Annotated in this window: 54 protein-coding genes (1 of these 54 cut by a window edge); 29 read left to right on the top strand and 25 right to left on the bottom strand. The window is 71.9% G+C overall.

Annotated elements, in window-relative coordinates:
- Window positions 1-534: the 3' portion of an ABC transporter ATP-binding protein gene (locus tag ACGFRB_RS01230; RefSeq protein WP_393237398.1), read on the top strand. It extends 423 nt beyond the left edge of the window; the window shows 534 of its 957 coding nt (coding positions 424-957); its start codon lies beyond the left edge, outside the window; it ends in the stop codon at window positions 532-534.
- A gap of 87 nt (window positions 535-621) precedes the next feature.
- Here the strand turns inward: ACGFRB_RS01230 and ACGFRB_RS01225 are convergent, their stop codons facing one another.
- Complete coding sequence (locus ACGFRB_RS01225) at window positions 622-1614, bottom strand: zinc-binding alcohol dehydrogenase family protein (protein WP_393237395.1); 993 nt, start codon at window positions 1612-1614, stop codon at window positions 622-624.
- 181 nt (window positions 1615-1795) lie between these two features.
- Between ACGFRB_RS01225 and ACGFRB_RS01220 the strand changes: the two genes are divergently transcribed.
- Window positions 1796-2146 carry an ArsR/SmtB family transcription factor gene (locus tag ACGFRB_RS01220; protein ID WP_393237392.1) on the top strand — a complete coding sequence of 117 codons (351 nt, stop codon included), beginning with the start codon at window positions 1796-1798 and terminating at the stop codon, window positions 2144-2146.
- A gap of 151 nt (window positions 2147-2297) precedes the next feature.
- Here the strand turns inward: ACGFRB_RS01220 and ACGFRB_RS01215 are convergent, their stop codons facing one another.
- Complete coding sequence (locus ACGFRB_RS01215; protein ID WP_393237389.1) at window positions 2298-3377, bottom strand: hypothetical protein; 1080 nt, start codon at window positions 3375-3377, stop codon at window positions 2298-2300.
- 41 nt (window positions 3378-3418) lie between these two features.
- On the opposite strand from ACGFRB_RS01215, the gene ACGFRB_RS01210 reads away from it, so the two are divergent.
- A complete protein-coding gene (locus tag ACGFRB_RS01210) occupies window positions 3419-6154 on the top strand; it encodes a helicase-associated domain-containing protein (protein ID WP_393237386.1) in 2736 nt (911 codons plus the stop codon).
- A gap of 5 nt (window positions 6155-6159) precedes the next feature.
- On the opposite strand, the gene ACGFRB_RS01205 is transcribed toward ACGFRB_RS01210, so the two are convergent.
- Window positions 6160-6765 (bottom strand): Uma2 family endonuclease, encoded by a 606-nt coding sequence (locus tag ACGFRB_RS01205; protein WP_393237383.1) that lies wholly within the window; start codon window positions 6763-6765, stop codon window positions 6160-6162.
- 214 nt (window positions 6766-6979) lie between these two features.
- On the opposite strand from ACGFRB_RS01205, the gene ACGFRB_RS01200 reads away from it, so the two are divergent.
- Complete coding sequence (locus tag ACGFRB_RS01200; RefSeq protein ID WP_363002220.1) at window positions 6980-8650, top strand: DNA repair helicase XPB; 1671 nt, start codon at window positions 6980-6982, stop codon at window positions 8648-8650.
- A 273-nt stretch (window positions 8651-8923) separates the two neighbouring features.
- Here ACGFRB_RS01200 and ACGFRB_RS01195 read toward each other — a convergent pair whose 3' ends face one another.
- Together ACGFRB_RS01195 and ACGFRB_RS01190 are read right to left on the bottom strand one after the other, a co-directional pair.
- Window positions 8924-10387, bottom strand: a complete 1464-nt coding sequence (locus ACGFRB_RS01195; RefSeq protein ID WP_393237380.1) for a glucose/sorbosone family PQQ-dependent dehydrogenase — start codon at window positions 10385-10387, stop codon at window positions 8924-8926.
- 409 nt (window positions 10388-10796) lie between these two features.
- Complete coding sequence (locus tag ACGFRB_RS01190; RefSeq protein WP_393237377.1) at window positions 10797-11180, bottom strand: hypothetical protein; 384 nt, start codon at window positions 11178-11180, stop codon at window positions 10797-10799.
- 404 nt (window positions 11181-11584) lie between these two features.
- Between ACGFRB_RS01190 and ACGFRB_RS01185 the strand changes: the two genes are divergently transcribed.
- On the top strand, window positions 11585-13612 hold the full coding sequence (locus tag ACGFRB_RS01185) for a HelD family protein (RefSeq protein WP_393238188.1): 2028 nt from the start codon (window positions 11585-11587) through the stop codon (window positions 13610-13612).
- A gap of 174 nt (window positions 13613-13786) precedes the next feature.
- Here ACGFRB_RS01185 and ACGFRB_RS01180 read toward each other — a convergent pair whose 3' ends face one another.
- From ACGFRB_RS01180 to ACGFRB_RS01170, 3 genes are all read right to left on the bottom strand, one after another.
- Window positions 13787-14341, bottom strand: coding sequence for an isochorismatase family cysteine hydrolase (locus ACGFRB_RS01180; RefSeq protein ID WP_363002214.1), 555 nt, complete (start codon window positions 14339-14341; stop codon window positions 13787-13789).
- Between the two features lie 93 nt (window positions 14342-14434).
- Entirely contained in the window at window positions 14435-15109 is a 675-nt protein-coding gene (locus ACGFRB_RS01175) for a pentapeptide repeat-containing protein (protein ID WP_363002212.1), read from the bottom strand.
- Between the two features lie 112 nt (window positions 15110-15221).
- Complete coding sequence (locus tag ACGFRB_RS01170; protein WP_393237374.1) at window positions 15222-15452, bottom strand: hypothetical protein; 231 nt, start codon at window positions 15450-15452, stop codon at window positions 15222-15224.
- A gap of 243 nt (window positions 15453-15695) precedes the next feature.
- Between ACGFRB_RS01170 and ACGFRB_RS01165 the strand changes: the two genes are divergently transcribed.
- Window positions 15696-17027, top strand: coding sequence for a tol-pal system YbgF family protein (locus tag ACGFRB_RS01165; protein WP_393237371.1), 1332 nt, complete (start codon window positions 15696-15698; stop codon window positions 17025-17027).
- A gap of 219 nt (window positions 17028-17246) precedes the next feature.
- The gene (locus tag ACGFRB_RS01160; protein ID WP_363002206.1) at window positions 17247-17828 is read left to right on the top strand and encodes an HD domain-containing protein; all 582 of its coding nucleotides are present in this window, start codon (window positions 17247-17249) and stop codon (window positions 17826-17828) included.
- Between the two features lie 42 nt (window positions 17829-17870).
- Here ACGFRB_RS01160 and ACGFRB_RS01155 read toward each other — a convergent pair whose 3' ends face one another.
- Window positions 17871-18557 (bottom strand): hypothetical protein, encoded by a 687-nt coding sequence (locus ACGFRB_RS01155; protein WP_393237368.1) that lies wholly within the window; start codon window positions 18555-18557, stop codon window positions 17871-17873.
- A gap of 37 nt (window positions 18558-18594) precedes the next feature.
- On the bottom strand, window positions 18595-19293 hold the full coding sequence (locus tag ACGFRB_RS01150) for a copper homeostasis protein CutC (protein WP_363002202.1): 699 nt from the start codon (window positions 19291-19293) through the stop codon (window positions 18595-18597).
- Between the two features lie 398 nt (window positions 19294-19691).
- On the opposite strand from ACGFRB_RS01150, the gene ACGFRB_RS01145 reads away from it, so the two are divergent.
- Window positions 19692-20123, top strand: a complete 432-nt coding sequence (locus ACGFRB_RS01145) for a hypothetical protein (RefSeq protein ID WP_393237366.1) — start codon at window positions 19692-19694, stop codon at window positions 20121-20123.
- A gap of 155 nt (window positions 20124-20278) precedes the next feature.
- Here ACGFRB_RS01145 and ACGFRB_RS01140 read toward each other — a convergent pair whose 3' ends face one another.
- On the bottom strand, window positions 20279-21241 hold the full coding sequence (locus ACGFRB_RS01140; RefSeq protein ID WP_393237363.1) for a hypothetical protein: 963 nt from the start codon (window positions 21239-21241) through the stop codon (window positions 20279-20281).
- A gap of 301 nt (window positions 21242-21542) precedes the next feature.
- On the opposite strand from ACGFRB_RS01140, the gene ACGFRB_RS01135 reads away from it, so the two are divergent.
- The 10 genes from ACGFRB_RS01135 to ACGFRB_RS01090 all read left to right on the top strand — a co-directional run bounded on the left by ACGFRB_RS01135 (window position 21543) and on the right by ACGFRB_RS01090 (window position 31522).
- Window positions 21543-21830 (top strand): heavy-metal-associated domain-containing protein, encoded by a 288-nt coding sequence (locus tag ACGFRB_RS01135; protein WP_393237360.1) that lies wholly within the window; start codon window positions 21543-21545, stop codon window positions 21828-21830.
- A gap of 133 nt (window positions 21831-21963) precedes the next feature.
- Window positions 21964-24240 carry a heavy metal translocating P-type ATPase gene (locus tag ACGFRB_RS01130; RefSeq protein WP_393237357.1) on the top strand — a complete coding sequence of 759 codons (2277 nt, stop codon included), beginning with the start codon at window positions 21964-21966 and terminating at the stop codon, window positions 24238-24240.
- A 44-nt stretch (window positions 24241-24284) separates the two neighbouring features.
- Window positions 24285-24566, top strand: a complete 282-nt coding sequence (locus ACGFRB_RS01125; RefSeq protein WP_361226498.1) for a metal-sensitive transcriptional regulator — start codon at window positions 24285-24287, stop codon at window positions 24564-24566.
- 453 nt (window positions 24567-25019) lie between these two features.
- Window positions 25020-25394, top strand: a complete 375-nt coding sequence (locus ACGFRB_RS01120; RefSeq protein WP_363002191.1) for a BlaI/MecI/CopY family transcriptional regulator — start codon at window positions 25020-25022, stop codon at window positions 25392-25394.
- Window positions 25391-26302: a M56 family metallopeptidase gene (locus ACGFRB_RS01115; protein ID WP_393237353.1), complete on the top strand. Its 912-nt coding sequence runs from the start codon at window positions 25391-25393 to the stop codon at window positions 26300-26302. Before ACGFRB_RS01120 ends, ACGFRB_RS01115 begins: the two co-directional genes overlap by 4 nt.
- Before the next feature lie 105 nt (window positions 26303-26407).
- Window positions 26408-26902 (top strand): GNAT family N-acetyltransferase, encoded by a 495-nt coding sequence (locus ACGFRB_RS01110; protein WP_393237350.1) that lies wholly within the window; start codon window positions 26408-26410, stop codon window positions 26900-26902.
- Between the two features lie 670 nt (window positions 26903-27572).
- The gene (locus tag ACGFRB_RS01105) at window positions 27573-28559 is read left to right on the top strand and encodes a class I SAM-dependent methyltransferase (protein WP_363002185.1); all 987 of its coding nucleotides are present in this window, start codon (window positions 27573-27575) and stop codon (window positions 28557-28559) included.
- Window positions 28560-28635: 76 nt separating this feature from the next.
- Window positions 28636-29076, top strand: coding sequence for a transcriptional repressor (locus ACGFRB_RS01100; RefSeq protein WP_363002183.1), 441 nt, complete (start codon window positions 28636-28638; stop codon window positions 29074-29076).
- Window positions 29077-29200: 124 nt separating this feature from the next.
- On the top strand, window positions 29201-30244 hold the full coding sequence (locus tag ACGFRB_RS01095; RefSeq protein WP_393237346.1) for a LuxR C-terminal-related transcriptional regulator: 1044 nt from the start codon (window positions 29201-29203) through the stop codon (window positions 30242-30244).
- Window positions 30245-30457: 213 nt separating this feature from the next.
- The gene (locus ACGFRB_RS01090) at window positions 30458-31522 is read left to right on the top strand and encodes a helix-turn-helix domain-containing protein (RefSeq protein ID WP_393237343.1); all 1065 of its coding nucleotides are present in this window, start codon (window positions 30458-30460) and stop codon (window positions 31520-31522) included.
- Between the two features lie 140 nt (window positions 31523-31662).
- On the opposite strand, the gene ACGFRB_RS01085 is transcribed toward ACGFRB_RS01090, so the two are convergent.
- Both ACGFRB_RS01085 and ACGFRB_RS01080 read right to left on the bottom strand, forming a co-directional pair.
- Window positions 31663-31872 carry a hypothetical protein gene (locus ACGFRB_RS01085; protein ID WP_393237340.1) on the bottom strand — a complete coding sequence of 70 codons (210 nt, stop codon included), beginning with the start codon at window positions 31870-31872 and terminating at the stop codon, window positions 31663-31665.
- Window positions 31873-32142: 270 nt separating this feature from the next.
- Window positions 32143-32274: a hypothetical protein gene (locus tag ACGFRB_RS01080; RefSeq protein WP_393237338.1), complete on the bottom strand. Its 132-nt coding sequence runs from the start codon at window positions 32272-32274 to the stop codon at window positions 32143-32145.
- Between ACGFRB_RS01080 and ACGFRB_RS01075 the strand changes: the two genes are divergently transcribed.
- Window positions 32273-33325 (top strand): LuxR C-terminal-related transcriptional regulator, encoded by a 1053-nt coding sequence (locus ACGFRB_RS01075; protein WP_393237335.1) that lies wholly within the window; start codon window positions 32273-32275, stop codon window positions 33323-33325. The two genes, ACGFRB_RS01080 and ACGFRB_RS01075, sit on opposite strands and share 2 nt — an antisense overlap.
- A gap of 315 nt (window positions 33326-33640) precedes the next feature.
- On the opposite strand, the gene mshA is transcribed toward ACGFRB_RS01075, so the two are convergent.
- From mshA to asnB, 6 genes are all read right to left on the bottom strand, one after another.
- Window positions 33641-34942, bottom strand: coding sequence for a D-inositol-3-phosphate glycosyltransferase (gene mshA / locus ACGFRB_RS01070; protein WP_393238185.1), 1302 nt, complete (start codon window positions 34940-34942; stop codon window positions 33641-33643).
- 427 nt (window positions 34943-35369) lie between these two features.
- The gene (locus ACGFRB_RS01065; protein WP_363002173.1) at window positions 35370-36935 is read right to left on the bottom strand and encodes a class I tRNA ligase family protein; all 1566 of its coding nucleotides are present in this window, start codon (window positions 36933-36935) and stop codon (window positions 35370-35372) included.
- 33 nt (window positions 36936-36968) lie between these two features.
- Window positions 36969-37715, bottom strand: a complete 747-nt coding sequence (locus tag ACGFRB_RS01060; protein WP_361226470.1) for an SDR family oxidoreductase — start codon at window positions 37713-37715, stop codon at window positions 36969-36971.
- A 145-nt stretch (window positions 37716-37860) separates the two neighbouring features.
- Window positions 37861-38964 (bottom strand): PrpF domain-containing protein, encoded by a 1104-nt coding sequence (locus ACGFRB_RS01055; protein WP_393237331.1) that lies wholly within the window; start codon window positions 38962-38964, stop codon window positions 37861-37863.
- 201 nt (window positions 38965-39165) lie between these two features.
- Window positions 39166-39693, bottom strand: a complete 528-nt coding sequence (locus tag ACGFRB_RS01050; RefSeq protein WP_393237328.1) for a hypothetical protein — start codon at window positions 39691-39693, stop codon at window positions 39166-39168.
- 157 nt (window positions 39694-39850) lie between these two features.
- Window positions 39851-41659 carry an asparagine synthase (glutamine-hydrolyzing) gene (gene asnB / locus ACGFRB_RS01045; RefSeq protein WP_393237325.1) on the bottom strand — a complete coding sequence of 603 codons (1809 nt, stop codon included), beginning with the start codon at window positions 41657-41659 and terminating at the stop codon, window positions 39851-39853.
- Between the two features lie 156 nt (window positions 41660-41815).
- Between asnB and ACGFRB_RS01040 the strand changes: the two genes are divergently transcribed.
- A complete protein-coding gene (locus tag ACGFRB_RS01040; protein ID WP_363002165.1) occupies window positions 41816-42556 on the top strand; it encodes a PIG-L deacetylase family protein in 741 nt (246 codons plus the stop codon).
- A 16-nt stretch (window positions 42557-42572) separates the two neighbouring features.
- Here ACGFRB_RS01040 and ACGFRB_RS01035 read toward each other — a convergent pair whose 3' ends face one another.
- Window positions 42573-42950 (bottom strand): ATP-binding protein, encoded by a 378-nt coding sequence (locus ACGFRB_RS01035; protein WP_393237322.1) that lies wholly within the window; start codon window positions 42948-42950, stop codon window positions 42573-42575.
- Entirely contained in the window at window positions 42947-43156 is a 210-nt protein-coding gene (locus ACGFRB_RS01030) for a hypothetical protein (protein WP_393237319.1), read from the bottom strand. The genes ACGFRB_RS01035 and ACGFRB_RS01030 overlap by 4 nt, the downstream gene beginning before the upstream one ends.
- A 117-nt stretch (window positions 43157-43273) precedes the next feature.
- On the opposite strand from ACGFRB_RS01030, the gene ACGFRB_RS01025 reads away from it, so the two are divergent.
- From ACGFRB_RS01025 to ACGFRB_RS00995, 7 genes are all read left to right on the top strand, one after another.
- Window positions 43274-44125, top strand: a complete 852-nt coding sequence (locus tag ACGFRB_RS01025; RefSeq protein ID WP_393237316.1) for a helix-turn-helix domain-containing protein — start codon at window positions 43274-43276, stop codon at window positions 44123-44125.
- The gene (locus ACGFRB_RS01020) at window positions 44106-44381 is read left to right on the top strand and encodes a DUF397 domain-containing protein (protein ID WP_393237313.1); all 276 of its coding nucleotides are present in this window, start codon (window positions 44106-44108) and stop codon (window positions 44379-44381) included. The genes ACGFRB_RS01025 and ACGFRB_RS01020 overlap by 20 nt, the downstream gene beginning before the upstream one ends.
- Window positions 44382-44432: 51 nt before the next feature.
- Window positions 44433-44708, top strand: coding sequence for a DUF397 domain-containing protein (locus tag ACGFRB_RS01015; protein ID WP_393237310.1), 276 nt, complete (start codon window positions 44433-44435; stop codon window positions 44706-44708).
- 264 nt (window positions 44709-44972) lie between these two features.
- Window positions 44973-45710, top strand: a complete 738-nt coding sequence (locus tag ACGFRB_RS01010; RefSeq protein ID WP_393237307.1) for an alpha/beta hydrolase — start codon at window positions 44973-44975, stop codon at window positions 45708-45710.
- Between the two features lie 223 nt (window positions 45711-45933).
- Entirely contained in the window at window positions 45934-46197 is a 264-nt protein-coding gene (locus tag ACGFRB_RS01005) for an acyl carrier protein (protein ID WP_393237304.1), read from the top strand.
- Entirely contained in the window at window positions 46194-47396 is a 1203-nt protein-coding gene (locus ACGFRB_RS01000) for an enoyl-[acyl-carrier-protein] reductase FabV (protein WP_393237301.1), read from the top strand. Before ACGFRB_RS01005 ends, ACGFRB_RS01000 begins: the two co-directional genes overlap by 4 nt.
- Window positions 47397-47459: 63 nt before the next feature.
- Complete coding sequence (locus tag ACGFRB_RS00995; RefSeq protein ID WP_393237298.1) at window positions 47460-47903, top strand: NUDIX domain-containing protein; 444 nt, start codon at window positions 47460-47462, stop codon at window positions 47901-47903.
- A gap of 85 nt (window positions 47904-47988) precedes the next feature.
- Here ACGFRB_RS00995 and ACGFRB_RS00990 read toward each other — a convergent pair whose 3' ends face one another.
- Entirely contained in the window at window positions 47989-48432 is a 444-nt protein-coding gene (locus tag ACGFRB_RS00990) for a MarR family winged helix-turn-helix transcriptional regulator (RefSeq protein ID WP_393237295.1), read from the bottom strand.
- A 114-nt stretch (window positions 48433-48546) separates the two neighbouring features.
- Between ACGFRB_RS00990 and ACGFRB_RS00985 the strand changes: the two genes are divergently transcribed.
- Window positions 48547-49356: an alpha/beta fold hydrolase gene (locus tag ACGFRB_RS00985; RefSeq protein WP_393237292.1), complete on the top strand. Its 810-nt coding sequence runs from the start codon at window positions 48547-48549 to the stop codon at window positions 49354-49356.
- A gap of 47 nt (window positions 49357-49403) precedes the next feature.
- Here ACGFRB_RS00985 and ACGFRB_RS00980 read toward each other — a convergent pair whose 3' ends face one another.
- From ACGFRB_RS00980 to ACGFRB_RS00970, 3 genes are all read right to left on the bottom strand, one after another.
- On the bottom strand, window positions 49404-51143 hold the full coding sequence (locus ACGFRB_RS00980; protein WP_393237289.1) for an MFS transporter: 1740 nt from the start codon (window positions 51141-51143) through the stop codon (window positions 49404-49406).
- Window positions 51144-51394: 251 nt separating this feature from the next.
- Window positions 51395-53458, bottom strand: coding sequence for a PA14 domain-containing protein (locus ACGFRB_RS00975; protein WP_393237286.1), 2064 nt, complete (start codon window positions 53456-53458; stop codon window positions 51395-51397).
- A gap of 105 nt (window positions 53459-53563) precedes the next feature.
- Entirely contained in the window at window positions 53564-53905 is a 342-nt protein-coding gene (locus tag ACGFRB_RS00970; protein WP_393237283.1) for a hypothetical protein, read from the bottom strand.
- Between the two features lie 430 nt (window positions 53906-54335).
- On the opposite strand from ACGFRB_RS00970, the gene ACGFRB_RS00965 reads away from it, so the two are divergent.
- Entirely contained in the window at window positions 54336-55637 is a 1302-nt protein-coding gene (locus ACGFRB_RS00965) for a peptidase S8 (RefSeq protein ID WP_393237280.1), read from the top strand.
- Window positions 55638-55733 lie beyond the last annotated feature (96 nt).

Below are 55733 nucleotides of genomic sequence, written 5' to 3'. Positions count from 1 at the left end.
GACGCGATGGAACGCACCGATGTCACCGCCCTCGCCGACCGGTCGGTGGACGAACTGTCCGGCGGTCAGCGCCAGCGGGTCTGGATCGCGATGGCCCTGGCACAGGAGACCGATCTGCTGCTCCTGGACGAGCCCACCACCTATCTGGACATCTCCCACCAGGTCGAGGTCCTGGACCTGGTCCGCCGTCTCAACCGGGTCCGGGGCCGCACGGTGGTCGTCGTCCTGCACGACCTCAATCAGGCCGCCCGGTACGCCGATCACCTGGTCGCCATGAAGGCGGGCCGTGTGGTGGCGGAGGGATCGCCGGCCGAGGTCGTCACGGCGGAGCTGGTACGGGAGGTCTTCGGCCTGGAGTCGGTGGTCGTCCCGGACCCGGTGACGGGGTCGCCGCTGGTGGTGCCGGGAGCGCCCTGGGCGGAGGAGGGGGAGGAGGCGGAGTCGCCGGCCGAGGCAGAGGGCGAGGCGGAGGGCGAGGCGGAGGGCGAGGACGACGGGCCCGGGGCTGGGGCCGGGGTCGAGGCCGGGGTCTAGGGGCGTCCGGCGAACGAAGGCCGCCTGGCATATGCCAGGCGGCCTTCGTCGTACAAACGCGGGTCCCCCACCCTCGGGTCGGGTCGGCTACGCGACCTTCAGCAGGAGCTTGCCCGTGCTCGTACGGGAGCCCATCAGGCGGTGCGCCTCGGCCGCGTCCGCGAGCGGGAACTCGGCGGTGACGGGGAGGACGACCGTACCGTCCACGACCTTGGCGAAGGCCTCTTCGGCGAGAGTGCGCAGGGCTTCCGGCGCGGTCTGGGAGAGGGTCAGGACGGAGAAGCCGGAGACGGAGATCCCGGCCGGGTAGAGCTCGGGCTGGCCGACTCGCCACGGCTCGGCGGAACTGGCGTTGCCGAAGGAGACCAGACGGCCGAAGACGGCGAGGGCGGCGAGGGCGGCCTCGAACACCGCGCCGCCGACCGGGTCCAGGACCAGGTCCACCCCGCGCCCTCCGGTCGCCGCGCGGACCGCCTTCTCCAGAGCCCCCGGGTCCTGCCCGAAGTCGCCGGTGAACAGCTCGTCGTAGCCGTGTTCGCGCGCGTACGCGGCCTTGGCGGGCGAGGACACCGTGCCGTACACCGCGCCCGCGCCCGCCGCCTTCGCGAGCCGGCCGACGACGGTGCCGATGCCGCCCGCCGCGCCGTGCACGAGGACGGTCTCGCCCGGCTGGAGCCGGCCGATCGCGTGGATCAGGGCCTGGGCGGTGGGCAGCACGGTGGGCAGGGTCGCGGCGGTCCGCAGGCCGATGCCCGCCGGAACCGGGAAGACGGTCGCGGCCTCGGCCACGGCCACCTCGGCGTACCCCCCGCCGGCGGTCAGGGCGGCCACCTCCTGGCCGACGGCGGGGCCGGTGACCCCCGGGCCGAGGGCGCGGACCCGGCCGGAGACCTCCAGGCCGGGGCGGAAGGGCAGGGTGTCGACGCGGTAGCCCTCGGCGCGGGCCTTGAGATCGGCGAAGTTCACCCCGGCATATGCCACATCGATGCTCACCTGTCCGGCGCCGGGCTCGGGGACATCGACGTCCACCGCCTTCAGTACCTCCGGACCGCCGAACTCCCCCGCCTCGATCGCACGCATACCGCACCTCCGGTTCGGCGGAGGGCGTGCCGCCGACCACCTCGGCTGTTCAATGAAAAGCGAACACTGCCGACTGTATGATCGCCATCGAACACTCCGCAACCCCTTCACTCCTGTCGACATGAAGGAACCGCCGGGATCGGCGGAATCGCCTGGCCGCGTACGGCTCCGGGAGGACAGCGTGACGACGAGCAGTCATCGGGCCGCGCCCGAACACACCCACCCCGACGACGTCCCCCTCCTCACCGCCCTCGCGGCCCTCGCCGACCCGGTGCGGATCTCCCTCGTCCGCGCCCTCGCGGGCTCGGAGGAGTGGACACGGGCGTGCGGCAGCTTCGACGTACCCGTCGGCAAGGCGGCACTCAGCCACCACTTCGCGGTGCTGCGCGCGGCGGGGCTCGTCGAACAGCGCGACCAGGGACCCAAGCGGGTCAACCGGCTGCGCCGCGCCGAGTTCGAGGCCCGTTTCCCGGGCCTGCTGCATCTCGCACTGCGCGACGACGACGACCGGCCGGACCCCACGGACGGGTAGGGAGCGGGCAGGCCGCCGCCCGGCGAAGACCAGGCGGCCCGGCGGAAAAGTCCACCCGCCGGTCCGGGCAGGCGGGCAGGCGGTCAGGCGGGCAGGCGGTCAGGCGGTCAGGCGGCCGGACGAAAGCCGACCCGGGCGGCCCGGCCGGGACTCAGACAGCCCTGCGGCGGGCCCGCCAAAGCAGGAAGAGCGCCGAGGCGACCGCCGCCATCCTCAGGATCCACGGCCAACTGTCGCCGAGCGCCGTGCTCAGCCCCGCGTCCCGCGCACCGGCCGCGCCCTGCGCGAGCGGCTCGCCCCAGTGCCCCATCGCGCGCCCCCACAGCCAGACGAAGCCGCCGCCCACGACCATGCCGGGAACCACGAGAGCGGCGCCCTTGCGTTCACGGGAGAGGTACGCGAGGACCCAGCCCGCGGCGAGCGGGATGAGCGAGTCGAGGGCCGCACCCACCAGGAGCAGGCCGGCGGCGACCAACAGGAGCAGGGCGCCGGGGCCGAAACCGCTCCACACGCGACGTACCTGAGCGCCTTCCTCCCTGCCCTCCCCCGCCTCGTGTCCCCCGGCGGCCTCCGCCCCGGGTTCGGCGTCCTCCTCGGAGCCCTCCTCGCCCTCGGACTCCTCCGGGTTCTCGGTACGCGGCGGCCTCAGCAGATCGGCGATCTCCACGCCGCCCACGAAGCCCGGCACCCCGCCCGTTTCCCGGTCCCAGTCGCCGTTCGGGTCCGCGAACGTGGCGTTCTCATGCCACCACCCGCCCGGCACCCCCGGCGCCGCCTCCTCGCGCGGCGCGGGAAAGGACAGCGCGGACGGCGCGGACTGCGCGGACGGCGTGGCACCGGCACCGTCCCCCCGGCGGGAAGCGGGCGGCACCTCGGACCCGCGGGGCCGGGGCAGCTCCACCGGCGCCGGTCCGGGGCCGGGGGCCTTCGCGAGGCGCGAAGGCGAGCCCGCGCCCGAATCCCGGCCCGCACCCGAATCCCGGCCCGCGCCCGGATCCGGATTCGCGGCCGGTGCGACCCGCCCGACCAGCGCGTCCGGTTCCCCCAGCGCGCGCAGGATCCCCGGCACCCGCTCGCCCTTCACCGCGCGGCGCCGCTCGATCTCGTCCCGCAGCCCCGTGACAAGCTCACGGCGCTCGGCGGCCGGTACCTGGCGCTGCTGTGCCAGGTCGCCGACCCGGCTCAGATAGTCGAAGACCAACCGGTCGTTCTCGATCCCCTCGTTCCCCACGGCACGACGGTAGCGCCTGCGCAGGAGCTAACGTGGTGCGGATGGGGATCGGTGAGCTCGACCGGGAGGCGCACGTGCCCGTAGGAACAGACGGCGGCGACGCCGGCCAGGGGCCGCACGAGGCCCCGGGCCGGGGGCCGGGCGGCGCATCCGCGTCCGGTCAGACCCCGCGCACCCTCGCGGAGGCGCTGCGCGCCGGGGGCGACGACGCGCTCGGGGCCCTGCTGCGGGCCCGTCCGGACCTCCTCGCGCCGGTCCCGAACGATTTGACCCAGCTGGCCACCCGGGCCGGTACGCGCGCGTCGGTCGTCCGGGCCCTGGAACGGCTCGACAGGTTCGCCCTGCGTACCGCCGAGGCCCTCGCCGTGGCCCCGGACCCCGCCCCCTATCCCGTACTCCTCGGTCTGCTCGCCGGTGACACGCCGGACCCCGCCATCGAGCGGGCACTGCCCCGCGCGGTGGGCGTGCTGCGCGCGCAGGCGCTGGTGTGGGGCGACGACGAGCGGCTGCGGCTGGTGCGCACCGCGCGTGAACTCCTCGCACCCTCCCCGCAGCACCCCTCGCCCACCGGCCTCGGCCCCACGGTCGCGGAGGCGACGGCCGGGATGTCGCCGGGCCGGCTCCAGGAGATCATCGCGGCGGCCGGGCTGCCCGCGACCCACGATCCGGTGTCGGCGGTGGCGGCGCTGACGGACCTGTTCACGGACCGTACGAGGATGGCGGCGCTGCTCGACACCGCGCCGCCCGAGGCGCTCGCCGTACTCGACCGGCTGGTGTGGGGCCCGCCGTACGGCGAGGTCACGGCCGACCCGGCGCCCCCGGTCCGGTGGCTGCGCGACCGGGGTCTGCTGCTGCCCGCCTCGACCCGCACCGTGGTCCTGCCGCGCGAGGCCGCCCTGCATCTGCGCGGCGGGCGGGCGCACCGCGCGGCGGAGCCGGACGCGCCGGTGGTGACGGCGGCCCGCGAATACCGTCCACAGGCGGTGGACAACGCGGCGGCCGGTCAGGCATATGCCGCGCTGGCGACCGTCGGCGAGCTGCTGAAGTCCTGGGACCTCGGCGGCCCGCCGGTGCTGCGCGCGGGCGGTCTCGCCGTCCGCGACCTCAAGCGCACGGCGGCGGCACTCGACGTACCCGAGCGGATCGCGGCGTTCTGGCTGGAGCTGGCGTACGGCGCGGGGCTGCTCGCCTCGGACGGCGAGGCGGACGAACGGTACGCCCCCACTCCGGCATATGACAGCTGGCTCGACCAGCCGCCCGCCGAACGCTGGGCCGGACTCGCCGCCACCTGGCTGGCCGCCACCCGCACCCCCGCCCTGGCCGGCGGCCAGGACACCAAGGGACGTACGCTCGCCGCCCTCGGCCCCGGCCTGGACCGCTCGGCCGCCCCCGAGGTCCGCCTCCGGGTCCTCGCCCTCCTCGCCACCCTCCCGCCGGGCGCCGCCGCCGATCCGGAGACGGTGCTCGCCCGGCTGCGCTGGGACCGCCCGCCGCGCGGGGACTTCGCCGGTGCGGCACGGGCCATGGGAGGCACGGGCGGTGCGGGAGGGGTGGCCGACTCTCGGGAACAGCTCGCCCGCTGGGCCCTGGAGGAGGCCGAACTCCTCGGCATCACCGGCCGCGGCGCGCTCGCCGCCCCCGCCCGCGCACTCCTGAACCTGCCGCTCGCCGAGGCCGTACCCGACATCCCGGGTGCCCCCGGCGCTCCCGGCGCCTCCACCGCCCCCGACCCCCTCGGCGTCCTGACCGAGGCCGCCCAGGCGTGCGAACCGGCCATCGCCGCCTCGCGCGCCGCCACCCTCCTCGCCCCGCTGTTCCCCGAGGCCGTCGACCACATCCTGCTCCAGGCCGACCTGACCGCCGTCGCCCCGGGACCGCTGCCGCGCCCGCTCGCCGACACGCTGTCCGTCCTCGCCGAGGTCGAGTCCAAGGGCGGGGCGACCGTCTTCCGCTTCACACCCGGCTCCGTACGCCGCGCCCTCGACTCCGGGCGCACCGCCTCCGACCTGCACGCCTTCCTCAGCGCGCACTCCCGCACCCCGGTGCCGCAGCCGCTGTCGTACCTGATCGACGACGTGGCACGGCGGCACGGCCATCTGCGGGTCGGCGCCGCCTCCTCGTACGTCCGCTGCGACGACGACACCGTGCTCGGCGAGATCCTCGCCGACCGGCGCGCGGCACCGCTGGGGCTGCGCCGGCTCGCGCCCACGGTCCTCGCCGCGCAGGCGGACCCGGCGGCGCTGCTCGACGGGCTGCGGGGAATGGGGTACGCGCCGGCGGCCGAGTCCGCCGAGGGCGACGTCCTGATCACCCGCGCCGACGCCTACCGCACCCCGCCCCGTACCGCCCCGGCCCCGGTCCCCGAGGGCCCGCCCGCACCCGACGCGACCCTGCTCGCGGCGGCCGTCCGGGCGATCCTCGCGGGCGACCGGGCCGCGACCGTCGCCCGCAAGGAGCCGACGACCGGGGCTGCGGACGCGGGCGTGGGCGCCGGCGCGGGCGCGGGTACGGCCCCTGCGGCCCCCCGGGCGGACGGCGGCCTCCCCCGCACCTCCGCCGCCGAGACCCTGGCCACCGTCCAGGCCGCCGCGATGACGGGCACGGCGGTCTGGATCGGCTACGTCAACGCGGAGGGCGCGGCCAGCCAGCATGTGATCGCCCCGGTCCGCGTCGAGGGCGGCTTCGTGACGGGCTACGACCACACGGCCGACGAGGTCCGCACGTACCCCTTGCACCGGATCACGGGGGTGGCGGAGCTGGCGGAGGAGGACGTCTAGGGAGGTCAGAAGTCCGGCTGGAAGTCCGTCCGCTTCGTGCGCGGGCGGACGAGCCGGCCCGGGTCGAGCTTCAGCGGGAACGGCGCCTCGATCGCCGTCTCCCGCCCCGCCTCGGCCACCGCCCGCTCGGCGTACCGCCCCTCGCTCAGCTCCGAGACGATCAGCGCGGGCAAGGGTTCGGGCTCCAGACGCCACAGGTGCTCGATGCCGGCCTCGGCGTAATACGGCGGCTTGAGCAGCCGGTCGGTGCGGCGGCCGGAGGACGACGGCGAGACGATCTCGACGACGAGGAGCACCGCTTCCGAGTCGACGGCGATCGGGTCCTCGGCGGCGGCCGATGCCTCGACCACGGCGATGTCGGGGACGAAGAGCCCGTCGGGCAGCGCGACGTTCACCGCCCCGAACACCTCGGCGTGCGCACCGGCCCGCCGCACGGCGTCGTCCAGCAGCCGCCGAAGACGCGAGAGCGCCCGCTGGTGCGCGACCCCCGGCGCGGGTGAGAGCAGCAACGCCTCGCCCACCCGCTCACGCCGCTGCCCCCGGTCCTCCCCCAGGGCGAGGACGCGCTCGGTCGTCCAGGGCCCGGCATACGGCTCGTCCCAGGCGGCCATCCCGCCACCTCCCACTCGGCTCGACTCGACTCGACTCGACTCGGCTCGACTCGACTCGACTCGGCTCGGTGGTCCGACGTACCGAGACTGGCAGAGACGACCGACATCGCCCCGTTCCTCGCCCGACCCCGCCCCGTACCCCTCGCCCATCAGGCAAACTGGATGTTTGGCCGCGTTCGGCCGCGTGGAACGCGTGGAAGGGAAAACACGACCCGTGAACGGTCCACTCATCGTCCAAAGTGACAAAACGCTCCTGCTGGAAGTCGACCACGAGCGGGCCGACGACTGCCGGCGCGCCATCGCCGCGTTCGCCGAGCTGGAGCGGGCGCCCGAGCACATCCACACCTACCGTGTGACGCCGCTCGGCCTGTGGAACGCGCGTGCCGCCGGGCACGACGCCGAGCAGGTCGTGGACGCGCTCGTGGAGTTCTCCCGCTACCCCGTCCCGCACGCGCTGCTCGTGGACGTCGCCGAGACGATGGCCCGGTACGGGCGGCTGACGCTGTCCAAGCACCCCACGCACGGGCTCGTCCTGACGACCACCGACCGGCCCGTCCTGGAGGAGGTCCTCCGGTCGAAGAAGGTCCAGCCGCTGGTCGGCGAGCGGATCGACCCGGACACCGTGGTCGTGCACCCCTCCGAGCGCGGGCAGATCAAGCAGACGCTGCTCAAGCTGGGCTGGCCGGCCGAGGACCTCGCCGGTTACGTGGACGGCGAGGCGCACCGGATCGACCTGGCCGAGGACGGCTGGTCCCTGCGTCCGTACCAGCAGCAGGCCGTCGAGGGTTTCTGGCACGGCGGCTCCGGCGTCGTCGTGCTGCCCTGCGGCGCGGGAAAGACGCTGGTCGGCGCCGGTGCGATGGCCCAGGCGAAGGCGACCACGCTGATCCTCGTCACCAACACGGTCTCGGCCCGGCAGTGGAAGCACGAGCTGATCAAGCGGACCTCGCTGACCGAGGACGAGATCGGTGAGTACAGCGGCGCGAAGAAGGAGATCCGGCCGGTCACCATCGCCACGTACCAGGTGCTGACGACCAAGCGGAAGGGCGTCTACCCGCACCTGGAGCTGTTCGACTCCCGTGACTGGGGCCTGATCGTGTACGACGAGGTGCACCTGCTGCCCGCGCCCGTCTTCAAGTTCACCGCCGACCTCCAGGCCCGCCGCCGGCTCGGGCTGACGGCGACGCTCGTACGGGAGGACGGGCGCGAGTCCGACGTCTTCTCGCTCATCGGGCCGAAGCGTTTCGACGCGCCGTGGAAGGAGATCGAGGCGCAGGGCTACATCGCGCCCGCCGACTGCGTGGAGGTACGGGTCGACCTCACGGACGGCGAACGGCTCGCGTACGCGACGGCCGAGGCCGAGGAGAAGTACCGGTTCTGCGCGACGACGGCGACCAAGCGCAAGGTCACCGAGGCGCTGGTGAAGAAGTTCGCCGGGCAGCAGATCCTGGTCATCGGGCAGTACATCGACCAGCTCGACGAACTCGGCGCGCACCTGGACGCCCCGGTGATCAAGGGCGAGACGTCGAACGCGCAGCGCGAGAAGCTGTTCGACGCCTTCCGCAACGGGGAGATCAACGTCCTCGTCGTGTCGAAGGTCGCCAACTTCTCCATCGACCTGCCCGAGGCGACCGTGGCCATCCAGGTCTCCGGCACCTTCGGTTCCCGGCAGGAGGAGGCCCAGCGCCTCGGCCGGGTGCTGCGGCCGAAGGCCGACGGCCACCAGGCGCACTTCTACTCGGTGGTCGCGCGCGACACCATCGACCAGGACTTCGCGGCCCACCGCCAGCGGTTCCTGGCGGAGCAGGGGTACGCGTACCGGATCCTCGACGCGAGCGAGCTGCTGAGCGGCGGGAACGGGGAGACGGGGGCGGAGGCCCCGTAGGGCCTCCGGCTGTCCGCCACGGGATCCGGAGCCCCCGGCCCTGGGACGCGCCGGCCACGATTGCCGGTTCGCCGGCCGTCGGCTCGCGTGCGGACGGGTCGCGTGCGGTCGGATCGCGTGCGGTCGGATCGCGTGCAGACGGGTCGCGTGCGGACGGGTCGCGTGCGGTCGGATCGCGTGCAGACGGCCGGCCGCGCGGTGAACGCGCCGAGGCGCACGCCCGCCCCCAGCCTGCGGGGACGGGCGTGCGCGCGAGGAGGGACGGTGTGCGGTCTACTTCTGGACGCGGAATGCCAGGATGGCGCCAGGGTTGGCCAGTTCGGTGGTCGGCGCTCCCGTGCTCACGTTGCGGACCAGGCCGGCGCTGTCCGTCGCCACGTAGACGGTCTTGCCGTCAGGGGAGAGCGCGATGGCGCGGTAGCGGTTCTGCGAGGTCCAGATGCGCTCCGGGTTGCCGACCCTCCGGCCGTCGGGGGACACCTTGAGCCGGTACACGCTGCCGTCCTTGAGCGTGGTGATCAGCAGGGAGTTCTTCCAGCCGGGCACGCCGTCTCCGGCGTAGTAGGTCAGGCTGGAGGGCGCCACCGTGGGGTAGCAAATGAAGTACAGCCCGCCTTCGGCGCACTTCGGGTTCCGGAAGTTGAAGTCGTTGCCGACCGTGGTACCGAGCGTGCTGATCGGTGGGACGAACGCGCCCTTCCAGTCGGTCTCCTTCTGCTGCGGCACCGACGGCGGGATGTCGATGTCGTCGTAGGTGAGGTCCTTGCACGGCGTAGGCGTCGACGCCGACCAGTTCGCGTACGTATACGCCTTGTCGTCGCGCCAGCCCGCCACATGCGGCCAGCCGTAGTTCCGGCCCTTGCGGATGATGTTGACCTCGTCGTCCGTCTTCGGGCCCTGGTCGGTCTGGTACAGCGTGCCGCTCGGGGAGAAGTCCAGCCCCTGGCTGTTGCGGTAGCCGTACGAGTAGACGTGGCTGCGCACGCCGTCGAGGGCCGGGTTGTCGGCGGGGATCGACCCGTCGAGGTTCATCCGGAGGATCTTGCCCTGGTACGGAGCGAACCAGGCGTGCTGGTCGACCTCGTTCCGGGTGGGCAGCCGCTGGGCCCAGTTCGGGTTGCAGAAGTGCGCCAGCTGGTTCGCGCCCTGGTCGCCGACGGTGTAGTACAGCTTGCCGTCGCCGCCGATCCGGAGCCGGGCCGACTGGTGGTCCGTGCCGGAGGGCAGGCCGGTGAGGATGTCCGTGGGGCTCCCGAGCGTGTGCCGCCTGGTGTCGAGCGTGTAGCGGACGATCTTCAGCCGCCGGGTCTCGCCGGTGACGGCGGCGGGAGTGCGGGTCTGATAGGTGTACGACACGTACACGTGGGTCGCGCCGTTGCCGCCGTAGCCCTTGCCCGCCTGGTGAAAGGCGAGGCCCAGCAGGCCGTCCTGGCCGCCTTCGGAGTGGTGCGCCTTGCCCGTCAGGTCCAGCGCGGTCGTCTTGGCCCCGGTGGCCGGATTTATTCGGACGACCTTCAGACCGCTTTTCTCGGTGGTCCACAGATGTCCGTCGGGGCCCCACAGCAGCTCGTAGGGGTCGTTGAGCCCGGTCGTCAGCACGCTCTTCGAGAACCCGGGAGTGGGTGCGGGCGAGGAGGGGTCGGGCGCACCACCCGCCGTCGCCGGGACGCTGGTGGCCAGGGTGACGCCCAGGGCCAGCGCGGAGACCGCGACGAGCGCGGGGGATCGATGCTTCACGGCAGTCGCCTTTCGGTGGGGGACGTGGGTACCGCCGAGAAACAACCTCCGTTGGGCCCCGACGCGCCGCAACTCACCACATCCGGCTGATCACACCGGGTGAGAGAGATCCTCCCGCGTGCGACGGACCCGTTTCCCCCAGCGGAGCCGGTTCCCCCGCCGCCCGGCCGGCGCCCCACGACGGTTCCCTTCGCTACGCCGAACGGCTGACCGCCCGAACCCGGTGACGGACCCCGGTGACAGACGTCCGGGCGGTCACCGGTGGCAGCGGCGAGGGACGGTCGCAGACCGGCGCTCCCTCGCGTGACCTGCCGGAACGCCACGGAGCGTGGCAGAAGGCCCGGGATTGGTTCGCCCGGGGGAAGGCCCGGGGAAGGCCCGGCATGCGAAAGGTACGGGGCGCCCGGCGTCAGTCCAGCAGGGCCAGCACCGGGGCGCCGAGCGCGAGAGCGTACTGGGCGATCAGCAGGGCCTTGCGAGGCAGGAAGAGGACGGCCAGTCCGGTGAGGCCGGACAGCACGAGGGCCCAGCCGGCGGCGCTTGTGAAGCCGCCGGCGACACCGTCGCCGCTGACGGCGTCGCCGAGGACGACGGCCCCGGTGACGGCGGCGCAGACGAAAAGAAGAACGAACCCGAAGCCGGCGAACACCCGCAAAGCGCGCGCGTTCGCGGCAATGGTCCCGGCCCCTTCCCTCCTCCCGTCCCTCTTCCCCTCCCCTCCGGCCTCGGGCTGAGGCGTGGCGGTCGCGGGGTCCGGGGGCTCGTTCGGCAGCGGCGTCGTCATCGAGGTCATGCCCTCATCACAGCAGCGCGGGCCGGGCTCCCGGAGGCGTCGCCGTACTCAACCCGCCCCCGCTCCCGTACTCACCTCCCCCGCTCTCACCACCCGTCCGTACTCATCCCTCCGGCACCGCCCACACCCACCGCACATCCGCACTCGCCGTCCTCCCGTATCCACCCCACACGCCCCACTCGTCCCGCACGCCCCAGGGCTCCGCCCCGGAACGCGTTCGCCCCGACCCCTCGCCCGGCGCTACACTCGCCAGCTTCCCCGCCTCCCGCCCGGTCCCTTCCGCGGACCGTGTGAGGAGCGCGCCGCCGTCCGGTCGGAAACCGGCGGCCACTCGACGTGTCCGCGTACCCCTGCCCGGAGGCAGCACCGTGTCCGTGTCCGTGTCCCCCACCGATTCCGACCCGATGTCCGACCCGATGTCCGACCCGCTCGCCCGCGAGCGCGCCCACCTCGCCGCGTCCCGCGCCGCGCTGCGCGCGATGCGCGAGGAGGCGGAGTCGCTCGACATCCGCGACGTCACCGCGAACTGGGTCAACTCGCTCATCCTCACCGCCCAGATCGAGGAGCGCATCAAGGCGCTCGCCGATCTCTCGGACACGCCGCTCTTCTTCGGCCGGCTCGACTACCTGCACACCACGCAGGAGGGGCAGCGTTTCTACATCGGCCGCCGCCATGTGCACGACGCGGCGGGCGACCCGATGGTGATCGACTGGCGTGCGCCGGTGTCGCAGCCGTTCTACCGGGCGTCGAAGCGGGATCCGCAGGACGTCGGGCTGCGCCGCCGCTTCGGCTACACGGGCGGCGACCTGACCGCGTACGAGGACGAGCACCTGTCCGACCCGGCGGAGCTGGAACACACCAGCCGTCTGCTCCAGGCGGAGATCGAGCGGCCGCGCGTCGGTCCGATGCGCGACATCGTGGCCACCATCCAGCCCGAGCAGGACGAGATCGTCCGCTCCGATCTGTCGGGCACGGTGTGCGTGCAGGGAGGTCCCGGTACCGGTAAGACGGCCGTCGGTCTGCACCGTGTCGCGTACCTGCTGTACGCGCACCGGGAGCGGCTGGCCCGGACCGGCACGCTGGTGATCGGGCCGAACCGTTCCTTCCTCCACTACATCGAGCAGGTGCTGCCCGCACTCGGCGAGTTGGAGGTACGGCAGGCGACGGTGGACGACCTGGTCGCGCACGTCGAGGTACGGAGTGTGGACGAGGCGCCGACCGCCGTCGTCAAGGGCGACGCCCGGATGGCGGAGGTGCTGCGGCGCGCGGTGTGGTCGCACGTGAAGGTGCCGACGGAGCCGCTGATGGTGGTGCGCGGTTCGCGGCGGTGGCGGGTGCCGGCATACGAACTGGAGGAAATGGTCCGGGAGTTGAAGGACCGCGACATCCGGTACGGGGCGGCCCGCGAGGCGCTGCCGCAGCGGATCGCGCACGCGGTCCTGGTCCGGATGGAGCAGGCGGGCGAGGCGCCCGACGACCGGGTGCAGAACGCGGTCGCGCGCAACACGGCGGTCAAGGCGGTCGTGAAGGAGTGCTGGCCGGCCATCGATCCGGCGAAGCTGGTGCTGCGGCTGCTGAGCGAACCGGCGTTCCTGGCCGAGCACGCGGACGGGATCCTCGACGAGGACGAGCAGAAGGCGCTGCTGTGGGCGAAGCCCGCGCGCAGCGTCAAGACGGCCAAGTGGTCCGCCGGGGACGCGGTGTTGATCGACGAGGCGCGGGACCTGGTGGAGCGGACGCATTCGCTCGGCCATGTCGTCCTCGACGAGGCGCAGGATCTGTCGCCGATGCAGTACCGGGCGGTGGGGCGGCGCTGCTCGACGGGTTCGGCGACGGTCCTCGGCGACCTCGCGCAGGGCACCACTCCCTGGGCGACGGAGAGTTGGGCGGAGGCGCTGAAGCATCTGGGCAAGCCGGAGGCGATCGTGGAGGAGCTGACGGCCGGTTTCCGTGTGCCGCGCGAGGTGATCGCGTACGCGTCGCGGCTGCTGCCGCACATGTCGCCGGGGCTCGCTCCGGTGGAGTCGGTCCGTGAGAACCCGGGCTCGCTGGCCGTACGGCGGGTCGACGGCGAGGAGCGGGACGCGGCGGTCGTCGCGGCGTGTGTCGAGGCACTGGCGCACGAGGGCTCGATCGGCCTGATCGCCGCCGACGCGCGCATCGCGCCGCTCGCGGAGTCGCTGGAGGCGGCGGGGCTCGCGTACCTCTCCCCCGGCGAGGAGACCACGGCCGAGTCGCGGCTGACGCTCGTACCGGCGTCGCTCGCGAAGGGTCTGGAGTACGACTACGTGGTCCTCGACGAGCCGGCGGCCGTGGTGGACGGCGAGCCGGACGAGCGGACCGGTCTGCGGCGCCTGTATGTGGCCCTGACGCGTGCGGTGTCCGGCCTGACGATCGTCCATCTCTCGGATCTGCCGGAGCAGTTGGCGTAACGGGACCGGCGGAGCGGCCTGCCTCGCGGTGATGGTGCGCGCGGGCCGAGCCGATCAGGGCGGGCTTGATCGGAGCGGCGCGGGGCGGGCCCGGTCGGGGCGGGGCGGTCCCGGTCAGGGCGGGGCGGTCCCGGTCAGGATTGGGGCGGTCCCGGTCAGGATTGGGGCCCGGCTTCAGACGATCTCCCCGAGCCACTCGGCGCAGGTCGCGACCTCGATCCCCCGGCTGGGGAAGACGACGTCCATGAAGAAGTCGTGCACGGCCGGGTCGCCGTCGCCGCAGCCGTCGCGGAGCACCGTCAGCCGGTAGCCCCGGTCCGCCGCGTCGTAGCAGGTGGCGGCCACCATAGCGCCGGTCGCGACGCCGGCGACGACGAGCGAGGTGACACCCCGCGAACGGAGCACGAGGTCGAGATCCGTGCCGGCGAACGCGCCGGCACGGCGCTTCGCGACGACGACGTCCTCCTTCGCGACCGGGAGCGCGATCTCCGTCCCGGCCGACCCGTCGTGGAAGGCGTCCCCGGCGGCGTGGAACATCCGGTACAGCTCGTTCTCCGGCGGCAGATCGGCCCCGTTGCCCCGCATCGCGAAGTGCACGAAGACGACCAGGACCCCGGCCACCCGCGCCCTCGGCAGCAGCTCGGCGAGCGTCGGCACGACACGCTGGGCGAACGGGTAACTCCCCGTGATTCCCCGCTGAATGTCGCCGATGATCAATGCGGTGGTCACGACGGACTCCTCTCCGGTCTCCTCCCTCCGCAGGCTACGGACGCACGCCCCCGCCGTCACGCGATTCCTCGCACCCGGCCGCCGCGTCCTTCCTCACTCCTCCCCCACCGAGATCCGCAGCTCACCGACCAGCGCCTCGGCGAGCGCGCCGCACTGCTCGGGTCCGATCCGCACCCGGGCGAGATGCGCGACACCGCGCAGGGCCGAGAGGTCGTTCCCGCGCAGGTCGGCGTCCTGGTAGCGCCCGGACCCGAACGCGGTGAGCCGCAGGGTGCACGCGGAGAACACGACATTCGACAGATCACAGTCGGCGAACTCGGCCTCAGTGAGGACACATTCACGGAAGACGACGGGCCCGGCGGCCCGCACCCGGTCGAAGGTCGCGTAGTCGAACCTGCATCGCTCGAACAGCACGTCGTCCAGCACCAGCCCGTCCAGCGCCGCCCCGAGGAGCCTGCAGTCCCGCACGAGAACACGGGTCAGCTTGCCCCCGTTCCACCGCACCCCGTCCAACTCGCTGTCAGCGATCTCCACTTCGTGCAGATTCACCGCCTCGAACCCCACGCGCGCCGCGCTCAGGCCCCGCACCCGCCCGGTGACGAGTCGGGCATCCGCCAGGTCGAGGGCGCGCAGCTCCGCATCCCCGTAGACGAAGTCCTGGACGATCCCCCGGGGGCTGTCCAGCGACGCGACGGCCGCGAGGTAGAGCCCCGGCTCGTCCAGGTCGGGCGTCGTGACGGTCAGACGGCCGAAGGTACGAGCGACCATGGCACTCCTTTCGAGGTGATGGGGCGATCTCCCCGCCTCGGCGGAAAGATCGCCCCATCGACTGGGTCAGGACTTCTTGCTCCAGTTGTCCCACGTCGGACGGAGCAGGGGCTCAGTACGCGGCCTGGACGTTGTCGGCCGCCGCCGTCCACTCGATGCCGTTCGCCGCGCGGATGTACGCGATGCGCACCACCCGTCCGTCACCGTGCAGTTCATGCCTGACGGCGGTCAGCTCACCCTCGGCGCCACTGGCGGTGTCCCGCACCCGCGTGCGCAGCAGCGGATGCTGTTCATAGCCGTCCGCCGCGACCGGATACAGCCCCGTCGCCCCGGCCCGGCTCACGAACCGCTCCCACCCGGCGGCGGCCCGGACGCGCAGCTCACGACTTGGAGCACCCGGGGGCGATACCTCCGCAGGGGCGGAATCCCTCGATTCGGTCACAGACCGGCGAGGTACTTCTTCCGAGGTATTCATGCGTCGACTCCCGTTCGGGTGGGTGATGTTCAGTCAACCGATCGGCACCGAGTGTGAGTACGGTTGAAGAAGCACGGGCCCGTGAAAGCCGTGAAAGTTCAGGAGGCAGCCATGCCGACACGCACTCCGAACCGCGCCTTGGCGACACTCTTCGATGAAACGGGCTGGTCACGCGGGCAGTTCATACGTGCGATCGAACGCGTGGGGGCCGAGGTCGGCTTCCCGTTCCGGTACGACGAGTCCGCCGTGCCGCACTGGCTCGCCGGGAGCATGCCGAGGAAGGCCGTGCGGCCACTGATCCTGGAAGCCCTCTCCCGGAAGCTCGGCCGGCCCGTCAGCGCGCACGCGGCGGGCTTCACGAAGACGCCCGACCCGTCCGGCGAGGCACCGGACACAGTAGTCGGGCTGGCGGATCTCGGAAGTGCGGACATGGATCCCTCACGCCGGGGCGTGCTGGGCGCAGGGCTCTTCTCCGCGGCAGCTGCCGTGCCGGGATGGCCGGACGTGCGGGACCGTCTGGAGAAGATCCGTGCCGACCCGTACACACGGATCGGGCGGGCCGAGGTCGAGGCGATCGCCGCCATGACCGAGCACGTCAGTGATCTCGACGACCGGTTCGGCGGCCGGATGGCCCGGCCGATGGCGGCCGCCTTCCTGGTGAACACGATCGTCCCCGCGCTGCGGGCCACAGCCTCCGAGGAGGTGAGGAACGCCCTGCGGTCGGCTGCCGCCGACCACTGCTATCTGACCGGGTACATGGCGATGGACGAGCGCGAGGACGGTCTCGCCCAGCGCTACTACATCAAGGCTCTCGAACTGGCCGGTGCGGCGGGCGACCATCTGACGTACTGCACCACGCTGCGCGGGATGAGCGTGCAGGCCGTCGACCTCGGCCACGGCCCGCTCGCACTGCGGCTCGCCGACGCTGCCGCCGCCGCGTCGCCGCAGGCGGGCCCGCGCATGCGCGCGTTCCTCGCCGGGCAGCAGGCACACGCCGCCGCGCAGACCGGGGACCGTATCGGCGCGCTGCGGCGCGTCAAGGAGGCGGAGGCGGCGATGGACCAGGCCGAATCGCGGGCGAAGGCGTTCGGCTCCTACGATCCGTCGGCTCTCAACTACCACATCGGACAGGTGCGTTACGAGCTCGGCGACCCGACCGGCGCGGTCACCTCGCTGACGCTGGCCGACCGGCTCAGGGAGCCGGTGTACCGCCGCACCCGGGTCCGGTACAACGCCATGCTCGCGGAACGGAAGCTGGAGACGGGGCACCTGGAGGAGGCCTGCGCCGGCTGGGACCGGGTCCTGGACGACTACCCCCACGTACAGTCCGGCCGCTGCGACGACCGCGTACGCGTCATGCTCTCCGCCCTCCGCCCGCACCTCGGAAACGCGCATGCCCGGAGGATCTTCGAGCGCGGTCGCCCGCTCCTGCGAGCGAGCTGACCGATGCCCCCATCCGCGCCACGCCAGCCCTGCCGGTCCGCCCGATGTATCACGGCTGCTGCTGCGCCATCGCGCCCCCGAGGGAAGAGAACTGTTCGACGCGCTCGCGGTACTCGACTGACACGGCGGCACTCGACTGACACGAAGGCGATTCGGGTCCGCGGCGGCGGTGCGGACACTAGGTTGTCCGTGATCGCACGCGCCTTGGGAGGTCACCGCATGGCAGACGACACCGCGTACGCCGAGGGCACGGCCGGCTTCATCTTCGAGATGGGCGTGCTCAAGAACGCCAAGCGGACCGGCTGGTGGTTCACGGGCAACAACAACCCCGAGTCGATCGCGGAGCATTCGTTCCGTGTGGGGGTGGTCGGGGCTGTGCTGGCCATGATGGAGGGAGTGGATCCCGCGAAGGTCGCGCTGCTGTGTCTGTTCCACGACACGCAGGAGACGCGAATCGGGGACATCCCGCACATCGGCCGCCGCTATCTCGATGCCGCCGCCAACGAGACCGTCACCGCGGACCAGGTGTCCGCCGCGCACCCCGCGGTGCGGGACGGGGTGCGGCGGGTGGTCGCGGAGTACGAGGCGAAGGAGACGCCCGAGTCGGTCGTGGCGCGGGACGCCGACAAGCTGGAGTGCCTGGTGCAGGCCGTGGAGTACCGGGCTCAGGGATACACCCTGGTCCAGGACTGGATCGACACCTCACTCAGCAGCCTGAAGACGGACTCCGCACGGGAGTTGGCCGAGGCCGCGCTGAGGATGTCACCGCTGGAGTGGCGGAAGACCTTCCTCAACCCCTGAGCCCCGCACCCCCACAGGCACCCCCGCCACGTCAGCCCCGCTTCAGCACTGCCACAGGAACAACGCCTGGCCGCACGGTTCGCAGGTGAAGGCGTAACCGCAGCCCCCGCCGCCGAAGTTCATCGACGTGCGGTGGTCGGGCCCCTCTTCGAGCTGGACGGCCAGGGGCATCGGGCGGGCGCACGTGGGGCAGGCGGGGGTCTCGTCGCCCTGGATCCAGGCCGGGTGTCCGCCCAACTGCCCGAGGACAGCGGGCTTCCCGGCGCCCTCCCCGTTCCCCTCCTCCTCGTCCCCCGTCCAGGCCGCGCGGGCCTGGTCGTAGTCGGCGCCCGGCACCCGCTCCAGCGCCACGGTCCGGACCGCGCCCAGCGTGAACGCCCCCTCACCATCGGCCCCGCCCGCCGCCTCCGGCACCGGCAGCGGCGCGAGCCCGTCCCGCGCGAACAGCAGGGCCCGGTTGCCGCCCGCGTACGGGTCCCAGTCCTCGCACATGCCCGGGTCGTTCCGGCAGGCGAACAGGGCGAGGACGGCCCGGCCCGCGCCCGACCCGTCGGCGTCCTCCGGGAACACCTCGGCCAGGAACGTCATCGGCCCCTCGCACGACGCGCAGTGCGGCCACACCGTGCCCGCCGGGGCCAGGGGGACACCGCCCGTCCGGGTCACCGGGGCATCCGGCGCGGCGGGGCCGGCTTCGATCATCAGCGTGGTCGAACTGCTCACAGTGCTCATGACCAGGAACTCTAGGCCGCCCCCGCGAAGGCCCGGGCTACGCGTCGATCGCCTCGCGCCAGGTCCGTACCGCCGCCTCCGACAGCGGTGCCGCCCAGCCGTCCGGGCGGGCCGCGCCGCCGATGTGGAAGGCGGTGAGGCCCGCGGCGCGCAGCCGCGGCAGGTGGTCGAGGCGCAGGCCGCCGCCAACGAGGATCCGCGGCTCGTAGCCGGGTTCGCCGGTGCGCGCGGCCTCGGCCGCGAGGACGTCCAGGCCGTCGTCGACGCCGGTGGCGGCGCCCGCCGTGAGGTAGGTGTCGAGCCCGGGCAGGTCCGCGAGCAGCCGGCGCAGGCCGTCGCGGTCGGCGGCGCGGTCGATGGCGCGGTGGAACGTCCAGTGGCAGCCGTCGAGGACGGCGATCAGGCGTTCCACGGCGACCAGGTCGGGCTGTCCGTCGGGGGTGAGGAAGCCGAGCACGAACTCGTCGGCCCCGGCCGACCGCAGCGCGACGGCGCGCCGTACGAGGTCGGTCATCTGGCGGGTGTCGCCCGCCGAAAAGCCGTCCGTCAGCCGCAGCATCACGCGCAGCGGGATGTCGACCGCCGCGCGGATCGCCTTGAATCCGGCCTGGGACGGCGAGAGTCCGTCGGCCGCCATGTCGGTGACCAGTTCCAGGCGGTCCGCCCCACCGGCCTGGGCGGCGACCGCGTCGGCCTCGTCGAGCGCGATCACCTCCAGCACTGCACGGTCGCTCATCGAGCCCATTCCTCCACGGATCGCACGGTCGCGGCCACACCTACGGCCACGCCTACAGGTCTAGTCCAATGCCCCGTCACCAGACTAGCCGCGCGCGGGGCCGCCCGCATCGTGCGAACGGCCCCCTCGCCGCGTGATCGACACCGCGTACGACCCCCCGGGGCCGGGCCTTAAGACCCTGCGGTCGACAGGTCGCCGACGACACAAGCGGCGGCACGCCGGCAAGCATCACCCCATCACCAACCAGAGGCACCACCAGAGGCATCACCACCGGAGGCGGCATGAATACCCCCGGTGGCGTCACCGTGAGGCGGAAAGTGTAATCGAATGATTACATGAGGTTACGAGGGCGGTTTCCGTGCCGCGCGCTCGCACCCCCCAGTCCGCTAGGAGAAAAGTTGAAGCGAACGACCCAAAGGCGGATTGCCCGCCTGGGGCTGCCGGTGGCGGCCGCCTCCCTCCTCACGGTCGCGTTCACCGCGACCGCCCAGGCGGCCTCGACCGGCGCCGGACAGCCCTGCGGCTACGGCTGCTCCGAGCCGGGCGAACCCGGCCCCCCCGGGCCGCCCGGGCCGCCCGGACCCCCCGGACCGGCGGGCCCGACCCGGCCGGCCCAGATCGTCTCCCAGGACTTCCCGGCAACTGCCTTCACGGGCTCCGTGCAGTGTCCCGAGGGCACCACCCTCACCGGTGGGGGTACCTACTCGAACGGCTTCCGGGCCGGCGACAGCTACCCCTCCGGCAACAACACCTGGACCGCGACCACCTCCTTCAACGCCGGTGGCGAGGGGTTCACGGTCTACGCGGTGTGCCTCCCGCTCGGGACATGAACCACACTGCGACGCCGCGCACCTAGAACGCGGAACGCGTCCGCCGCGACACCCCTCCGGGAGTCGCGGCGGACGCGCGTGCGGCCAAGAACTGTCCGGGCGGGACCCGGCCCTTACGGGGCCCGGCCTCTGAACCCGGCTCTCGCGGCCCGCCCCTACGACCCCGCACGGACCGTGAACGCCGCCGTGTGCACCTTCCCCTCGTGCTGGAAGTCGAGGAAGAGCCGGTACGTGCCGGCGCTCGGCGCGGTCGCCATGAAGGAGACGTCCGGGCCGGGGCCGCTCCCCATCGGGTGGACGTGCAGGTAGGCGAGGTCGCCGGCGCGGAACGCGACGAGGTGTCCGTAGGCGCCGAGGTACGGATCCAGGTTCGTGACGGGCTTGCCCGCCTTGCTGACGGTGAGCTTGACGTCGCCCGGCTTGCCCGGGTCCAGGGTGCCGCCGAGGCGGACCTGATAGCCGTCCACGTCGGCGGTCGCCTTCACGGCCGGCATGGCCTTCGGGGTGTACGCGCCCGGCACCGACAGGTCCGCGCCGAGGGTGATGTTCTTAGCACCGGCCACGGCGGGCTTGAAGTCGGCGAACACCTTGTACGCGCCCGCGGCCGGCAGGTCGGCGTCCGCCGTCCAGGAGCCGTCGGCGGCCTTGACCGGGTGCAGGTGGTGGTAGGTGGTCAGATCGCGCGAGGCGACGACGAAGTGCAGTTCCTTGTCGTGCTCCTTGGTGAAGGCGGTGACCTTCTTGCCGTCGGGGCCCTTGATGGAGAACTTCAGCGTGCTCTTGCCGGCCTTGGTGGTCGGCGCGCCGAGCGCGAGGGTGTACCCGTCCTCCGAGACGGTGAGACCGCCGGCGGCCGGCGCGTTCGCCTCCTGGCCGTGCCCCGCGTGGCCACCGGAAGCGGCCCCCTTGGAACCCTCGGAACCCTTGGAGCCCCCGGCCCCCTCGTGCCCCTCGTGCGCGCTCTCCCCGCCCGTGGCCGGGGCCTGGGCCGTGTGCCCGCTGTGCTCCGCCTTCGCGGGCTCGCCGATCGGCCCGACACCCTTGCCGACCCCGTACGCCGTCCCGAAGGTCGCGGCGAGCGCGGCGGCAAAGGCAGTGATCTTCACTCCGGTGTTCATGACTGCTCTCCCGTACTGGACGCGTACGCGACCTTGACCTTCGTGACCCCGTGACCTCGGTGGCCCGGGCGACGTCAGGGACGTACGTACCTGGTGGTGGCGCGGATGCGCCGGTCCTTTCCGCGGCACGCCCGTTCCTTCCTTGCCTTCCCTGCACCTCACGATACCCCTGGGGGGTATCAAGTCAAGTCGCCTCGGCCACTTGCGTCGGATACCACCGGGGGGTATACATGAACCCATAAGCGATACCCCCCGAGGGTATCGAAGCCCCCCGGGGCGAACATCCGACACGGAGGACGACATGGGTTCCTGCTGCACCCCTGACAACAGCTGCTCGACCGGCGCCGACGCGACGACGGCCACCGCGGTCGCCGAGGGCACCAGCACCGTCTACGCGGTCACCGGCATGACCTGCGGTCACTGCCGTACCGCCATCACCAACTCCGTCAGCGCGCTCGACGGCGTCATCTCCGTCGACGTCGACGTGACCGCCGGCAAGGTCACCGTCGTCACCGGCGGCGAGCCGAACGACGCCGCGATCGCCGCGGCGGTCGACGACGCGGGTTACGAGCTGACCGGCCGCGCCTGACCGGCACGGCCGGCACCACCGGCCGCCGGGGCTCGCCCACCACGCCCGGGCCCCGGCCCCGAACCCCGCGAACCGCACGTCTCCACTGCGGGCCGCCGAGGCATCCGAGCCTCACAGAAAGAGGAGCAGTTTCATGACCACGACCACTCCGGGCACAGCCCAGGTCGAGCTCGCCATCGGCGGCATGACCTGCGCCTCGTGCGCGGCCCGTATCGAGAAGAAGCTCAACCGCATGGACGGGGTCGAGGCCACCGTCAACTACGCGACCGAGAAGGCGAAGGTCACCTTCTCCGCCGACATCCCGGTCGACGACCTGATCGCGACGGTGGAGGCCACCGGCTACACCGCCAAGGAGCCGCAGCCGGAGCGCCCGGCCGGCGGCGCGGGCGGGGACGGCGGCGAGGGGCTGTCCGAGGAAGAGGAGGCGGCAGCCGAGCTGCGGCCGCTGCGCCAGCGGCTGACCACCGCCGTCTGGCTGACCGTGCCGGTCATCGCGATGGCGATGGTCCCGCTGTTCCAGATCGACTACTGGCAGTGGCTGAGCCTCACGCTCGCCGCGCCGGTCGTCACGTACGCCGCCTGGCCGTTCCACAAGGCCGCGTGGACGAACCTCAAGCACGGCGCCGCGACGATGGACACGCTGATCTCGGTCGGCACGATCGCCGCGTTCCTGTGGTCGCTGTGGGCGCTGTTCCTCGGTACGGCCGGCACGCCCGGCATGACGCACCCCTTCGAGTTCACGATCGCCCGCACCGACGGCGCCGGGAACATCTACCTGGAGGCCGCGGCCGGCGTCACCACCTTCATCCTGGCCGGCCGCTACTTCGAGGCCCGCTCGAAGCGCAAGGCGGGCGCCGCGCTCAAGGCGCTGATGCAGCTGGGCGCCAAGGAGGTCACGGTCCTGCGCGACGGCCACGAGGTCACCGTGCCGACCGCCGAACTCCAGGTCGGGGACCGCTTCCTGGTCCGCCCGGGCGAGAAGATCGCCACCGACGGCACCGTCGTCGAGGGCTCCTCCGCCGTCGACGCCTCCATGCTCACCGGCGAGTCCGTGCCCGTCGAGGTCGGGGTCGGCGACTCCGTCACCGGCGCCACCCTGAACGCCGGCGGCCGCCTGGTCGTCGAGGCCACCCGCGTCGGCTCCGACACCCAGCTGGCCCGCATGGCCAAGCTGGTCGAGGACGCCCAGAACGGCAAGGCCGCCGCCCAGCGCCTCGCCGACAAGATCTCCGCCGTCTTCGTCCCGGTCGTCATCGCCCTCGCGCTCGGCACCCTCGGCTTCTGGCTGGGCACCGGTCAGGGTCTGACCTCGGCCTTCACCGCCGCCGTCGCCGTCCTGATCATCGCCTGCCCCTGCGCCCTGGGCCTGGCCACCCCGACCGCCCTCATGGTCGGCACCGGCCGCGGCGCCCAGCTCGGCATCCTCATCAAGGGCCCCGAGGTCCTGGAGACCACCCGCAAGGTCGACACGATCGTCCTGGACAAGACCGGCACCGTCACCACCGGCCGGATGACCCTGATCAAGGTGCACACCGCCGACGGTCAGGACGAGACCGAGGTCCTGCGTCTCGCCGGCGCCCTGGAGCACTCCTCCGAGCACCCGATCGCCCAGGCCGTCGCCACCGGCGCCGCCGCCAAGGTCGGCACCCTGCCCACCCCCGAGGACTTCGCCAACATCCCCGGACTCGGTGTCCAGGGCATCGTCGAGGGCCACGCCGTCCTCGTCGGCCGCGAGAAGCTGCTCGAAGAGTGGGCGATGGAACTCCCCACCGCCCTCAAGGAGATCAAGGCGACGGCCGAGAAGGCCGGCAAGACCGTCATCGCGGTCGCGTGGGACGGCAAGGCCCGCGCGGTCCTGGAGGTCGCCGACGCGATCAAGGAGACCAGCACCGAGGCCATCCGCCGGCTGCGCGCGCTCGGCCTCACCCCGATCCTGCTCACCGGTGACAACAAGGCGGTCGCCGAGTCCGTCGCCGCCGAGGTCGGCATCGACGAGGTCTTCGCCGAGGTCATGCCGCAGGACAAGGTCGACGTGGTCAAGCGCCTTCAGGCCGAGGGCCGTTCGGTCGCCATGGTCGGCGACGGCGTCAACGACGCCGCCGCGCTCGCCCAGGCCGACCTGGGTCTCGCGATGGGCACCGGCACGGACGCCGCCATCGAGGCCGGCGATCTGACGCTGGTACGAGGCGACTTGCGCGCCGCGGCGGACGCGATCCGGCTGTCCCGCAAGACGCTCGGCACCATCCGCTCGAACCTGTTCTGGGCCTTCGCCTACAACGTGGCCGCCCTGCCGCTCGCCGCGGCCGGACTGCTCAACCCGATGATCGCCGGCGCGGCGATGGCGTTCTCCTCGGTCTTCGTGGTCGGCAACAGCCTCCGCCTGCGGGGCTTCCAGTCAGCCGACAAGTGACCGTCCGCCACCGCTTGCTGTAACTGCCCGACAAGGAGGCCGCCGTGGCCGGTTACGTACAGCACAAGGAAGACATCATCCGGCGCCTGCGCCGCATCGAGGGCCAGGTCCGGGGGGTGCAGCGGATGGTCGACGAGGACACCTACTGCATCGACGTCCTGACCCAGGTCTCGGCCATCAACGCGGCACTTCAGTCCTGTGCGGTGGCCCTCCTGGACGAGCATCTGAGCTGCTGCGTCACCGAGGCCATCGAGCACGGCGGGGACCAGGCGAAGGAGAAAGTCGGCGAGGCGTCGAAGGCGATCGCCCGGCTGATCCGCACCTGACCGGCAGCACCGGCCCGCACCACACGCACCACGCATAGGGGCCGGGTTCCGACGGAGAGAATCTCCGCCGGAACCCGGCCCCTTGTCGTATCCGCTACACCCGGTCCGCACCCGCCGGCCGACCCCGACATCCCGAGCCGGCCGGTGAATCAGCCGGCGAACCACCGACGCCCGGATCACCGAACTGGCCAGAGAAGGGACCGGATCATCAACTTCCCTTGTTTCCCGGGCACTCCAGCGCCAGCCTGACACTCACCCGAAGACACAGACCGAGCACCTGCCGGAGGAGCACAAGCTCCGCCGAACCGGGCAGACCAGGGACACAGACCTTCGCGCAAGGGCGCCGTTCCATGAGGGCAGTCATTCCCTGATCGTACCCCCAGGGGGTATACCTGGTCGGGTTCGGCGGCCCTACGATGAGCCGCCCGTGAGCGGGAGCGGGAGGGGATGCGCGTGCGCCGGCTGGGAGAGCTGGAGGCGGAGATCATGGACCGACTGTGGAGCTGGCAGCGGCCGGCCACGGTCCGGGAGGTCGTCGACGACATCAATCGGGGGCGCCGGGTCGCCTATACGACGGTGATGACCGTCGCCGACATCCTCCACCGCAAGGGCTGGCTACGCCGCGAGAAGACCGGCCGGGCCTGGTTGTACGAACCGGTCCGCAGCCGCGAGGAGTACACCGCCGGGCTGATGCAGGACGCGCTCGGCGACAGCCTGGACCGGCCGGCGGCGCTGCTGCGGTTCGTGGAGACCATCTCCGACGAGGACATGGAAGCGCTCGACGCGGCCTTGCGCTCCGCGCGGCGCGGAGCGGGCGAGGAACGATGAACCATCACGTCCTGCCCCCGCTCGCGTTCGTCCTGTGCACCGGACTCCTGGTGCCCTGGCTGCTCGTCCGGGCCCGCTGGGCCCAGCAGGTGCCGAGGCTGGCGCTCGCGGTGTGGGCGGTGAGCGGAGTGCTGTTCGCCGGGTCGGCGGCACTGCTGCCCGCCCAACTGATCCTGCCGAGCAATGCCGGACACCAGTTGAGCGACACGCTGTTCACCTTCAGCCTCCCGCGCGCCGACACCCTGACGCGACTCGGCGCGCAGGAGGGCGTGGCGGCGGCGGTCGCGCTCGCCATCGCGTCCGTACCGCTGGGCGCCTTCGCCCACGCCCTCGTCCGGGCCCGGCGGGAGCGGCTCCGGCACGCGCGGGCACTGAGTCTGGTCGGACGGTACGACGCGACGCTGCGCGCCACCGTCCTGGACCACCGGCGCCCGGCCGTCTACTGCCTGCCGGGCCGGGTACGCCGGGTCGTGGTCTCCTCCGGTGCCCTCGACACCCTGACCACACCGCAGTTGGACGCGGCGCTCGCGCACGAGCGGGCGCACATCGCGGGACGGCACCATCTGCTCGTGGCGGCGGTGGAGTCCTTCGCGACCATCTTCCCGCACCTCCCGCTCGCCCGGCACGGCCGCACCGCCGTACCGCTGCTGCTCGAAATGGCCGCGGACGACCGGGCGTTGCACCGCTGCTCGCGCGACGCCCTCGCGACGGCGCTGTACGCGCTCGCCTCCGGAAAGGCCCCGACCGAGGCGTTCGGCGCGGGCGGCCCCTCGGCCGCCCTGCGCATGCGCCGCATCCTCGCCCCGCACAGCAACGGGCACCCGATCCTCTGGGGGATGCTCACGATCGCGTCGGCGGCCCTCGCGGCGGCGCCCCTGATCATCGCGTGCTGCTCGTTCCCGAATTGAATACTAAGGGAATTCGTAGATTTGACATCGGCCACGCCTGCTCGAATTCCCGGCTATTGTGGGGGAGTTGGCGCTCGGCTCGGCACGTCGGAGGGTACAAAACCAATGCAGCTGGTCGACGTGCGAGGGGCGGAGGCCGCCGAGGCGACGAAGATATCCAGACTGCTCGCCGACTCCATTCGGGACAGCTACACCGAAATCCTCGGAGAAATCCCCACCCGGCGCCTGGTCTCCACACAATGCTCACTTCCCCGCATCCGCGCCGAAATTGAAATTCCCGGCGGCGCCCCCGGCTGGCTCGGCTGGCTGGTGGCCACGGGCTCCGACGACGAGCTGCTCGGCGTGGTCGCCGGTGGCGTTCCGGTCCCGGGCGAGGGCGAGGTCTACGCCCTCGCGGTGACCCCCGACGCCCGAGGCACCGGAATCGGCGAGGCCCTCCTCACCGCGGCCAGCGCCCGCATGCGCGCCTTCGGCGCGACGGAACAACGCGTCACCCTGGCCAGCGACCAGGACCCGGCCCTCCCCTTCTACGCCCACGTGGGCTTCACCCCGCTGCCGCCGACCCGCCTGACGGCGATCCGCCTGAGCCGAGTGATCTAGCCGAGGGGGACCACAACAACCCTCCCCCCTCCATCCCCCTTCTTTCCCTTACCCCGCAACCCCTCAGCCTCAGCCGCACCCCGCAACAGCCACCCCCACCCGCCTCTCCTCCCCCACCCCCTCCCACCAGAACACCAAGGGACGCCCCTCCTCCCCCTCCCACCCCAGCGGGGCGGGGTGGTGCGCGCGAGACGGACGGGAGCGGGGGCCGGGGAGGGGGTCGTGTTCGGAACGTAAAGCGTGATTTGTGGCGCGGAAAAAGAACGCTTCACGCACTACAAAGGGCTCCGCGCCGTAAATCATGCAGTGCAGAACACGAGCCCCCGGACCGGCCCACGCGCACCCACCACGAACCCCCCAGCGCACCACCCCGCACCCGCGCTCCCACCGCCTCACCCCACCACCACGCGCCGCGCCTCACACCACACCGCGCCCCCACACCGCGCGCCCGCACCCACGCCACCCCCAGCAGCGCGCCGCGCCCCGCGCCTGGCAGAGACACGCCATCGCGTGTTCACGCCCCTCGATTCCCCTGGAATCCCCTTCCCTCCCCGTCCACGATGGTCCAAGCGGCGTGATCCCGGCGGCACGGGTTCCCCGCTCGGACGGCATGGACCGGCGAGCCCCTGGAGGAGCGATGCACACATCAAGCGGCACTTCCCTGTCCGTCGTGTCTGCCGTGCCACTCGTGCCCGCGGTACTCACGCCGGTCCTGCCGTCCCGATACGAGTGCCCGCCCCCGACCGCTCACCCGCACCAGAGCCCCCACCCGAGCTCACACCAGACCCCCCACCCGAACCGCACCGCCCTCCACCACCCGCACCTCCCCACCCCCCTCCCCCTCGAACTGCCCGCCCCCGGCGCCGGCGTCCGGCTGTCTCCCGACACTCTTCCCGGTCTGGAGTCGGTCGCCGCCGGCGACGAGGATTCGGTCTGGCTCCGCGACGCGCTCCTCGGCCCGCACAGCGCCGACATCGTCCGGTTCCTCGGTCTCGCCCGGTCCATCGGCGGCCCTGTTCTCGATCTCGGCTCCGGCGCGGGACGGCTCGCCGTCCCGTTCGCCCGGCACGGCTTCGCCGTGGAGGCCGTGGACCGGGACGGCCCCGCCCTGGAGCGCCTCGAGAACTGGGCCCGGCGCATCGGCCCCCAGGTCGCCGAGCTGATCGTGACCACCAGGTCGGACCTCACGGAGCTGCGGCTCGCGGGCGACTACCGGCTCGCGCTGCTCGCGGGCACGATGGTCTCCGCCGTCGCGCCGCACGCGCGGCCCCGGCTGCTGCGCGAGATCGCTTCGCATCTGGGGGCGGGCGGAGCGCTCGCGCTCGACTACACGTCGCATCTGGTGTCCGGTCTGATCGCGGAACCGCGCCGGACCTGGGCTTTCCAGGTACCTCGGTTCGACGGGATCGACGAGTGGGTGGTGGCCCGGCAGGACTTCGATCTGTCGTCGATGCGCGAGCGGATCACGTACTACTCGACGCGGACCGGAAAGGCGTCGGCGCAGCGGGTGGTGCAGAGCACCGAGAAGTGGATCGTGGACGGTGACCGGCTGGCGGCGGATCTGCACGCGGCCGGTCTTCATATCGAGGGCCGGCGGCGGCATCGGATCGACGAGCGGACGGAGAGCGTTCTGCTCGTATGCCGGACAGACGACTGAGACAGTCGCTGACGGCCAAGGCAGCCGGGCGGTACGATGCCGACAAAGGTTTGGGCCGACCAGGTGGGCGGGGAACATGGCAGTCGTGGAAGACCTGACGGGCCGCGAGGCGGTGATCCAGCGCCTGCGCGATGTCGGCCTGCGAGTCACCGGCCCGCGCCTGGAGGTGCTCACGGTCCTCGCCGCCGGCGGCCATCTCGATGTCGAGGCGATCACCGCGACCGCGCGTGAGCATCTGGGGACGCTGACGAGCCAGGCCGTGTACGAGATGCTCCGGCACTTCCAGGAGACGGGTCTGGTCACCAAGTTCGACCGGCCCGGGATGCCCGCCGTGTTCGAGATCTCCGGTCCGCCGCACCAGCACGCCCTGTGTCTGTACTGCGGCCGGGTGGAGAACGTGACGGCGACCGCCCCCGCCCCGCCCCGCGGCAGCCTGCCGGAGTGGCGGGTCAGTGACGCCGAGGTGGTTTTCAAGGGCCTGTGCCCCGATTGCGCCGCTAAGACGCCCACGCGCTGAGAGCGCGTGAACACCGTGCGGCCCGTTCGATTGTGTGGCAGGGTCTAGCGGGGCGTTTCAACGGGATCGACGTGATCCGAGGGGAGTCTGCTGCGCCGTGTCCAAAACCTCCGCGGGTGCACGCATGGGTGACGACCAGGCCCTCGCTCTCTACCAGGAGCTCCGCGGCACCCCGGGTGAGACATTCGACGGCGCCGCCGCCCGGCTGGAGCTGACGGAGGCCGAACGGGAGCACTGCCGCGCGGAGTTGGTGGCCCTGGGCCTGATCGAACAGGCCGCCCCGAGCGCTCCCACCCCCGCGCCCACCCCCGCCGGCCCGACCGCCTCCGCGACCACCCCCACCGTGGTCCCCCCGGATGTGGCCCTGCTGCGGCTGCTCCAGCACGAGCGTGACCGCCTGGAGAACCGGCTCGCCGAGACCAGCCGCGCCCAGACCACACTGGAGACCCTGGCAGGACCGTTCCTGCGGGCCGGTCTGGAGCCGGCCACCGAGGTCGCGGTGGAGATCGTCGACGATCCGGCCCGGGTACGCCGCGAGCTGGCGGAGGTGACGACGTCCGTACGGAACTCCGTCCAGTCGATGCTGACGGGGTCGGTACGGCGCGAGGAGATGGCGTACGAGCTGGACCGCGACCACGAACAGATCGAACGCGGCGTCGCCATCCAGGCGATGTACAGCCACCGGGTCGCCCAAGTACCCGAGATGAGTCAGCACCTGGCGGAACGCTCGGCGCTCGGCGTGGAGATCCGGCTGTCGCCGGTCGTCCCGATGAACATGGTGCTCGCCGACGAGAGCTTCGCGCTGCTGCCGACCGATCCGCGCGATCCGGAGTCGGCGGCGATCCTGGCCCGGGGGCCGGGCCTGGTCCGTTCCTACCGCGCCCTGTACGCGTACTGCTGGCAGGCGGCCACCCCGTACGGCGAGGAGGAGCCGCTGGAGACCGGCGGCGACGGGCTCACCGAGCAGCAGCGGGCCGCGCTGCGGATGCTGGCCTCCGGGGTGAAGGACGAGCAGGTGGCCCGCAATCTCGGGGTCTCGCTGCGCACGGTCAGCCGGCTGATCTCCGAGGTCATGCAGGAGCTGGGCGCCGCCAGCCGCTTCGAGGCGGGAGTGAAGGCGGCGCGACTCGGCCTGCTGGACGGCGAGCCGGCCGACCAGTCCGCCTGACCGCCCTCCGCGCCCCCACGCCATCCACCCCGCCCCCGCCCCCGGCCCCACGCCCACGGTCCACACCGACCCCCGCCCCCGCACCCCCACCCTCCCCCGTACCGGAATCCACACCCGTACCTCACCTCACCCCACGCAACTGGCCTTGTCCTCCGCGTAACCTGACGGTTTCGATATCCGGACCGGATCGACGACGAGCGGGGGAGCATCGCCATGAGTGCCACGAGTACGACGGGTGAGGGCACGGGCGCCGGCGGGGCGGACCGCCGTCTGGTGCCCCTCTACCAAGAATTGCGCCGGCGCGGGGTGTCGGACTTCGCGGAGGTGGCGACCTCGTTCGGGTTCACGCCCGAGGAGTACGAGCGCTCGCGCGCCGAACTGGTCACCCTCGGGCTGATCGTCCCCACCTCGGGGACCCACGCGGCCCACCCGGCGCCCCAGGACGCCGCGTTGCGGCCGGACACCGACACGGTCGCCTCGGTCGGTCCCGAGATCGCGCTCCTGCGCGCCATCGACCGGGAGCGGGCGCGGCTCCGGGAGCATCTGGCGGAAGCGGACCGGGCGTACAGCACCCTGGAGACGCTGGCGGCGACCCTGCTGCGGCCGGGGTCGCTGGCCGGTGCCCCGATCCAGGTCGAGGCGATCACCGACTACCGCCGCATCCAGCAGGCGTTGGAGGACATCATCGACGCCACCCAGCAAAACTCCTGCTCGATGTATCCGACCGGCCCGGCCCGGCAGGACCCCGAGCGGATCCTTCGGCGCGACCGCCGCAAGCTGGACCAGGGGATGCGGATCCGCGCCATCTACCGCAGCCGGGACGCCACCCTTCCGGAGTCGGCTGACGTCCTCAACCGGCGGGCGGAGCTGGGTGTGGAGGTCCGGGTGGCGCCGGAGCTGCCGCTCACGATGGTGATCGCCGACGACCAGTACGCGCTGCTCCCGCTCCGGCCGGACGCGCCGGGCGAGGGGGCGATCCTGGCCAGTGGGCCCGTGCTGGTGCGGGGGTTCCTGAGCCTCTACGAGCACTGCTGGCACACGGCGGCGCCGTTCGGGGACGACGTGGCGCCGGAACGGGGCGGGGACGGCCTCTCGGGGCAGCAGCGGAACGCGCTGCGTCTGCTCGCCGACGGCATGAAGGACGAACGGATCGCCCGCCACCTCGGGGTCTCGCTGCGCACAGTCAGCCGGCTGATCTCCGAGGTCATGCAGGAACTCGGGGCCGGCAGCCGCTTCGAGGCCGGGGTGCGCGCGGTGCGCCTGGGCTGGCTCGACTGAACACCCTTTACACAAAAGCCCATTCATCCACCCCGGAAAGAAAGCGAAGGGGTGCGCGGACATACGAATTCCCCGCGATCACGATGGAATGATCGCGGGGAATTCCTTCCTTGAGCGGCTTGAGCGGCCGAAGGGATACGTCAGCCGGCGCGAAGCGCGACCGCGGCCTGCGGGGCCGGCCAGTCGTCCCCCTCGCCGGACTGCCGCCGCACCCCGGCGCGCGTCCCGGCGCGCACCCCGCCACTGCGGTTGACCAGGGCCGGATGCCTCACGACGGCCGAGGGGGCCATCGGTGCGCCGGCGAACCGGCGAGCGGCCCGGCGGGGTCCGAATACGTACTCGACTGACATGTTTCCTCCAGGAGTGGGGGTGTGAATGCGCCTTCCTTCGGGGGTCCGTGCCGCCGGACTCTCCCTGAAGGCCTCCCAATTCTGTCGACGCTCCACTACCCGATCCAGAGAATAGCGATGCGTGGTCCCGCCATGGCGCGAGTGCGTCAATGCGACGACAAATGAGGGAAGTTGGGAAAGTCGTCGAGGAGTACCAGGGCCAGATTGACGGGACCCGGATGACGGGTCCCGTCCACCCCTCCCGGAGGACTCCCCCGCCCCACCCAAGGATTAGCCTGACGGTCCGGATCCGCCCAGGGCGCGCTCCGGCCGGCCGACGGCAACGGCGACGGCGACGGCGACGGCGACGGCGGCCGTCGCGAGGGCCGGAACAACCACGAGGGGCGAGGGGGACCACTCCATGAACGTGACGGACGGCGGCACACGGAACCGGGACGACCAGCGACTCGTCACCCTCTACCAGGAGTTACGAACGCGCGGGGTGTCGGGATTCGCCGAGGCCTGCGCCCAGGCGGGGATCTCCCCGGCGGAGTACGAGCGGTGCCGGGCGGAACTGATCTCCCTCGGGCTCATCGTGCCGACGGGCAGCGCGCACGCTCCGATCAGCGATCTGCGCGACGCCGCGTGGCGGCCGGACGCGGACACGGTGGCCGCCGTCGACCCGGAGATCGCCGTGCTCCGGCTGCTCGACCGCGAACGGGAGCGGCTGCGCGCGCACTTGGCGGAGGCCGACCGGGCCTACGGCGCGCTGGAGACCCTGGCGGGCGACTTCCTGAAGAACGGCGCGCGGCACCGTCGCGAGACGGTCTTCGAGGTGATCACCGACTACCGCCGTATCCAGCAGACGCTGGAGGACTTCACCGACACCACCCGGGAACACGCCTGCTCGATGCACCCGGCCGGGCCCAGCCGGGAGGTACCGGAGCGACTCCTGGAGCGGGACCGGCGGCGCCGGGAGCACGGGGTGCGGATCCGGGTGATGTACGAGGCCGAGGACGCGACCCGGCCGCACATCGCCGAAGTCCTCAGGGAGCGGGCCCGGTTGGGCGTGGAGGTGCGGATAGCGCCGGTCATCCCGATGAACATGGTCATCGCCGACGAGCAGTTCGCGCTCGTACCACTGCACCCCGAGGCGCCCCGCGAGGGCGCGATCCTGGCCCGCGGCCCGCTTCTGGTCCGCTCGCTCCTCCACCTGTACGAGTACTGCTGGCACGCGGCGACGCCGTTCGGGGTCACGGGGACTCCCGACCGGGGCGGCGACGGCCTCTCGGAACAGCAGCGGGCGGCGCTGCGCATGCTCGCCTCCGGCATGAAGGACGAGAAGATCGCCCGAGGTCTCGGGGTCTCCCTGCGCACGGTGAGCCGGATCCTCTCCGATCTCATGCAGGAACTGGGCGCGTCGACCCGATTCGAGGCGGGCGTGCGGGCCGTCCGCATGGGCTGGATCGACTGAGAACAGCGCCGGACTTCCCCGCGAACTCGCTTATGAATAAGCCCTTTCCGCTCTCCTCATCACCCTCATCGCCGCGAATCGAATATGCCAGTCGGCCAGTTGCCGGACCCGCCGAGAGGAATACGCCCCGGCCCGATCGCGACAAAGGCGACCGGGCCACGGAGTGGCCGTACCGCAGCCGTACCGCAGTCGTACCGCCATCACGCGACTGCGGTACGACGACCGATCGACCTCAGCGCCCCAACACCTCTCCCCCCGAAGGGAATCCAGCACAACCCGATCCCCCTCCAACCTTTGGCTAGACCAAAAGAGGTGCTAGGCTCGCACCACGGTCTTCTCGTTCCTCCAGGAGAGAGAGGCCGGCGGGGCAGGGGCGTGCCGCCGCCCTTGCCCCACCCCCCGCGCGTACCACTCCCGTCGTCCCGCCAGCGTCCGCTCGTAGACCTCGACCGTCCGCGCGGCCGAGGTGCGCCAGCTCATCCCCGACGCGTGCCGCACCGCCGCGTCCCCCATCGTCCGTACCGCCTGCGGATTGCGGGCCAGCCACAGCAGCCGGCGCGCGTACTCCACCGGGTCGTGGCCCCGTACCAGCATCCCCGTCACCCCGTCCCACACCGCCGTCGACAGCCCGCCCACCCCGGCCGCGAGCACCGGCGTCCCGCACGCCTGCGCCTCCGCCGCCACCAGGCCGAACGACTCCGAGCGCGAGGGCACCACCAGGACGTCCGCCGCCCGGTACCAGTCCGCGAGCCGGGCCTGCGGCACCGGCGGGCACGGCAGCAGGACATCGGCGACGTCCAGCTCCTCGGCGAGCCGCCCGATCTCCCCCGCCCGGCTCGCCCCCGAGTGGCCGCCCACCACCGGCACGATCAGCCTCCGGCGCAGGTCAGGGGCCATCCGCAACAGCTCGTCGATCGCCCGCACCAGGATGTCGGGCCCCTTCAGCGGCTGGATCCGCCCCGCGTACAGCGGGATGAACGCGTCTTCCGGCAGCCCGAGCCGGGCCCGCGCCGCGCGCCGCCCGTCGGCCGGCGAGAAGGTGTCGAGCGCCACGCCCGGCCGTACCACCTCCGTACGCGCCGGGTCCGCGCCGTACAGCAGCCGCAGCGCGTCGGCCTCGTCGTCCGTGTTGGCGATCAGCCGGTCGGCGTCGCCGGTGACCAGCCGCTCGCCGTGGATCCGCGCCTCCGGCTCGGGGGTGTCGCCGGCGGCGAGGCTGGCGTTCTTCACGAGGGCGAGGGTGTGCGCGGTGTGCACCAGCGGGACGTCCCAGCCGAAGGCGGCGATCCGCCCCGCCTGCCCGGACAGCCAGTAGTGCGAGTGCACCAGATCGTAGCGGCGCCGCTCCTTGAGCAGCGCCATCGAGAACTCCACCACCAGGTCGGGCATCGCCTCCTTGGGCAGCTCCTCGCGCGGCCCGGCCTCCAGATGCCGCACCCGTACACCGGGGGCGAGGTCCACGAGACCGGGCAGCCCCTCGCCCCGGCAGCGGGTGAAAAGGTCGACCTCGACGCCGTGGGCGGCAAGAGCCCGGGACAGCTCGACCATGTAGACGTTCATCCCCCCGGCGTCGCCGGTACCGGGCTGGTGCAGCGGGGAGGTGTGGACGCTGAGCATGGCGACGCGCAGAGGGAGCGGGGACACGGGAACTCCTGTGGGGAGGGTCGCGCGGCACCGCGCGGGGCGGGCGGACGCGCGACGGGTGGGGACCGGCGGCGGTGTGCGGACGGCGGAACAGGAGGTGCGGGTGGGGCAGGAGGTACGGGCGGTACGGGTCGAGTACGGGCGGTACGGGGAAGATACGGGGGAGGTGCGGGTGGGGCAGGAGGTACGGGCGGTACGGGGGATGCGCGGACGTACGGGTGGGGATTGGGGCGGACCCCGGGGGCGGCTCTTCCCCCGAGGCCCGGACCCGAGGCCCGAGGCCGCGGTGTGGTGGGTGCCTTTGGTGCGGTACGTGTCGTGCGTCGTGGCGCCGCTCCGGTGGGTTCGAAGTACGCGACTTCTTAGCGGCTTAGAAGTCGGCACCCGCGTAAAGGACCGGCTAGAACCCGAAGACCGGCCCCGACGGCGGCGCGAGCCGCGTCCCCGCCGCCGGCGGCAGCAGCGACGACCAGTCCACCGGCCGTCCCGGCTCCGCCTGGAGCGCCGCGGCCAACCGGTCCGCGCCCTCCGGCATCACCGGCCGCGCCCAGGCCGCGAGGGCCGAGGCGACCGCCAACTGAGCGGCGAGCGCCCGGTGATGACCACAGTCGGTCGTCGGCCGGCAGCGTTCGTGCGCGTTGACGTAGCCGAAGTCGGCCACCGAGCGGACCATCTCGTCGAGGATCGCGACCGCGCGCCTCGGGTCGAAGGCGTCCGGGCCGTACGCCTCGCGCAGGTCCTCGATCCCTCGGCGCAGCCGCCGTTCCAGAACGTGCCAGCCGGTGCCGCCGGGCAGCGCCTGCGGGGCGCGCCCGTCGCACTCCTCGCGGACGGCGGCGAACAGCCGGCCCAGCCAGCCGTTCCAGTTCTCGTCGAGCTCCTGGCGGGCGGCGACGAGCCGGTCACGCTGGAAGACCGTGCGCCGGCCGTGCGGGCGGGTCTGGAGGACATGGCGGCGCAGGCTGTCGGAGCCGTACTCGGTGAGCAGGTCGAGCGCCCACACGCGGCCCTCGCCGATGCCCTCCTCCACCACGTACGACTCGTTGACGTCGAACTCCTGCGGTAATTTGACGTCTTGGGCCAGCAGGAGCACCGGCAGCAGGACGGCGTGACAGAAGGAGTGCCCGAAGCCGGAGAAGTGCAGGGCGCGGCGCGGCAGCGGGCCGGTGACGTCGTAGCCGAAGAGGTGCATCGCGGCGGTCTCGAAGCAGGCGTCGATCCGGTGCTCCGGGAAGCCCTCGACGGGGACTGGCAACCCCCAGCTCGCCGGGTGGCCGACCGCGATGTCCGGCAGTCCGTCCTCCACCAGCGACTCGCACAACGCGGCGAGCCGAGGCGGGAGTTCGACCATGTCCCAGTAGCTCGACAGCTGGTCGCGGAACGGCTCCAGCGGGATGTAGAGCCGGCGGCAGCGCTTCGCCACGGCCGGGGTGTCGCAGGTCGCGCAGCGCGGCGCGAGCAGGTCGCCGCCGTCGTTGGGGCGCGCGCACTCGTGGCACATGCCGGCGTCGCTGACCGCGCCGCAGTGCGGGCAGGTGCCGGTGGCGTGGGCACCGTGCAGCCAGCGCTCGCACGGTTCGCAGTACGGCAGGAGCCGGGTGCGCGGCGCGATCACCCCCCGCGCGTACAGCCGGCTGAACAGGTCCCGCACCCAGCGTTCGTAGCCTCTGTCCTTGCGCGGTCCGACGATGTGGTCGAACTCGACTCCGGCGCGCTGCCAGTCCGCGACCATCGCCGCGCGGTAGCCCTCGGCGACCTCCTCGGGCTTGCGGTGGTGGCGCAGCGCGCGGACCTCGACGGAGCCGGCGTGGTCGGCGGTGCCGGTCGTGAACCGGACGGCCTCGCCGTCCGCGCGCAGGAAACGGGTGAGGACGTCGGCCGCGACGTACGGGCCGGCGAGGTGGCCGATGTGCAGTTCGCCGTGGGTGGCCGGAGGGGTCGCGGTGATCCATACGGGGGTGTTCATGGGACCTCCTTGACGCTGGCGTGCGGTGGTGCTTCAGCGAGGTTCGAAGTGGAAGGAGCGGATGAAACAGTCGCGTGGCTGCTCGACGGCGTAGACGACGCACTCGAAGAGCGCCTGCGTGGTCAGCTTTTCGTCGGGCGCCAGGCCGTCCGTCTTCACGCCCTCCCATTCCGCGAAACGCGGATCGGAGGTGGAGAAATCGGGCGGGTAGAGCGAGAACACCCGCACACCGCTCGGCCGCAGCCGGCGGGAGAGGATGTCGGCGAAGCCCGCCTGGGCCGACTTCGCCGTCCAGAAGGCCTCGTGTGCGACGGACGCGGTGGCGGCGGACGCCCCCTCGGCGTCCCGCACCGCGACCATGTTGACGATGTCCGGCCGCGCCGAGCGGCGCAGCAGCGGCAGGAAGTGCTTGACCATGAGGACGGTGCCGCCGGCCGTCGACTCGATGGTCTCGACGATCGACTCGTCGCTGGCGGACTCCAGGTCCATGCCGTCGAGCCAGCGGGCGCCGTTGTTGACCAACAGGTCGACGTGGTCGGTGTGTTCGCCGACCTGGGCGGCGAACTCCCGGATCTCGGCGGGCCGGCTCAAGTCGCAGCCGAACGCGTGGATGCGGTCGCGGGCCGAACCCATGACTTCCGTGCGCGTCCGTTCGGCGGCTTCGACCGTCCGCGCCGAGACGTAGACCTCGGCCCCGAGATGGGCGAATCCGATGGCGAGCGAGCGGCCGAAGTAACGGGACGCCCCGGTCACGACGACCCGCAGATTCTCGAATGACATGGGTGCCTGATCTCCCCCCACGGATCATGGATCCACGGAATCGGATGCCGGATGCCGGACGTTGCCGGTGGTCGGGCTGGCGTCGCCGGTCGCATGCCAGCCTGACAGAGGAATCAGGATCAACAGTGGCCTCATGGGTGCGCGTTCACGCCGTTGCGTGGATACGCCAGGGCAGGTCGAGCCGGGCGATCGGGCGGGCCCGCTTGTCGTGCACCCGTACGCGGTCGGGCGCGGCCGACACCCTGACCGGGCCGCCGGGCGTCGTGACGGCCCCGACGGGCCCCGGCACGACCGTCCCGGCCAGCGCCCCTGCGGCGGCGAGCGCCGCCGCCCCGGTGAGCGCGAGCCGCGGATGCCAGCCGCCGACGGTGAGCGCGCGGACGGCCAGGCCGGTGCCGTCGGGGGTACGGGAGAAGGCGGCGATCTTGGGCAGCGGAGAGAGCGGGGACCAGGGTGCATAGCCGAGCAAGCGGGCGGCTTGGGCCCGGAGTTGGAGCATGCGGGCGCGGCGCGGCGGGTCGGCGGGCGGGAGGTGGCGGGCGTCCACGAACACGTACGGATTGCCGTAGCGCACGATCGACACCGGCACCCCGTCGATCACGTCGACCGGGCGGCCGGTGGGGAGCGTGCCGGGGGCGGTGGGCGGGCGCAGGAAGTCCAGGGTGTACGAGCCGTCCGGCGGGGCCCCGGCGGCCCCGCCCTGCGGGAGCACGTCCAACGGAGCCCCGGTGGCACCCTGCGGGAGGACGCGGATCGTGTCGCCGGTCGTCAGGGCGCGCACGGTGACGGGGCCGGGGCGGGAGCCGGGGGCAGCCGGGCCGTACTGCCGCACCTGCCGCACCTCCTGATCCGCGACGACGCAGGCGAGGAGCGAGTGTCCGCAACCGGTCCGGAAGTCGAAGCTTCCGTCGGGCAGGGCCTGCACGAACCGGTAGTCCAGGTCCGCGCCGGGGTGCGCGGAACTCCCGTACACCGCGATCTTGTTGAGGTCGCGGTACGGGGTGCGGGCGAGCGCCCCGCGCAGCCCGGCCAGCTCGCCGGTCAGGGCGAGGGCGCCGGCGGGGAGGTGGTCGAGGGGCAGGACGAGGGTGGGCCCGGGGGCGTCGTCGGCGCGGACGACGTACGCACGGACGTACCCCGGGGAGGACCCGAGGGAGGGCCTTCGGGAAGGCCGGGCGACCGCCCTGCGGACGGTCCCCCGCTCACGCACCGCCGTGGCACCGGCGGCCACTGGTCCGGTCTCTTCCATACAACCGCCGATCACTCACTTGCCGTTGCGACGAGGAAGGCCGGAAGAGCCGGGCCCAGGGGAGCCAGGAGGAACGGGAGGACCAAGAGGGCCGGGGCGCCCGGCAGGCCCGAAGAGCCTGCCGAACGCGGTCCGGCCCCCGCTCACTGATCCGCCTGATCCGCCTGATCCGCCTGATCCTCTTGATCCAGAAGGCGGACCCTAGCCGGTGACCTTCACGGTCCAGTCGCACTCGCTGATGATGTGGAACCGCCGCGTGCCCGCCCCGTGCTGCGCCACGCTCTTCTCGCCGGACTTCCCCATCTCGTTGACGAGCTTGTTCTCCTTGCCGGAGGCCTTCTCGAAGATGATGAAGTTGCCCTTTCCGTCGACCGCGCCCATCGTCCGGGCGCAGTCGTAGGTGTAGGACACCGCCCAGTCGTCTCCGACCGTGAACTCGCCCGTTTCCTTGACTCCGGTCCCCTTGAGCGTGAGCACCGTGGTCGGCTCGGCCTTCTTCGTGGGCGCGGGCGTCGTCCTCGGCGACTCCTCCGCCGACGGCGAGGCCGGTCCGCTCGCGGACGGGGCGGCCGTCTTGCCATCGGTGCCGCCCTTGGCGCCCTCGGCTGCCTTGTCGCCGCCTTCGCCCCCACAGCCGGAGACGACGGCGACGCACGTGGCGGCGGCCAGCAGGACGCCGGCCCCCCGCCGGAGCCGACGATTCTTCGTATATGCGGTGAACACCCGCATCCCCCCAGTTCATTCGATCGCGCATTTCACCTCGGCCGACCCGCCGTGTGTGCGCACACATACGCGTGCGGCGACACCGCGAGAGCCGACACCGCCGCAGCTTAAGTCCCCGGGGTGACAGCAGCCGGATCGAGGGGGCGGGCCTGCGGCCTCGGACTCAGGCCGCACAGCCCACCGGGATCCGCATGCCCTGCACGACCTCCGTCCACAGCTCGTGGACGGCCAGCGCCCACAGGGTGAGCGCGGCGTGCTGGTTCGGGCGGGCCAGGTGCCGTTCGAGGAGCCGCTGGACCCGGTCCGCGCGCACCTTGCCGCCGAGCACGAGGCGGGCGGGCGACAGGAGTTCGCGTACCGGTTCGAGGAGCGGCCCGCCGGGCGCGATCATGGCGGCGATGGGCAACGTGAACGGCTGCTTCGGCCGGCTGCGCACCGAAGCCGGCAGCAGGTCCGCGCCGGCCTCGTACAGGGCCCGCTTCCCGTACCGCGCCTCGGCGGGCAGCTCCCGCGCGTGCGCGACGACGGACGGCTGGCAGAACGGCATCCGCGCCTCCACCGCCCACGCCATCGACAGATGGTCGACGCGCCGCAGGTGATAGGCGGGCAGCCGCCACCGGGTCTCGAACGCGCTCGCCGCCGCGACCCGGTCGGTCCCCGCCGCCTCCGCCGACCGCAGTTCCTGCTCGATCCGGTCGGCCGCCGAGCCCTGTTCGGCGATGTAGGCGGCGTACCCCGGGGTGTACAGGTGCTCACGCAGCAGCCGGGGCGCCGCCGACAGCGCGTCCGCGTAGGCGCCCGCCCAGTCGAGGCCGGGCGGCGCGGCGACGGCCGACCGCATCCGGTCGTACCCACCGAAGAGTTCGTCCGCCCCGTCCCCGGTCAGCGCGACCGTGAAGCCGCTCTGCCGGACGGCCCGGAAGAGGGCATACGTGGAGAGCGCGATCGGGTCCGCGTTCGGCTGCCCGAGGTGGCGCACGGTCCGGGTCAGCAGCGACGGGATCTCGGAGGGGGCGACGACCACCTCGTGGTGCACCGTACGGGCCCGGCGGGCCACCGAACGGGCGTACACGGCCTCGGAGTCGGGCCACTTTCCCCGGTAGGTGAGATGGAAGGAGTGCAGCGGCGGGGCGTCCATCTCGCGGGCGTACTCGGCGGCGAGCGCCGTGACCAGACCGGAGTCGAGACCGCCGCTCGTGACCACGCACACCGGCATGTCGGCGGTGGCGAGCCGGCGTACCTCGTGCCGCAGGACGTCCTGGGTGTCGCCGACCGGCCGGGGCGCGGTGTGCGGGGCGCGGCGCCGGACGACGGGCGTGCGGCCGGGCCGTACGACGGCCGTCGCGCCGGGCGGCAGGACGGTGATGCCGTCGAGGGCGGTCTGCGCGGTGTACGGGGTACGGGTGGCGAGCACGCTGTCGAGCGCGTCCTCGCGCGGGGCGATCCGCACGCCCTCGAAGGCGAGCAGCGCGGGGATCTCGGAGGCGAAGCGGGTGGAGCCGCCCTGCGGATCGTGATGGACGTGGACCGGCTTCATCCCCATGTCGTCGACGGCCAGGACCAGTTGAGTGCGGCCGGGACGCAGATCGAGGACGGCGACCGCGAACATGCCGTCCAAGTGCTCAGCGAAAGCAGGCCCGTACTCCGCGTACAGCGCGGGCAGCAGGGTGCCGTCACACCGGTCGGGGAAGCGGTGGCCGCGGGCGACGAGCGCGCGACGCAGTGAATCGTGGTTGTAGATCTCGCCGTTGAGGACGGCGAGGATGCCGGGGAGGTGCGGCAGTCGGTAGGGCTGGCGCCCGCCGCACGGGTCGGTGACCGCGAGCCGGTCGCAGCCGAGCGACCAGCCGGGGCCACTGAGGATGTGATGCTCGTCCGGACCACCGTGCCGCTGGCGGCCGGAGACCGCCGCGAGTTCGGCCGGGTCCGGGCGGTCCGCCCCCGCGGCGAAGGAGCCGAGGATCCTGCACATGCCGGTCGCCTCCGGATCTCTGTTCCGTTCCCACACTCACGCGTCGAACCAATAATTTGAATGTACCAACTTTTTGGATGGCGCGTAAGTGCCATGTCCGGTTCACGCCAGCGAGATGACCTTGCGAGGCCTCCGGGGCCCCAACAGGCTGGCCTCATGGAGGACTTCGCGCTCGACCCGACGATCCGTTCCGCACCCGAGTCCCTGCTGGTGGTGGCAGCCCACCCCGACGACATCGAGTTCTGCGTGAGCGGCACCGTCATGCAGTGGATCGCCCGGGGCACCCGGGTCACGTATTGCATCGTGACCGACGGCGACGCCGGCGGTTACGACCCCCGACTGCCCCGCCAGGCCATGGCCGACCTGCGCCGCGCCGAACAGGTGCACTCCGCGAAGGCGAGCGGCGTCGCCGACGTCCGCTTCCTCGGCTACCGCGACAGCTTCGTGGAGGCGAGCGTCGACCTGCGCCGCGATCTGTGCCGGGTGATCCGCGAGGTGCGGCCGCAGCGCATGATCATCCCGTCCCCCGAGATCAACTGGGCCCGCGTCGCCGACCTCCACCCCGACCACCGCGCCGTCGGCGACGCTTCCCTGCGCGCCATCTACCCCGAGGCCCGCAACCCCTTCGCCCACCCCGAACTGCTCAAGCAGGAGGGCCTGGAACCCTGGATCGTCCACGAGTTGTGGCTGATGACCGGGCCGACCCCGAACCAGTACGTGGACGTCACCCCCGTCTTCGACCGCAAGGTCGAGGCCCTGCGCATCCACACCTCGCAGACGGCCCACTTCGACGACCTGGCCGGCCTGTTGCGCGACTGGCTCACCGAACACGCGGTGGCGGGCGGCCTGCCGGCGGGCCGGATGGCGGAGGCGTTCCAGATCGTCCACATCGACTGAGTCCGGGCCCTCCTGTTCACCGGGCGGGTTCCCGCACCCCCGCCGGGGCGCCCAGCTCACACCACACCGTCTTCCCGGACGGCCCCTGCTCGACCCCCCATTGCAGGGCCACCGCGTCCACCAGCGCCAGCCCCCGGCCCGACTCGGCCCCCGGCGCCGCCTCGCGCAGTATCGGCCAGGCCCGGGGGTCGGGGTCACTCACCCCGACCCGCAACCGCCCGGTGGGCGACGCCACCACCCGCACGGTGACCGGAGTCCCCTCCCCCACGTGCCGGATGACATTGGTCAGCAACTCGCTGACGCACAGCCGCACATCGTCCCCCTCGAACATCCGCCGCACCTCCCCCACCGCCTTGGGCAGCGCGAGAAGTTCGAGCGCGAAGGGCAGCATCATCCGTCCGCCGCCTTCTTCAACACCTCGGTGAGCCGCCGCGCGTTCCCGACCGTGCAGTTGCCGAGCGCGACGAGCGGCGGCCGCACGGCCGCCCCCGCGAGGGTGACGACGTCCACCCCGAGGGAGGGGAGCGTGATGCCGTGCGCGGCGAGCGCGGCACCCAGTACCTCAACGTGGGCCTGGGTGTCTTCGTTTTCTTCGACCATGAGGGTCAGATCACCTTTCGTTGCGTCGTGTGACGAACGCCTCACAGCCTGCTGTCTTGACCTCTACCTTGGAAGCGTTTCCCGCTCCACGACATACGGTGCGAAAGGCGGTCACCGGTGGCTACGCGCAAAGAGATCGACGGTTCGGCTGGAGTCCCGCAGTTCTACGGGAAAGAGCTGCGCTACAAGAGGGAGGAGGCCGGCCTGACTCTGGAGAGGCTGGTCGACGGCAGCTTCTACGGCATCACGATCCTCAGCGAGATCGAACACGGCAATCGCAGCATGCCGATCGAGCTCGCCCGGCACGTGGATCGTCGGCTGGGGACGGATGGCTTCTTCGAACGGCGGTGTGACGAAGCGCGCGAGGCACGGCTGAAGGGCCACGCCCCCTACTTCGAGGAAGTGCTGGAAGCGGAGAAGCGGGCGTTGGTGATCGAGGAATGGTGCAATGTCCTCATCCCTGGCCTGCTTCAGACAACCGCATACGCGCGAGCGGTCATCCATTCCACACACCCGCTCGACACTCCGGAAGAGGTACAGACGAAGATCGAGGCTCGACTGAAGCGGGCGAAGCTCTTCGAGAACCCCAAGGTGCCCGAGTACTGGGTCGTCCTCCACGAGTCACTGGTACGCCACCCCACACTCCCGCCTGTGGAAATGGCCGAGCAGCTCGACCACATCGCCGACCTCGCACGACGCGGCCGCATCACTCTCCAAATCCTGCCGTGGAACACTCCCACGCGCCCCTTCATGGCCCTGCCCTTCAAGTTCATGGACTTCAGCGAGGAACCGCCTTTCATGTACACGGAGGGGCCGTACCACGGTCAGACGATCGACGATCCGGCCCTCGTGAAGAAGTACCGCAAGGCATACGATCGACTGAGGGCCGCCGCCTTGCCGCCGGAGGCGTCCCTCGCCCTGATCGAGCAGGCGGCTGAGGACTACCGACATGGCCAGCAAGGCACTTGACCTGTCCGCAGCACTCTGGCGCAAGAGCAGCTACAGCAACGGCGACGGCGGCGATTGCGTGGAAGTAGCCGAGGGCTATGCCGTCTGGCGCAAGAGCAGCTACAGCAACTCCTCCGGCGGCGACTGCCTCGAAGTCGCGGACGACGCGTCCCCCGATCTTGTCCCCGTCCGCGACTCCAAGCAGGCCCACGGCCCCATCCTCCTCATCACCGCCGCCGCCTGGACCCCCTTCATCACCTCCCTCAAAGTGAGCTGAACAAGGTCGCGCCAGGCGCGACACCCACGTCGGCGAGAGGAAGAGATCGAAATGGCAGACACCCGAATCGACTTCAGTGTCGCGACCTGGCGTAAGAGCAGCTACAGCAACGGCTCAGGGGGCATGTGCGTCGAAGTAGCCGAGGGGTACGCCGCCTGGCGCAAGAGCACCCACAGCAACACCTCGGGCGGCGACTGCCTCGAAGTCGCGGACGACGCGTCCCCCGGCCTCGTCCCCGTCCGCGACTCCAAGCAGCCCCACGGCCCCATCCTCCTCATCACCGCCGCCGCCTGGACCCCGTTCATCACCTCCGTCAAGGCGAGCTGAACAAGGTCGCACCAGACGGCCCGGGCCGCGTTCCGGCTCCGTGGCACCCTCCACGGAGCCCGCACCCGCGCCCACACCCCCACCCTCGCGAATACCTGTTGGTGGGCCACGGCCGTCGCTGCTACCTTTCGGGAGGCCGTGCGAGAGAACAAGGAGGTGGTACCCGTGAACGCAGTTTCGACATGGGTGCTCCCCTCCGGGGTCACGGTCGGGCGATAGGTCGTCCGGGAGCGCCATTCAAGAGCACTCCCGAAAGGCACGACCATGGACTTCACTTCCGAGCAGCGTTTTGACGACGGCGTCCTCGAACGCTCATTCGCCCTCGGCGAGATCCCCGGCATCCTCTGGACACCCGCATCCACGTCCGCACCGGCGCCGCTGATCCTCATCGGTCACCCCCCGCTCGGGCTGGACAAGATCTACCCCCGCCTTGTGGCGCGGGCTCGCTACTACGCGGCGGAGTTCGGCTTCGCGGCGGCGACCATCGAACTCCCCGGCAGTGGCGTACGGCCCCGTTGGGAGGCCTCCGAGCAGGCCCGAGCGGACCTGCGCCGGGTCATGCAGGCCGGCGAGCCGGTCGGCGCCGAGATCGTCGATGCCCTTGTCCTGCCGCTGGTCGAGAAGGCCGTCCCGGAATGGCAGACCGCCATGGACGCCCTCCTCGCGCTGCCCGAGATCGGCGGCCCGGTCGGCTTCGAGGGAGGAATCATCTCCATCGGCATCCGGCTGGCGGTGGTCGATCCGCGCATCGCGGCGGCCAACCTGTTCGCCGGGAGTCTCGTGCCCGGGGTCATGTTCGAGGAGGCCCGCGAGGTCACCATTCCGCTCCAGGTCCTGCTTCAGTGGGACGACGAGGGGAACGAACGGCAGGAGGCCCTGAACCTGTACGACGCCTTCGGATCCAAGGAGAAGACCCTGCACGCCAATCTCGGCGGGCACGCCGGCGTACCGGAGTTCGAAGTCGAGGCCGGGGCCCGGTTCTTCGCCCGCCACCTGAAGTGACGCCGGGCCGCCCTCGCCAAGGCGGCGCCGGGCGTTAGCCGGGGCGGCGGGCCGGGACCACCCTCATCGAGGACAGGTCCCGGCCCTCCTCGCCTCCGCACACCGCAGGCCCTGCCGACTCGGCAGGGCCTGCGGTTTCCGACGTCCACTTGCTCCCAGGCGACCCTCTGCGGGTAGCCGCGTGCGCGCCGACGCTCCGACCGGGCAGTGAGGGGCGGTGTCAATGACGGAGGACACAAGGACCGAGCGGCATCTCCGTGACGCGTTGTCGCTGATCGCTGACGGGACCGTCGATACGCTCCCCGAAGACGGGCGGCTGGAACAGGACTTCGGGATCGACAGCCTGGCCCTGGCCGAACTGGTGACCGAACTGGAGCAGCGGCTGTCCGTCACCATCCCGGACGAGGAGACCGGCCGCCTCCGCACGATCGCGGACCTGCGCGGGCTCCTCGCCCGCCTCGTACCCAGCGGAACGGACACGCCATGAGCACGCGCCAGATCGAACCGAAGCAGCGGGGATTCCTCATCGTGAACTCCCACCCCGAGGGCGCCGCCGCCACCGTCCGCCGTACGTGGGAGGAGATCCCGGCGCGCACCGACGGCCGCGAGCCGGTCGCGCTCGTGTTGGGACACTCCGCCGGGTACGGCCTGGCCACGCTCCTGGCCGGACTGCGGCAGCATGGGATCCGCGGCGTGGGTGTCGCCTTCGAGGGAGCGGACAACGGGCGGCGGACCGCGACGGCCGGCTGGTACCGCACCGGGGCCGTCGCCGACCTCGCACGCGAGGCCGGACACGACGTCCGCTTCGTCAACACCGATGCCTTCTCCGACGAGGGAAAGACGGAGGTGCTGGACGCACTGGCCCAGCACTACGGGTCCGTCGACTACCTGATCTACAGCCTCGCCTCCCCGCGCCGAACCGACCCGGCGACCGGTGTCACCCACCACTCCGTGATCAAGCCGCTCGCAGCCGCCTACGAGGCCCCCGCGCTCGACTTCTCGGGCGCCGAGCCCGCCGTGTCCCGGATCCGCCTGGAGCCCGGCACCGAGGAGGAGAAGCGGGCGACGGTCGCCGTCATGGGCGGTGCGGACTGGTCCCGCTGGGTCGACGCCCTGCACGAGCGCGAGCTGCTCGCCGACGGATTCACCACCGTGGCACTGACGTACGTCGGTTCCGAGGTCACCGCGCCGGTGTACCGGCAGGGCACCATCGGCGCGGCCAAGGAGCATCTGGAGGCGACCGCCCGGGAGCTGGCCACATCGCCTGGGGTACGGGCGGCCGACGGACGGGCCTTCACCGTCGTGGCCGGTGCCGCCGTGACCCAGGCGTCCAGCGCCATCCCGTCCATCGCCCTCTACACCGCCTTCCTCCGCACGGTCTTGGGCGACGACGCGTTTGTCAGCCCGGCCCGGCAGGCCATGGATCTGTGGGACCAGCTGGAGGGCCGCACACCCCTGCGGCTCGACGACGCGGGCCGGATCCGCCTCGATGGCTGGGAACTCGACGACGAGGTCCAGGCCCGGGTGCGGGAGCTTTGGGAGGACCCCGACAGTGGCCTGCTCAAGGCACGGTCCGGCGCGGAGTGGTTCATGAGCCAGGTCCGAGAGCTCTACGGATGGGGAGTCGAAGGCGTGGACTACGGCCGGCTGGTGGAGACCGACCCGGCCTGGCCCGCACGAGGATGACCCATCGCCGAGGGCGACTTGCTGTTGCACTGAGACCGTCAACCAGCAAGGAGAGAAACCGACATGATCGATCGAGTCCGTGCCGTCCTCGTCACCGCTGAGGACACGATGCTGGTCATCCGCCGCACCAAGCCCGGGATCCCCGCGTACTGGGTGCTGCCCGGCGGCGGTGTCGAAGCGAGCGACGCGTCCCGGGAAGCCGCTCTGCACCGGGAGATCCATGAGGAGATCGCCGGGAAGGCCGACATCGTCCGCCTTCTCCACACGGTGGAGTCCGACACCGGGCGTCAGATCGTCTACCTCGCCCGCATCACGACCTGGTCCTTCGAGGACCGCACCGGGCCCGAGTTCAGCGCCGAGGGACGCGGTGAATACGCGCTGGAGGAGGTCCCGCTGACCGTGGAGGGGATCGACGGCATCGACCTGAAGCCGGAGGAGATCGCCCGCGTGCTGCGGGACGCCATCCGGGCCGGGGACCTCAGGGCAGAGGCATGGCCGTCAAGGTGAGCTGACGTCGCCCATCGCTCCGGTGGTGTGCCGAGGGCCCGCCGGTGTTCCGGCGGGCCCTCGGCGCGGCAGCACACCAGCGGCGTCAGTCCTGCTCCGGTTCGCGCGCCAGCTGACCCGACACGCGGGCCAGCAGGTCGATCAGCAGGGTGCGTTCCTCGGGGCTGAAGCCGTCGGCGATCCGTCGTTCGATGGCGACGGCCTTCGCGTCGGCCCGCGCGAGCAGCCGGCTTCCGTCGTCGGTGAGGAGCACCTCGGCCACCTTGCGGTGCCAGGGGTGCGGCCGGCGGGTGATCAGGCCCTTCGTCTCCAGGTTGGCGAGCACGGTGGCGATGGTCTGCGGGGTGACCAGGCAGGCGCGGGCGAGCGCGGCGGCGGAAAGGCCCGGCTTGTCGTCGAGCGTGTACAGCGCGACGTACTGCGGAACCGTGAGTCCGAGCGGTCGGAGCGCCGCGTGCTTGGCCGCCATCAGCTCCTGTTCCACGCGCTTGATGTGCAGCCCGAGGCGTTCCGTGACCGGCATCTCCATGAGGGCGATCGTACGCCACCAGATCGCGCTCTGGCATGTGACAGGGTTCTGTCACATGCCAATACTCTGCTACCTTGGCGTCGCTCAGTCACTCATCACTGATGGAGGCACCCCTTGACCAGCCCCGCACCGCTTGATCACGTCGTCGCCGGGTCCGGCCCGGGTCTGGTCCTGCTCCATGGCACCGGCGCCGACGCGACCGGGAACTGGGGAACCCTCATCGAGGCGGTACGCGACCGGTACACCGTCGTCGCCCCCAACCTGCCCGGCGCCGGCGCCACCCCCGTCGACCCCGCCCCCATCGACCTGGACTCCCTCGCCGACCGCGTCGTCGTCACCGCCCGGGCCGCCGGACTGGAACGGTTCCACCTCGTCGGCCACTCGATGGGCTCCGTCGTCGCCACGGCCGTGGCCGCTCGCCACCCCGAAACCGTGACCTCGCTCGTCCTGCACGCCGGATGGGTGAGGACGGGCCCGCGCGAAGCGTTCATGTTCGACCTGTGGGCGCGCCTGCTGCGTACCGACCCGGCTCTCCTGGCACGCCAGTTGATCCTCACCGCGATGGGGCCCGGGCTCCTCGACCAGCTCGACGAGGCGCAGTTCGCCGAACTGGCCGCGGGGTTCACGGCCATGCTCGACGAGCGCGTCCTCGGGCAGATAGAACTCGACGCCCGCGTCGACCTGCGGGACGCGGTGGGCCGGATCACCGCGCCGACACTCGTGCTGGCGAGCGCCGACGACCGGATCATCCCGCCCCACCACCAGCGCGAACTGGCCGCCGCCATCCACCGGGCCGACTACCTGCTCGTGCCCGGCGGCCACGGCCTGCCGTTCGAGGACCCGGCGCGGTTCTTCTCGCTCATCACCGAGTACGCGGACAAGCTCCAGGCCCAGGTGCAGGCGCAGGCCCGAGTCCAGGCCTGAGGCAACTCCAGGCCTGAGGCAACGCGCCGCACCACAGAGGCATGGGCTCACACCCGGCCCGGGGTGCCGGCCTCCCGCTCGCGGAGTTCCCGGCCTTCCGGAACGCCCGCCTCCGCACAGCCCGGCTCCGGTGCCGATGCCGGCTCCGGCTCCGGCTCCGCCTCCGCTTCCGTCTCCCGTACCGGCCCCTTCTTCTCTCCCCCGGCGGGCAACGCCATCAGCAGTACCGCCGCCCCAAGCAGGGCCACGGCCGCGATCCAGCCCGCGCCCACGTGCATGGCGTGGAGGAACGCGTCGTCGGCCGCCCGCGCGAGAGCGGGCCGGTGGAGGGCGGTGGCGGCGTGCCGGGCCTGTTCGGCCGAGACGAGCGCCTGGTCCCGGACCGGGGCGGGCATGCCCGCCAGCGAAGGTTCGATCGCACCCCGGTACACGAGCGACATGATCGTGCCGCCCACCGCGATGCCGATCACACTGCCCGTCTGCCGCACGGTGTTGGTGACCGCCGATCCCGCACCGGCCTGCTCCAGCGACAGGTTGCCGATCAGCGCGGCCGTCACGGGCCCGATCACCATGCCGACCGAAAGCCCCTGGATCAGCAGGAGGGTCTCGATCCAGGGGAGTGGGGTCTGGAGACCGAGGAACCCGTAGCCGCCCATGCTCAGCGCGGCCACGACCAGCGCCGGCACGGCGACACGGCGCAGCGACAGGCGGCGGACCAGGCGTGAGGCGAGAGGGGCCGCCGCGAGCGCGCCGAGTGCGGTCGGGATGGTGGCCAGGCCCGCCCGCATCGGCGTGAATCCGAGTGCGCCTTGCAAATAGAAGGCGTTGAGGAAGGTGATGGCGGCGACACCGAAGAGCAGTAGTCCGAGCGCCAGATTTCCGCCGCCGAATACTCGTCGGGCGAGAAGCCGCGGATCGAAACCGGGTGCTTTGACGCGCATTTCGACGACGACGAAGACGGCCAGCAGAACCAGACCGGCGGCGATCGGCGCCCAGACGTCGATACGACTCCACTCGGCCACCTGCCCGGCCCGGATCAGCCCGTAGGCCAGCGCCACCAGCCCACCGGCCGACAGCAGCATTCCCGCCGGGTCCAATGGCCGCCGCGCGGGGCTGCGGAAATTCGGAACCAGTACGGCGAGCCCGACCAGCGCCAGGACCACAACCGGGACATTGACCAGAAAGACCGATCCCCACCAGAAATGGTCGAGCAGGAATCCCGCCAGTACCGGGCCGGCCGCCATTCCGACCCCGGCCGAGGCCGAGAAGACGCCGATCGCGGCAGCCCGCGCGGGGCCCGTGAAGGTCCACATGAGGATGGCCATCATGGCGGGCGTGATCAGCGCGCTGCCCACGCCCATCGCGGCCCGGGCCGCGATCAGCTGGCCCGCGTCGCTCGCGTACGCCGCCCACAGCGAGGCCCCGGCGAAGACCGCCAGCCCGCCGGCGAACACGGTCCGGTGCCCGAACCGGTCGCCCAGCGCGCCCGCCGTGAACATCAGGGTGGCGAAGGCCAGGGTGTACGAACCCGTCGCCCATTGCAGCCGCCCGGGGTCGGCGCCCAGTCCACGGACCGGGTCCGCCAGGGTTTCCAGCGTCGTACTGAGGACGGTGTTGTCCAGCCAGATCAATACCGAGCACAGCATGAGAACGGCGAGAATCAACCGCTGCCTGACCTTCGGCAGCGCGGGAAGCACGGTCATGAACACCTTTCGGATGCCGGTCGACAAGAACCTGGACGAGAACCTGAGCGACTGGACAATAGGCAAACTCCACCATGCCGTCAAGCATTGATTTTCTCGCCAACGCCGTTGCTCGAAAAGGGAATTCATGCCCTCCGAGGAATTTGCGGACCGGGGAATTCTGTGCCCTCTGGCACATTTGACGGGCGATGGATTCCGTGCCTTCCGGGGGTTGCGGCCGAGCGGATTCCATGCCCTCCTGTCGGCCTGCCTCCCGCGCCCGCGGGTACCAACGGCGAAGGGCCCCGGAGATGTTCTCCGGGGCCCTCGCCCTACGTCCTGCTTGGCGGGTACCGCTACGGCGCCACGGCGACCCAGGCCACGCCGGGGCCGGACTCGGTGCCGTCGACGAGGAGCGCCGTCACCCGGTAGAAGTACGTGGTGCCGGCGGGGGCCGCGGTGTCGGTGTACGACATCTCGGTGACCGGCTCCTCGGTCAGCGGCTCGTACGCGGCGGTGGCCGGGTTCCAGCGGGAGATCCGGTAGCCGACGTAGTCCGCGCGGTCGCGAACGGTGTTCAGGTCCCAGTCGAGCTGAACCGTTCCGGCGGCGGAACCGGCCTTGGCCTTGACGGAGACCAGGTGGTCCTCCGGCGTCTCCACGGTGGGCCGCACGTCGTGCTCGGTGACGGTGGCGTGCGCGATCTTGTCCAGGTAGCCGTTGGTGTGGATGAGGGAGTTCCCCGAGGCGTCCACCGCGTTCACGAAGTACGTGTGAGTCCCACCGTCCTGGAGGTTCTCGGTGTCGACGAACCGGGTCGTTCCCGCCTTCACCTCTCCCACCCAGGTGGTGCCGGTGGGGTCGTCCTCACTGGTCTTCCGGAAGACCTGGTACGAGGCGATGTCGTCGGCCGTGCTCTCGTCCCACGCCAGGACCGTGCCGTACTCGGTGGCCTCGGCCGTGAGGCCGGTGACGGCCGGCGGCGGGGTGGTGTCACGGTAGTGGACCCGGCGGATGCCGGACGGAGCCGACTCCCGACCGCGCGCGTCGACGGTGGTCACCCGGTACACGTACTCGCCACTGGACGGCCGGCCGGCGAACGTGGTGTCGGAGCAGTCGTACCGGTCGATCCCGAACTCACCGCGGACGAGCGTCGCCTCGCAGGGCACGATCCGGGAGTCGACAGTGTCGTACGTACCGGTCTCGGCGTTGAAGAGGCGCTCCTCGCGGTGAACCCGGAACTCCTTCGGGGCGTACTGCGACACCTCCCAGGACAGGTCGACGCTGCCGCCGTCTTCCGTCAGGTGATCGATCGCCACCAGGTCCTCGGGAACAGCGAGCGGCCGGGTGAAGGACACCACCGGCGAGTACCCGGTATTGCCCGCCGCGTCGGTCACGGCGACCTTGTAGAAGGAAGTGTCCCCGTACGGGGCGGTGACATCGGTCGCCGACTCGCCCCTGAAGCTCTTGATCACCGTGAACGGCCCGCCGGCCGAGGCGGACCTCAGCAGCTGGAAGTCCAGCGGACCCTCACCGGTCTTCCAGCCGAAGGACACCCCTTCCCGGGCGCTCTCGTTCGTCACCTTGAAGTCACGGATGACCGGGGCCATCCGGTCCACCGTGGTGACGCCCTTGTCGGCGGTGCCGGCCGACTCGTTGCCCGCCTTGTCGTACGCGCGGACCTCGTAGTAGTAGGTCGCGCCCGACTGCGGGAGGGTGCCGTCGGTGTACGACGTGGCCGAGGCCGAGGCCGTCGCCAGCGGCTTGGCCGGGAAGGAAGCGCCCTTGTCCCGCCGGTAGACCCGGTACCCGGCGAGGTCCATCTCCTTGTTCTTCGCCCAGGTGACCTTCGCCTTGCCGGTGGTCTTGTCGTACGCCACCGCGGCCCCGCCCGGCACCAGCGGCTTGACCTTGTCGACGGAGGCGGCGGTGCGCGGGGTGTACGCGAACTTGACCTTGGCGGCACCGGTCCAATTGACGTAGTCGACGCGGAGGGTGTGCGTCCCGGAGGGGATGGTGACATTGACGCTCTTGGAGACCGTCTTCGAGACGTTCTTCCAGACGTCGACCTTGCGCTTGCCGTCCAGATAGACCCGCATGCCGTCGAGGCCCGAGACGCTGAAGGTGAAGGGGCCACCGGAGCCGAAGTCGCGGGTCACGCTCCAGCGGACACCGAAGTTGTCCTTCGGGAGGCCCTTCGCGGGGGCGCCGCTCCAGTTCTCGTCGATCGCCGTGTCGCAATCGGTCTTCTTCGGCGTACCGGAGAACTTGGTGTTCGCGTAGAACTGCCGCTTGAACACGGGGGAGGTGCAGGCAGTCGCGGCGGACGCGGGCGCCGCGACCGCGGCGAGCAGTCCGCCGGTGGTGGCCAGCACGACGGCCGTCGCGGCGGCAGCAGTCGTGCTTCTCGCTGAATTCATGAAAGACACGACTCGCGACCAGCGGAAATGGTTGTACGTGCGACGGGACAACTGGTGCGGCAGGGTCACGATTCCACCGCACCCGATGGCGCGCTGCCGGGGACGTCAGTCGCCGATGAACCACAGGTGGGTGCCCGGGGTCGACGCGCAGTACACCAGCATCCGTTCCAGGTTGAGGACGGCCGCCTCCTGGGCCGGGCCCGCGCAGCGCCGCAACAGGTCCGACACCTCCCCCAGCGCGACTTGTGCCCGCTGCTCACCGAACAGCGTGTTCCCGTACGGATCCACATCCCAAAGGGCCTTGTTTCGCCAGGACTTGTCCAGGCCCAGCAGAAGCTCGGACAGCGCCTCACCGTGTTCGTATGACCTGCGGACCAGCGTTCCCCTGGACTTCTCGTAGTTCCAGCGAGCCGGCGGCGCGGTGTGGATTTCCAGTTCGACACCCATGCGGTTCCCTCCCCGAGGCCGCACCCGGCGGCCTCCTCACTCTCCCTGGCGAGCAGTGAAGCAGGGGCGGGCGGGCACGGGAAAACCGTTTCCCCCACCCCTCACCGCGCCCCTCGTCGCCCCCACCCCTCCACGCGCTCCCCGTTCCGGCGCCGGGACGGGCGGGACACGACCGCCCGGATGAAGGCGTCCCTGTGAGTTGAGTCAAGGACGGCCATCGTCCAGCCAACACCGGACCATCGAAACGCAACGCGCCGCCCTCCCCCGGTAACGCGGAAGTCAGGATTCCAACGGGACCTTGTTTGTCGCGTACCCAACAAGTCACAGTCTTCCGCAGGCCCCCTCGGCCCGGCGCCGACGGCACGTACAGCGGCGTCCGCACGCACCCGCACCACTCCTGCCCGACCCCCCACTACCAGGAGGCATCGCGTTGCGTACTCCATCCTCATCCAGCGCCAACTCCCCTGCCACACCGCGCAGATGGCGCCGCATAAGCTCCGCCGCGGTCGCCACGACCGCCCTCGTGTTCGCGGGCCTCGGCACCGCTGTCCACGCCGACGCCGCGGCGAGCACCGCGTCGTCGAAGACGACGTGGACCCGCGCCTGCGCCACGCCGACCAAGGCCGGCGAGATGGCCTGCAAGGCGCTGCGCGTCACCGGCGGCCTCACCGCGTTCCAGAAGGAGAAGGCCAAGGCGGAAGGCGTCACCCCCCGCGCCGCCGACATCACCGCCGCGTCCGGCTACGGGCCCAGCGACCTCCGGTCCGCGTACGGCCTGACCTCCGCCGCCGCCTCCAAGGGGGCCGGTGCGACGATCGCGATCGTCGACGCGTACGACGACCCGAAGGCGGAGGCGGACCTCGCCACCTATCGCTCGTCCTACGGTCTGCCGGCCTGCACCACCGCCAACGGCTGCTTCAAGAAGGTGAGTCAGACCGGCTCCACCACCTCGCTCCCGGCCGCCGACGCCGGCTGGTCCGAGGAGATCTCCCTCGACCTCGACATGGCCAGCGCGATCTGCCCGCTGTGCAACATCCTGCTCGTCGAGGCCACGACTCCCACCATGGCCAACCTCGGCACCGCGGTGAACCGGGCGGTCACCCTCGGCGCGAAGTACGCCTCCAACAGCTACGGCGGCTCCGAGTCGTCGTCGGACCCGTCCTACGACTCCTCGTACTTCAACCACCCGGGCGTCGCCATCACGGTCAGCGCGGGCGACAGCGGGTACGGCGCCGAATACCCGGCGGCCTCCCGGTACGTGACGGCCGTGGGCGGCACCTCGCTCTCCGCGAGCTCCACCACCCGCGGCTGGACCGAGAGCGTCTGGAACGGCTCGGGCTCCGGCTGCTCGGCCTACGACGCCAAGCCCACCTGGCAGACGGACACCGGCTGTTCCAAGCGGGCCATCTCCGACGTGTCGGCCGTGGCCGACCCGGCGACCGGCGTCGCGGTCTACGACTCGTACGGCGTGACGGCGGGCTGGTACACCTTCGGCGGCACCAGCGTCTCCGCCCCGATCATCGCCTCGGTGTACGCACTGGCGGGCACGCCGTCCAGCGGCTCGTACCCGGCCAAGTTCCCGTACAACGCGGCCGGTACGTCGGCACTGAACGACGTGACCAGCGGCACCAACGGCTCCTGCTCCCCCGCCTACCTGTGCACCGCGCAGTCGGGCTACGACGGCCCGACCGGCTGGGGAACCCCGCAGGGGCTCAACGCCTTCACGGGCTGACCCGGTCACGGGAGAGGTCGGCGGCGAGGGCCCTCTGATCCCGTCCACCGGCGTCACGGCGGGGAACTCCCCCGCCGAAGGAAACGAACGGGCCGC

Origin of the sequence: Streptomyces sp. NPDC048718, assembly GCF_043198875.1 — a bacterium.
In the GTDB taxonomy this organism is placed as follows: Bacteria; Actinomycetota; Actinomycetes; order Streptomycetales; family Streptomycetaceae; genus Streptomyces.
This window is presented reverse-complemented; position numbering and strand designations above follow the sequence as displayed.

Coding starts and splice junctions, on each gene's coding strand:
- ACGFRB_RS01205 (WP_393237383.1), bottom strand. CDS start 6,765: ATGGCCGCCTGGGACGAGCCGTATGCCGGGCCCTGGACGACCGAGCGC.
- ACGFRB_RS01160 (WP_363002206.1), top strand. CDS start 17,247: ATGGCAGACGACACCGCGTACGCCGAGGGCACGGCCGGCTTCATCTTC.
- ACGFRB_RS01100 (WP_363002183.1), top strand. CDS start 28,636: ATGGCAGTCGTGGAAGACCTGACGGGCCGCGAGGCGGTGATCCAGCGC.
- ACGFRB_RS01185 (WP_393238188.1), top strand. CDS start 11,585: ATGTCCGACCCGATGTCCGACCCGCTCGCCCGCGAGCGCGCCCACCTC.
- ACGFRB_RS01075 (WP_393237335.1), top strand. CDS start 32,273: ATGAACGTGACGGACGGCGGCACACGGAACCGGGACGACCAGCGACTC.
- ACGFRB_RS01095 (WP_393237346.1), top strand. CDS start 29,201: ATGGGTGACGACCAGGCCCTCGCTCTCTACCAGGAGCTCCGCGGCACC.
- ACGFRB_RS01090 (WP_393237343.1), top strand. CDS start 30,458: ATGAGTGCCACGAGTACGACGGGTGAGGGCACGGGCGCCGGCGGGGCG.
- ACGFRB_RS01010 (WP_393237307.1), top strand. CDS start 44,973: ATGGACTTCACTTCCGAGCAGCGTTTTGACGACGGCGTCCTCGAACGC.
- ACGFRB_RS01175 (WP_363002212.1), bottom strand. CDS start 15,109: ATGGTCGCTCGTACCTTCGGCCGTCTGACCGTCACGACGCCCGACCTG.
- ACGFRB_RS01005 (WP_393237304.1), top strand. CDS start 45,934: ATGACGGAGGACACAAGGACCGAGCGGCATCTCCGTGACGCGTTGTCG.
- ACGFRB_RS01085 (WP_393237340.1), bottom strand. CDS start 31,872: ATGTCAGTCGAGTACGTATTCGGACCCCGCCGGGCCGCTCGCCGGTTC.
- ACGFRB_RS00970 (WP_393237283.1), bottom strand. CDS start 53,905: ATGGGTGTCGAACTGGAAATCCACACCGCGCCGCCGGCTCGCTGGAAC.
- ACGFRB_RS01210 (WP_393237386.1), top strand. CDS start 3,419: ATGGGGATCGGTGAGCTCGACCGGGAGGCGCACGTGCCCGTAGGAACA.
- ACGFRB_RS01135 (WP_393237360.1), top strand. CDS start 21,543: ATGGGTTCCTGCTGCACCCCTGACAACAGCTGCTCGACCGGCGCCGAC.
- ACGFRB_RS01060 (WP_361226470.1), bottom strand. CDS start 37,715: ATGTCATTCGAGAATCTGCGGGTCGTCGTGACCGGGGCGTCCCGTTAC.
- ACGFRB_RS01080 (WP_393237338.1), bottom strand. CDS start 32,274: ATGGAGTGGTCCCCCTCGCCCCTCGTGGTTGTTCCGGCCCTCGCGACG.
- ACGFRB_RS01035 (WP_393237322.1), bottom strand. CDS start 42,950: ATGATGCTGCCCTTCGCGCTCGAACTTCTCGCGCTGCCCAAGGCGGTG.
- ACGFRB_RS01065 (WP_363002173.1), bottom strand. CDS start 36,935: ATGAACACCCCCGTATGGATCACCGCGACCCCTCCGGCCACCCACGGC.
- mshA (WP_393238185.1), bottom strand. CDS start 34,942: ATGCTCAGCGTCCACACCTCCCCGCTGCACCAGCCCGGTACCGGCGAC.
- ACGFRB_RS01140 (WP_393237363.1), bottom strand. CDS start 21,241: ATGAACACCGGAGTGAAGATCACTGCCTTTGCCGCCGCGCTCGCCGCG.
- ACGFRB_RS01115 (WP_393237353.1), top strand. CDS start 25,391: ATGAACCATCACGTCCTGCCCCCGCTCGCGTTCGTCCTGTGCACCGGA.
- ACGFRB_RS01015 (WP_393237310.1), top strand. CDS start 44,433: ATGGCAGACACCCGAATCGACTTCAGTGTCGCGACCTGGCGTAAGAGC.
- ACGFRB_RS01020 (WP_393237313.1), top strand. CDS start 44,106: ATGGCCAGCAAGGCACTTGACCTGTCCGCAGCACTCTGGCGCAAGAGC.
- asnB (WP_393237325.1), bottom strand. CDS start 41,659: ATGTGCAGGATCCTCGGCTCCTTCGCCGCGGGGGCGGACCGCCCGGAC.
- ACGFRB_RS01130 (WP_393237357.1), top strand. CDS start 21,964: ATGACCACGACCACTCCGGGCACAGCCCAGGTCGAGCTCGCCATCGGC.
- ACGFRB_RS00995 (WP_393237298.1), top strand. CDS start 47,460: ATGATCGATCGAGTCCGTGCCGTCCTCGTCACCGCTGAGGACACGATG.
- ACGFRB_RS01050 (WP_393237328.1), bottom strand. CDS start 39,693: ATGCGGGTGTTCACCGCATATACGAAGAATCGTCGGCTCCGGCGGGGG.
- ACGFRB_RS01190 (WP_393237377.1), bottom strand. CDS start 11,180: ATGACCTCGATGACGACGCCGCTGCCGAACGAGCCCCCGGACCCCGCG.
- ACGFRB_RS01155 (WP_393237368.1), bottom strand. CDS start 18,557: ATGAGCACTGTGAGCAGTTCGACCACGCTGATGATCGAAGCCGGCCCC.
- ACGFRB_RS01165 (WP_393237371.1), top strand. CDS start 15,696: ATGCCGACACGCACTCCGAACCGCGCCTTGGCGACACTCTTCGATGAA.
- ACGFRB_RS01000 (WP_393237301.1), top strand. CDS start 46,194: ATGAGCACGCGCCAGATCGAACCGAAGCAGCGGGGATTCCTCATCGTG.
- ACGFRB_RS01110 (WP_393237350.1), top strand. CDS start 26,408: ATGCAGCTGGTCGACGTGCGAGGGGCGGAGGCCGCCGAGGCGACGAAG.
- ACGFRB_RS01030 (WP_393237319.1), bottom strand. CDS start 43,156: ATGGTCGAAGAAAACGAAGACACCCAGGCCCACGTTGAGGTACTGGGT.
- ACGFRB_RS01150 (WP_363002202.1), bottom strand. CDS start 19,293: ATGAGCGACCGTGCAGTGCTGGAGGTGATCGCGCTCGACGAGGCCGAC.
- ACGFRB_RS01225 (WP_393237395.1), bottom strand. CDS start 1,614: ATGCGTGCGATCGAGGCGGGGGAGTTCGGCGGTCCGGAGGTACTGAAG.
- ACGFRB_RS00975 (WP_393237286.1), bottom strand. CDS start 53,458: ATGAATTCAGCGAGAAGCACGACTGCTGCCGCCGCGACGGCCGTCGTG.
- ACGFRB_RS01055 (WP_393237331.1), bottom strand. CDS start 38,964: ATGGAAGAGACCGGACCAGTGGCCGCCGGTGCCACGGCGGTGCGTGAG.
- ACGFRB_RS01040 (WP_363002165.1), top strand. CDS start 41,816: ATGGAGGACTTCGCGCTCGACCCGACGATCCGTTCCGCACCCGAGTCC.
- ACGFRB_RS00990 (WP_393237295.1), bottom strand. CDS start 48,432: ATGGAGATGCCGGTCACGGAACGCCTCGGGCTGCACATCAAGCGCGTG.